At 40.4% G+C, this 57,671-nt stretch carries 53 protein-coding genes and 1 riboswitch (2 of these 54 cut by a window edge); of the genes, 23 read left to right on the plus strand and 30 right to left on the minus strand.

Features of this window, described 5'->3' with window-relative positions; all coding sequences use genetic code 11:
* Nucleotides 1-1,583, minus strand: the 5' portion of a protein-coding gene (gene dinG, locus AM629_RS00270) for an ATP-dependent DNA helicase DinG (RefSeq protein WP_054475060.1). Its footprint begins 538 nt before the window's first position; the window shows 1,583 of its 2,121 coding nt (coding positions 1-1,583); its start codon is at nt 1,581-1,583; its stop codon lies off the left edge, out of view.
* Between the two features lie 284 nt (nt 1,584-1,867).
* On the opposite strand from dinG, the gene AM629_RS24185 reads away from it, so the two are divergent.
* The 5 genes from AM629_RS24185 to AM629_RS00290 all read left to right on the plus strand — a co-directional run bounded on the left by AM629_RS24185 (nt 1,868) and on the right by AM629_RS00290 (nt 7,935).
* Nucleotides 1,868-2,026 carry a hypothetical protein gene (locus AM629_RS24185; RefSeq protein WP_167338252.1) on the plus strand — a complete coding sequence of 53 codons (159 nt, stop codon included), beginning with the start codon at nt 1,868-1,870 and terminating at the stop codon, nt 2,024-2,026.
* Nucleotides 2,027-2,074: 48 nt separating this feature from the next.
* Nucleotides 2,075-2,911, plus strand: a complete 837-nt coding sequence (sseA, locus tag AM629_RS00275) for a 3-mercaptopyruvate sulfurtransferase (protein ID WP_054475062.1) — start codon at nt 2,075-2,077, stop codon at nt 2,909-2,911.
* A 503-nt stretch (nt 2,912-3,414) separates the two neighbouring features.
* Nucleotides 3,415-4,539 carry a lipase family protein gene (locus AM629_RS00280; protein ID WP_054475064.1) on the plus strand — a complete coding sequence of 375 codons (1,125 nt, stop codon included), beginning with the start codon at nt 3,415-3,417 and terminating at the stop codon, nt 4,537-4,539.
* A gap of 579 nt (nt 4,540-5,118) precedes the next feature.
* A complete protein-coding gene (locus AM629_RS00285; protein WP_054475065.1) occupies nt 5,119-6,243 on the plus strand; it encodes a lipase family protein in 1,125 nt (374 codons plus the stop codon).
* 579 nt (nt 6,244-6,822) lie between these two features.
* A complete protein-coding gene (locus tag AM629_RS00290; RefSeq protein ID WP_054475067.1) occupies nt 6,823-7,935 on the plus strand; it encodes a lipase family protein in 1,113 nt (370 codons plus the stop codon).
* 82 nt (nt 7,936-8,017) lie between these two features.
* Here AM629_RS00290 and dusC read toward each other — a convergent pair whose 3' ends face one another.
* Together dusC and rhlE are read right to left on the minus strand one after the other, a co-directional pair.
* Complete coding sequence (dusC, locus tag AM629_RS00295) at nt 8,018-8,950, minus strand: tRNA dihydrouridine(16) synthase DusC (RefSeq protein WP_054475070.1); 933 nt, start codon at nt 8,948-8,950, stop codon at nt 8,018-8,020.
* Between the two features lie 3 nt (nt 8,951-8,953).
* Complete coding sequence (gene rhlE, locus AM629_RS00300; RefSeq protein ID WP_054475071.1) at nt 8,954-10,243, minus strand: ATP-dependent RNA helicase RhlE; 1,290 nt, start codon at nt 10,241-10,243, stop codon at nt 8,954-8,956.
* A 55-nt stretch (nt 10,244-10,298) separates the two neighbouring features.
* Here rhlE and AM629_RS23820 point away from each other — a divergent pair, with 55 nt between their 5' ends.
* The 6 genes from AM629_RS23820 (at nt 10,299) to AM629_RS00325 (ending at nt 16,261) form a co-directional block, all read left to right on the plus strand.
* Nucleotides 10,299-10,457, plus strand: coding sequence for a hypothetical protein (locus AM629_RS23820; protein ID WP_161804193.1), 159 nt, complete (start codon nt 10,299-10,301; stop codon nt 10,455-10,457).
* A gap of 89 nt (nt 10,458-10,546) precedes the next feature.
* The gene (locus AM629_RS00305; protein ID WP_054475073.1) at nt 10,547-11,233 is read left to right on the plus strand and encodes a transcriptional regulator; all 687 of its coding nucleotides are present in this window, start codon (nt 10,547-10,549) and stop codon (nt 11,231-11,233) included.
* A gap of 16 nt (nt 11,234-11,249) precedes the next feature.
* On the plus strand, nt 11,250-12,242 hold the full coding sequence (gene hlyD, locus AM629_RS00310; protein WP_054475075.1) for a secretion protein HlyD: 993 nt from the start codon (nt 11,250-11,252) through the stop codon (nt 12,240-12,242).
* 9 nt (nt 12,243-12,251) lie between these two features.
* Nucleotides 12,252-13,988, plus strand: a complete 1,737-nt coding sequence (locus AM629_RS00315) for an ATP-binding cassette domain-containing protein (RefSeq protein WP_054475078.1) — start codon at nt 12,252-12,254, stop codon at nt 13,986-13,988.
* Nucleotides 13,985-15,142 carry an ABC transporter permease gene (locus AM629_RS00320; protein ID WP_054475079.1) on the plus strand — a complete coding sequence of 386 codons (1,158 nt, stop codon included), beginning with the start codon at nt 13,985-13,987 and terminating at the stop codon, nt 15,140-15,142. Before AM629_RS00315 ends, AM629_RS00320 begins: the two co-directional genes overlap by 4 nt.
* Before the next feature lie 12 nt (nt 15,143-15,154).
* On the plus strand, nt 15,155-16,261 hold the full coding sequence (locus AM629_RS00325) for an ABC transporter permease (protein WP_054475081.1): 1,107 nt from the start codon (nt 15,155-15,157) through the stop codon (nt 16,259-16,261).
* A gap of 57 nt (nt 16,262-16,318) precedes the next feature.
* On the opposite strand, the gene AM629_RS00330 is transcribed toward AM629_RS00325, so the two are convergent.
* From AM629_RS00330 to moaA, 5 genes are all read right to left on the minus strand, one after another.
* Nucleotides 16,319-17,029: a Bax inhibitor-1/YccA family protein gene (locus tag AM629_RS00330; RefSeq protein ID WP_054475082.1), complete on the minus strand. Its 711-nt coding sequence runs from the start codon at nt 17,027-17,029 to the stop codon at nt 16,319-16,321.
* A 179-nt stretch (nt 17,030-17,208) separates the two neighbouring features.
* Entirely contained in the window at nt 17,209-17,664 is a 456-nt protein-coding gene (gene moaE / locus AM629_RS00335; protein ID WP_054475084.1) for a molybdopterin synthase catalytic subunit MoaE, read from the minus strand.
* Nucleotides 17,665-17,667: 3 nt separating this feature from the next.
* On the minus strand, nt 17,668-17,913 hold the full coding sequence (gene moaD, locus AM629_RS00340) for a molybdopterin synthase sulfur carrier subunit (protein WP_054475087.1): 246 nt from the start codon (nt 17,911-17,913) through the stop codon (nt 17,668-17,670).
* Nucleotides 17,913-18,389, minus strand: a complete 477-nt coding sequence (gene moaC / locus AM629_RS00345; protein WP_054475089.1) for a cyclic pyranopterin monophosphate synthase MoaC — start codon at nt 18,387-18,389, stop codon at nt 17,913-17,915. Before moaC ends, moaD begins: the two co-directional genes overlap by 1 nt.
* A 37-nt stretch (nt 18,390-18,426) precedes the next feature.
* Complete coding sequence (moaA, locus tag AM629_RS00350; protein WP_200905745.1) at nt 18,427-19,410, minus strand: GTP 3',8-cyclase MoaA; 984 nt, start codon at nt 19,408-19,410, stop codon at nt 18,427-18,429.
* A riboswitch (molybdenum cofactor riboswitch) is annotated at nt 19,397-19,542 on the minus strand. (Overlaps the previous gene by 14 nt.)
* Nucleotides 19,543-19,796: 254 nt before the next feature.
* Between moaA and yvcK the strand changes: the two genes are divergently transcribed.
* A complete protein-coding gene (gene yvcK, locus AM629_RS00355; RefSeq protein WP_054475090.1) occupies nt 19,797-20,705 on the plus strand; it encodes a uridine diphosphate-N-acetylglucosamine-binding protein YvcK in 909 nt (302 codons plus the stop codon).
* Here the strand turns inward: yvcK and uvrB are convergent, their stop codons facing one another.
* Nucleotides 20,706-22,715, minus strand: coding sequence for an excinuclease ABC subunit UvrB (gene uvrB, locus AM629_RS00360; protein WP_054475092.1), 2,010 nt, complete (start codon nt 22,713-22,715; stop codon nt 20,706-20,708).
* A 1,888-nt stretch (nt 22,716-24,603) separates the two neighbouring features.
* Between uvrB and AM629_RS00365 the strand changes: the two genes are divergently transcribed.
* Together AM629_RS00365 and AM629_RS00370 are read left to right on the plus strand one after the other, a co-directional pair.
* The gene (locus tag AM629_RS00365; RefSeq protein ID WP_054475094.1) at nt 24,604-25,218 is read left to right on the plus strand and encodes a helix-turn-helix domain-containing protein; all 615 of its coding nucleotides are present in this window, start codon (nt 24,604-24,606) and stop codon (nt 25,216-25,218) included.
* Entirely contained in the window at nt 25,219-26,112 is an 894-nt protein-coding gene (locus AM629_RS00370; protein ID WP_054475096.1) for a queuosine precursor transporter, read from the plus strand.
* 223 nt (nt 26,113-26,335) lie between these two features.
* Here AM629_RS00370 and bioD read toward each other — a convergent pair whose 3' ends face one another.
* From bioD to bioB, 4 genes are read right to left on the minus strand one after another with little or no spacing between them, the layout of a single operon-like run.
* Entirely contained in the window at nt 26,336-27,016 is a 681-nt protein-coding gene (gene bioD, locus AM629_RS00375) for a dethiobiotin synthase (RefSeq protein ID WP_054475098.1), read from the minus strand.
* The gene (gene bioC, locus AM629_RS00380; RefSeq protein WP_054475100.1) at nt 27,009-27,776 is read right to left on the minus strand and encodes a malonyl-ACP O-methyltransferase BioC; all 768 of its coding nucleotides are present in this window, start codon (nt 27,774-27,776) and stop codon (nt 27,009-27,011) included. Before bioC ends, bioD begins: the two co-directional genes overlap by 8 nt.
* On the minus strand, nt 27,760-28,911 hold the full coding sequence (gene bioF, locus AM629_RS00385) for an 8-amino-7-oxononanoate synthase (protein ID WP_054475102.1): 1,152 nt from the start codon (nt 28,909-28,911) through the stop codon (nt 27,760-27,762). Before bioF ends, bioC begins: the two co-directional genes overlap by 17 nt.
* Complete coding sequence (bioB, locus tag AM629_RS00390) at nt 28,911-29,948, minus strand: biotin synthase BioB (protein ID WP_054475105.1); 1,038 nt, start codon at nt 29,946-29,948, stop codon at nt 28,911-28,913. Before bioB ends, bioF begins: the two co-directional genes overlap by 1 nt.
* Nucleotides 29,949-30,043: 95 nt before the next feature.
* On the opposite strand from bioB, the gene bioA reads away from it, so the two are divergent.
* Nucleotides 30,044-31,315 carry an adenosylmethionine--8-amino-7-oxononanoate transaminase gene (gene bioA, locus AM629_RS00395; RefSeq protein WP_054475108.1) on the plus strand — a complete coding sequence of 424 codons (1,272 nt, stop codon included), beginning with the start codon at nt 30,044-30,046 and terminating at the stop codon, nt 31,313-31,315.
* 113 nt (nt 31,316-31,428) lie between these two features.
* Here the strand turns inward: bioA and pgl are convergent, their stop codons facing one another.
* Nucleotides 31,429-32,418 carry a 6-phosphogluconolactonase gene (gene pgl, locus AM629_RS00400; protein ID WP_054475110.1) on the minus strand — a complete coding sequence of 330 codons (990 nt, stop codon included), beginning with the start codon at nt 32,416-32,418 and terminating at the stop codon, nt 31,429-31,431.
* Nucleotides 32,419-32,564: 146 nt separating this feature from the next.
* Here pgl and AM629_RS00405 point away from each other — a divergent pair, with 146 nt between their 5' ends.
* Nucleotides 32,565-33,383 carry a pyridoxal phosphatase gene (locus AM629_RS00405; protein ID WP_054475111.1) on the plus strand — a complete coding sequence of 273 codons (819 nt, stop codon included), beginning with the start codon at nt 32,565-32,567 and terminating at the stop codon, nt 33,381-33,383.
* A gap of 164 nt (nt 33,384-33,547) precedes the next feature.
* Here AM629_RS00405 and modC read toward each other — a convergent pair whose 3' ends face one another.
* The 4 genes from modC to AM629_RS00425 all read right to left on the minus strand — a co-directional run bounded on the left by modC (nt 33,548) and on the right by AM629_RS00425 (nt 36,472).
* Nucleotides 33,548-34,615: a molybdenum ABC transporter ATP-binding protein ModC gene (modC, locus tag AM629_RS00410; RefSeq protein WP_054475113.1), complete on the minus strand. Its 1,068-nt coding sequence runs from the start codon at nt 34,613-34,615 to the stop codon at nt 33,548-33,550.
* Nucleotides 34,609-35,301, minus strand: a complete 693-nt coding sequence (modB, locus tag AM629_RS00415) for a molybdate ABC transporter permease subunit (protein ID WP_054475114.1) — start codon at nt 35,299-35,301, stop codon at nt 34,609-34,611. Before modB ends, modC begins: the two co-directional genes overlap by 7 nt.
* 17 nt (nt 35,302-35,318) lie before the next feature.
* Complete coding sequence (gene modA, locus AM629_RS00420) at nt 35,319-36,089, minus strand: molybdate ABC transporter substrate-binding protein (protein ID WP_054475116.1); 771 nt, start codon at nt 36,087-36,089, stop codon at nt 35,319-35,321.
* 248 nt (nt 36,090-36,337) lie between these two features.
* Complete coding sequence (locus AM629_RS00425) at nt 36,338-36,472, minus strand: AcrZ family multidrug efflux pump-associated protein (protein ID WP_072161774.1); 135 nt, start codon at nt 36,470-36,472, stop codon at nt 36,338-36,340.
* 184 nt (nt 36,473-36,656) lie between these two features.
* Here AM629_RS00425 and modE point away from each other — a divergent pair, with 184 nt between their 5' ends.
* From modE to gpmA, 4 genes are all read left to right on the plus strand, one after another.
* On the plus strand, nt 36,657-37,448 hold the full coding sequence (gene modE, locus AM629_RS00430) for a molybdenum-dependent transcriptional regulator (protein WP_054475119.1): 792 nt from the start codon (nt 36,657-36,659) through the stop codon (nt 37,446-37,448).
* Nucleotides 37,449-37,536: 88 nt separating this feature from the next.
* Entirely contained in the window at nt 37,537-39,009 is a 1,473-nt protein-coding gene (modF, locus tag AM629_RS00435; RefSeq protein WP_054475120.1) for a molybdate ABC transporter ATP-binding protein ModF, read from the plus strand.
* A 178-nt stretch (nt 39,010-39,187) separates the two neighbouring features.
* Nucleotides 39,188-40,012: a CPBP family intramembrane glutamic endopeptidase gene (locus tag AM629_RS00440; RefSeq protein WP_200905746.1), complete on the plus strand. Its 825-nt coding sequence runs from the start codon at nt 39,188-39,190 to the stop codon at nt 40,010-40,012.
* Nucleotides 40,013-40,185: 173 nt separating this feature from the next.
* A complete protein-coding gene (gene gpmA, locus AM629_RS00445; RefSeq protein WP_054475123.1) occupies nt 40,186-40,938 on the plus strand; it encodes a 2,3-diphosphoglycerate-dependent phosphoglycerate mutase in 753 nt (250 codons plus the stop codon).
* 86 nt (nt 40,939-41,024) lie between these two features.
* On the opposite strand, the gene aroG is transcribed toward gpmA, so the two are convergent.
* From aroG to AM629_RS00490, 9 genes are all read right to left on the minus strand, one after another.
* Entirely contained in the window at nt 41,025-42,077 is a 1,053-nt protein-coding gene (gene aroG, locus AM629_RS00450; RefSeq protein ID WP_054475124.1) for a 3-deoxy-7-phosphoheptulonate synthase AroG, read from the minus strand.
* 261 nt (nt 42,078-42,338) lie between these two features.
* Nucleotides 42,339-43,064, minus strand: a complete 726-nt coding sequence (gene pnuC, locus AM629_RS00455; protein ID WP_054475126.1) for a nicotinamide riboside transporter PnuC — start codon at nt 43,062-43,064, stop codon at nt 42,339-42,341.
* A gap of 251 nt (nt 43,065-43,315) precedes the next feature.
* Nucleotides 43,316-44,737, minus strand: a complete 1,422-nt coding sequence (locus tag AM629_RS00460; protein ID WP_054475127.1) for a carbohydrate porin — start codon at nt 44,735-44,737, stop codon at nt 43,316-43,318.
* A 201-nt stretch (nt 44,738-44,938) separates the two neighbouring features.
* Nucleotides 44,939-45,874 (minus strand): fructokinase, encoded by a 936-nt coding sequence (locus tag AM629_RS00465; protein ID WP_054475129.1) that lies wholly within the window; start codon nt 45,872-45,874, stop codon nt 44,939-44,941.
* A 1,151-nt stretch (nt 45,875-47,025) separates the two neighbouring features.
* Nucleotides 47,026-47,610, minus strand: coding sequence for a putative adenosine monophosphate-protein transferase Fic (locus AM629_RS00470; RefSeq protein WP_054475131.1), 585 nt, complete (start codon nt 47,608-47,610; stop codon nt 47,026-47,028).
* On the minus strand, nt 47,600-48,100 hold the full coding sequence (locus AM629_RS00475) for a YhfG family protein (protein WP_054475132.1): 501 nt from the start codon (nt 48,098-48,100) through the stop codon (nt 47,600-47,602). Before AM629_RS00475 ends, AM629_RS00470 begins: the two co-directional genes overlap by 11 nt.
* An 81-nt stretch (nt 48,101-48,181) precedes the next feature.
* Nucleotides 48,182-48,685, minus strand: coding sequence for a GNAT family N-acetyltransferase (locus AM629_RS00480; RefSeq protein ID WP_235525365.1), 504 nt, complete (start codon nt 48,683-48,685; stop codon nt 48,182-48,184).
* A gap of 335 nt (nt 48,686-49,020) precedes the next feature.
* A complete protein-coding gene (locus AM629_RS00485; protein ID WP_054475135.1) occupies nt 49,021-49,686 on the minus strand; it encodes a bactofilin family protein in 666 nt (221 codons plus the stop codon).
* A 505-nt stretch (nt 49,687-50,191) separates the two neighbouring features.
* The gene (locus AM629_RS00490; protein WP_054475137.1) at nt 50,192-50,527 is read right to left on the minus strand and encodes a fimbrial protein; all 336 of its coding nucleotides are present in this window, start codon (nt 50,525-50,527) and stop codon (nt 50,192-50,194) included.
* A gap of 763 nt (nt 50,528-51,290) precedes the next feature.
* Here AM629_RS00490 and AM629_RS00495 point away from each other — a divergent pair.
* Together AM629_RS00495 and AM629_RS00500 are read left to right on the plus strand one after the other, a co-directional pair.
* Nucleotides 51,291-51,566 carry a FaeA/PapI family transcriptional regulator gene (locus AM629_RS00495; protein WP_054475139.1) on the plus strand — a complete coding sequence of 92 codons (276 nt, stop codon included), beginning with the start codon at nt 51,291-51,293 and terminating at the stop codon, nt 51,564-51,566.
* 303 nt (nt 51,567-51,869) lie between these two features.
* A complete protein-coding gene (locus tag AM629_RS00500; protein WP_054475141.1) occupies nt 51,870-52,325 on the plus strand; it encodes a GNAT family N-acetyltransferase in 456 nt (151 codons plus the stop codon).
* Between the two features lie 145 nt (nt 52,326-52,470).
* Here AM629_RS00500 and AM629_RS00505 read toward each other — a convergent pair whose 3' ends face one another.
* Nucleotides 52,471-54,420: an autotransporter domain-containing esterase gene (locus AM629_RS00505; RefSeq protein WP_054475143.1), complete on the minus strand. Its 1,950-nt coding sequence runs from the start codon at nt 54,418-54,420 to the stop codon at nt 52,471-52,473.
* Between the two features lie 432 nt (nt 54,421-54,852).
* Between AM629_RS00505 and AM629_RS00510 the strand changes: the two genes are divergently transcribed.
* Nucleotides 54,853-55,314: a GNAT family N-acetyltransferase gene (locus AM629_RS00510; RefSeq protein WP_152911955.1), complete on the plus strand. Its 462-nt coding sequence runs from the start codon at nt 54,853-54,855 to the stop codon at nt 55,312-55,314.
* Nucleotides 55,315-55,394: 80 nt separating this feature from the next.
* Here the strand turns inward: AM629_RS00510 and AM629_RS00515 are convergent, their stop codons facing one another.
* Nucleotides 55,395-56,207 carry an energy transducer TonB gene (locus AM629_RS00515; protein ID WP_054475145.1) on the minus strand — a complete coding sequence of 271 codons (813 nt, stop codon included), beginning with the start codon at nt 56,205-56,207 and terminating at the stop codon, nt 55,395-55,397.
* Between the two features lie 81 nt (nt 56,208-56,288).
* Nucleotides 56,289-57,671: the final stretch of a TonB-dependent receptor domain-containing protein gene (locus tag AM629_RS00520; protein ID WP_054475147.1), read on the minus strand. The gene runs 1,614 nt beyond the window's last position; the window shows 1,383 of its 2,997 coding nt (coding positions 1,615-2,997); its start codon lies off the right edge, out of view; its stop codon occupies nt 56,289-56,291.

Below are 57,671 nucleotides of genomic sequence, written 5' to 3' on the forward strand. Positions count from 1 at the left end.
GCCCTGAAATAACGCGCCATTTCTTCCAAATGAGCAGTTTCATTGTCAATTGTCGGCTCCAGCGACATTTTGGGAATAACCAGCTTTCCCTGCCGTACATGATCAAAAGGTGATGATAACGTGACAAAACGGTCACCCGCTTTTTCAGTTAACCCAGTCAATTCCTGAATACGGGAAAAACTGTTCAGGGAACGAAGTGTTGCTGATGTCACAACCACATGAGGAATATTACGCCAAAGCAACTGATGGAGCTGTTCACTAACTCTGATACCTGCGCAATAGAAATAAAGGTGTGACTGATTTTTTTCATAGCGGCGTCTCAACCATTTTGATACCGGTGCACTAGATGACTCTTCCAATGAAGCCAACCGCCATAATTTGGTCATATTTTCAAAATATCCAAGCGTGCGACTAGTATGCAAAATAGCCCGATGCAATCTGCCAATATCCTGTTTAGCTGTCTGCTCACTCAAATCATTCAGTATCGCTTCTGCCAACCCACGTAAACCATCGGTCAATTTGAACAATTGCTGGCAGCAAAGTAGCAAGTTATCCGGTAACTTCCCCATCTCAAACAAATACTCATCTATCTTACTTTTCTCAGGTAAGAGTGCCTGAGTCACAGTAGCAAGTTCTTTAAAACATTCCCGTAGTTTTTCATTATGTTCATTAAGACGGCCAGCATTAGCCAGACGTGGAGGCTTTGCAGGATGGAATTGCACCAGATATTGCTCAACATGGCGGATAAAAGTATCTAACTGACCATTAAGTTGAAACAGTGTAATGTCTCCTTCAACTTCCAGTGAATCCCGAGCAACATCCGGTATATGATGGCCTTCATCAAGTACTAATAACAAATTCTTGGCGTCGGGTAGCACCGATTCACTCTCCAGTGCCGCCATCACCAACGCATGGTTAGCGACCACGACATCCACATTTTCGATTTCACGGCGAGCAATAAAAAATGGACAACGATGATAGTATTGACAATTACGTCCAAGGCAGTTTGCTTTATCTGTGCTAACTTTCGACCATAAAGTATCAGACAAAGCCAGTTTGTGGTGATCACGCAACCCATCCCAAGCAAAAGTTGTATAGTCACTGTGCAACCTGCGACACAGTTCTCTCTCTTCACTATTAGCAAGTTCTGTTTTGTCCTCAACCAAAAATATTAAATCTATCTGTCCACTGTTGTTTGCACAGATGGCTTCGAGATTACGCGGGCAAACATAACGACCACGCCCAAAGGCCCCAGTAAATTTCAAATCGGGAATGATTTTGCGTAGCAAAGGAAGATCTTTGCTGTAAATCTGATCCTGTAAAGCAACATTAGCAGTACTAACGACCAATGGCTTACTTTCTGATCTGCTCACAGCAATGCCAGGGATCAAATAAGAAAGGGTTTTACCGATTCCGGTTGGCGCTTCAATAACTAAATGACGCCCTTCTTGATCGGCAAGCGTTTTTGCAACTTCGGCAATCATCTGCCTCTGTGGCGCGCGGGGAATAAAGCCATTAATGTGTTGAGGTAACGCCTTATACCACTGGCTTATTTGATTTTTTATTGAACTGGAAAGTGCCATTGAACTCTGCTGTCATAAAACCGAAGCACTATTTTCCCACAGAGCAGAAATGAAATCAGCTCAATATCGAGACTACAAGGCTAATTAAATAATTTAACGCCAATTTCATGTCAATAAGAGGCGGACTAAACACACCAATAGTATATGACAATGACATTCATTTAACTTCATCTACTTAGCTACTCAAAGCATCATTCATAATCCAAAAAGTAAGTTGGTTATTGCCTTGTCAGCTATTCAGAACCCTATATACTTTCTATTTTCTATGGCACCAGAGAACAATAATGAAAAAATTACTTATCATGTTCATCGCTATCTTTGCATTCGGTTCAATCGGCGGCGTATTTTTAGCGGGCCTTAATATGTACACCCGCTCAACCACACCAATGGAACCACCAACCAGTCAACAACAAGAGGCAACTACAGCGCCGATACAGCAATGATAACGGACCACGACACGATTTTATCTTTTATATAAAGTAGGAGCTTCCATGAATAATTCATACTTTGTCAGTGCACAATGGCTGAAGGATCATCTTGATGATGAAAATATCGTCATCCTTGATACAACCGCACCACCACCACCTCAACAAATTGATTGTCATAAACTCTGGCTAGATACACACATTCCCGGTGCCCAATTTTTTGATTTGGATAAAATTGCAAATCATCAAAGCGGATTACCTCATATGCTGCCAGATCCGCAAACGTTTAGTCAGGCTGTTGGAGCAATGGGCATTAGCGAAAATCATCTAGTCGTGGTTTACGACCAAGGCAATATGTTCTCTGCCCCTCGCGCATGGTGGACCTTCAAAATATTCGGCAGCCACAACGTTCGTATTCTTAATGGAGGTTTACAAGGCTGGCAACAAGCAGGATTTACAACAGAATCAGGTGAAGTGACACGCAATCCTCAAACCTTTAATACCCGTTTCGATGCCAGCAAAGTGAAATCACTGCAACAAATTCTGGCTTCGTTAAATGATCCACAAATTCAAATCGTGGATGCCAGAGCAACGGACCGTTTTCAAGCTAAAGCACCAGAGCCACGCCCTGGACTAAGAATGGGCCATATTCCTGGTAGTAAAAACGTTCCGTGGACTATGCTGGTAGAGAATGGTCACTTTAAATCATCAGCTGAAATTACAGATATTTTCCGTAAACAAGACGTTGACTTAAATAAACCTGTTATCGCGAGTTGTGGCTCAGGTATGACAGCCGCTGTTTTGGTACTAGGTTTAGATATAATCGGCAAGAAAGATAGTTACTTATACGATGGATCATGGGCTGAATGGGGAGCAAATGATGCCCTACCTCTGAAGAAATGATTAACCACAAAAGGGCATATTCACCCTATGCCCTACAATAAATAAAATAATCCCAGGATAAACTGTAAGTATTGACTTTGTAAATAATATAACCACTATTTAATACAAACATTCTGATATGCCTTTTTGATAATGAAATAGCATCCTACTTAATAATTTTCATATCGTTATTATTCAATTTATTAACTCCTTAATTAATGTTGTTTTTATCAAATAAAGTCACATGAAATAATTAAATAAGTATATTTAAATATTATTATCATTAACTTAAAATTCAACTCTATATTTTATTTAAAAATAAGATTAAGCTTATACATAGTATGTAAGGAAAATTGCATTCAAGTGTATTCAAAAGCTTTTGCTTGAACACTGCCTTGAAGCCCCTTTACTACAAAGAACAACAGATAAAATACCCAGGTACAGTAAATTATAAAAGAGTTGAATATTAATGTCTTAACTAGAACACAATATCAGCATTTATATTATCAAGATGGAGAGTAAAAATGGCTATTTACCTTAAAGATCAAAAAATAAATCTTGCGCTAAGCTTTATCAGTGGCTCAGGAAGCATAATAACCGAAAAACCAGAACCCACTCTCGTTGCAGAAAATATTAAAGAATCATTGGAAAAGAGTCTGGTTACGGCCAATAGTTTCTCTATCGTTTGGGGGCCTGCTGTCTTTCGTATTAATAATGGCGAAAACGCTAAGGATAATAAAGACGACCACGTTTTATTCATTGTGAAAAACCGCAGATCCCCATATGACTATCGAATCGTTATCCGAGGGTCATGGTCTGACATTAATTGGCAAGTTGAAAACTTTGCTGTACACGAAACTGTAAACTGGTCACTTTGGGACCCCAATATTCCTGAAGAATTTAAAGATGCCAAGATCTCTTATGGAACGCATATAGCATTAGACTATATTGTTAACCAAGTAAAAAGTAATAATACTCCTGGTTACGGCGAATCACTCATTGATGCAATTGATAAAATTGCCCAAGAAAAAGGAGTGCACAATATTACCATTACAGGGCACAGCTTAGGCGGCATTCTAGCTTCTACTCTCGGATTATACTTAAAACGGTTATATCTTAATAAGCGAAAAAATAATATTCGTATTCATGTTTGCTCTTTTGCTAATCCAAATACCGGTAATGATGTTTTTGCATCTTATATTAAATATGTCTTTAACGGCTCGTCAGTAACGAGCTATAAGAGCAATTTTTTAAGGATCTATAATCGTAAAGATGTTATTTCCTTGATCTGGAATTTGGATGGATTAGAAACAATTCCGACCATCTATGAACCATTAATTAAACTAGATGAAGAATTAATTAATAAATTTAAAAAGATTGTTCTTCTTGTAAAAGATAAAGGTTATACAAAACTCACTCCAAATTTACCTTTTACATCACCTATTTTAGAATTAAATCTAAATAAACAAGTCATTTTTCAACATATTACAGCATATGCAAATCAATATGGTATGAATTTAGTTGAAGTCAATGACGGTACTCAACCACCTATTGATGATATTGTTGTTATTAACAGTAATTTATCTCAAGATATTGTCGCCTATTTCTTACTTATACCTATTCCCGAAGATAACACTAATATTGCATAATCTGATTTATACCCGTTATCTTTCAAGTTGCCTGTTTGTTGGCTGCACTCACTCACCCCGGTCACAGAGTTATCTATGCTCCCGGGGATTCGCTCCCTTGCCGTCGCGATACATCTTGAAATCCATCGGGTATATATTGTTTTTTTATCCCAAAAAAATGGAGCTTTTAATAAAAGCTCCATTGAATACGATATCACTTATTTAAACATAATAATAAAATCATATTTATACAAACAATACTAATTCATTATTATTTAAGAATAATATCAATACTATTTCCCTACATTACTATTCTTTGGAAATTAATATAACATTGTAAAATTGCAATAATATTTTCACGTAATCATTAAACTTATAGCTCTTGTTATTCGCTTTTAATTTCATAATGAATAATTTATATTTTGTCAAATAAAACAATATCAAAAATTTCCATGAACTTATTTGACATATTTAAAAGTTATTATTAACTTTAAGTTTAATTCTACTTTTTATCTGAATAGAAGACTAAAAACATTAACTTTTGATGTTTAAACCTAAACATCAGACTAACATTTTTCATATAAAAAATAGGGAGTAAAAATGACTATCTCTTATGAAAACCAAAAGGTAAATCTCGCACTAAGCCTTATTATTAACTCTGGAGGTATAAAAACTTACAAACCAGAACCGGGCATCGTCTCGGAAAATATCCAAAAATCATTGGAAAGCAGTAAGGCTACCGCGAATAAATTCTCTATCGTTTGGGGGCCTGCTGTATTTCGTGTTGACAGCGTTGATATTGATAAGAAAAAAAGTGTTATAGACAAAAAGGACGATCATGTTTTGTTCATTGTGCAAAATCGCTATGACCCAAATGACTACCGCGTTGTCATTCGGGGATCATGGTCTGATATTAACTGGCTCAATGAGGATATTATTGTCTGTAAAACTACAGACTGGGCGCTATGGGATTCAAAATCACCTAAAAATGCGAAGATTGCTTATGGAACGAATATGGCATTGGATTACATTATTAATCAAATGAAAAGCAACAACTCTCCGGGTTATGGAGAATCGCTCACTGATGCAATTGATAAAATTGCCCTGAAAGGAGGGATACAAAATATTACCATTACAGGACACAGTTTGGGAGGCGTGCTGGCTTCTACCATTGGTTTATATCTAAAGAGACAGTACCTCGATAAAGGAAACAATAATATTCGTATTCATGTTTGTGCCTTTGCAGGCCCCACTGCCGGTAACGATGTTTTTGCTTCCTACACTGAATCTGTTCTTAATGAAATATCTACTGTTGGTTATAACAGTGATTTTCTGAGAATTCATAATAGTATAGATGTCGTTCCCCTAGCCTGGCATATAAATGGATTGGAGAAAATTAAGACTATTTATCCAATATTAACTGGCACAATTAACACTCTTATTTTTTTTGTTCTCGGTAAAAATTACACTCAAATCTTCCCAGATTTCTCTATTCATTCAGATATTCCAATATCACCTATAATGTCGTTTGACGATCTACTCATTAATATCGGGAATCAACATGTTTATGCCTATACCAAAGAGTATGACATGAGTTTCATTACCATTGATGATAGTTCAAATATACCGACTGATTACGATATTATTGTGGTTAATGATAGCCTATCCGAAAGTATTGCTGAACTTTTCAAGTTTCTAACCAAAGGTAAAATCGATATTGCATAATTTTATTTTATTATGCATAGCTTTGATTTAGCATAAATGGAGCCTATATTATAGGTTCCATGCACGGTAATAAATTACATTTTAATAGAGTAATTCAATTATTTCTTCCTACATATCACTAAAATTACACCCATTCACTATCACTCACTTTGTAGATATACCCAATAGATTTCAAATTGCAGCACGGCGGCAAGTGAACGCATCCCCAAGAGCATAGATAACGATGTGACTGGGGTAAGTGAAAGCAGCCAACTTGAAAGATGAAGGGTATACCAATTTAAATTATTTTCCATAGGAAATATCACCACCACTTTCTCCATATTATCATTATTAAGAACTAATATAATTTCACAAAAACATAGCTTAATTTTTATCGCTTACTTTAAAGCTCATAATAGATAATTTATTTTGTTAAATAAATTAACATTAAATTACCCTATACTCATATGTAGCTAAATTAAAGGTTATTACGAACTTTAATTTTGTTTTTAGTTTTAATTGAAAACAAAAAATTGGTTGGCAACATTCAAATCGAAACATTAAATTAACATTTATCCTATAAAAAAATTGGAAGTAAAAATGACTATTTCTATTGAAGAACAAAAAATAAATCTCGCGTTAAGCTTTATTAGTAGCTCAGGAAGTATATTAACTTACAACTCAGAACCCGCTATCGTTTCAGAAAATATTAAAAAATCATTAGAAAGTAGTAAGATAACAGCAAATAAGTTCTCCATCATTTGGGGGCCTGCTGTTTTTCGTGTCGGTAATATTGATGTTAATAAGAAAAAAAGTGTTATAGATAAAAAAGATGATCACGTTTTATTCATTGTGAAAAATCTCGAAACTCCAAATGACTATCGAATTGTTATTCGAGGATCATGGTCTGATGTTAACTGGTGTGATGAGAACTTTAATGTAGGTACAACTGAAAACTGGTCAATTTGGGACCCCAAAGCCCCTAAAGATGCTAAAATTTCGAAAGGAACCCACATCGCCTTAGACTATGTTATTAATCAAATAAAAAGTAACAATACACCTGGTTATGGAGAATCATTGATTGATGCAGTTGATAAAATTGCTCTGGAAGAGGGAGTACAAAATATTACTCTTACAGGGCACAGTTTAGGTGGTGTATTAGCCTCTACTATTGGCCTGTATTTAAAAAGGCGGTACATCGAGAAAGGAAATAATAATATTCGTATTCATGTTTGCGCTTCTGCCTGCCCGTCCACCGGTAACGATATTTTCGCATCCTATGCTGAATCTGTTTTTGACGGAACATTAATACCGAGTTATAAAAGTGATTTTCTAAGGATACATAATCGTAAGGATATCGTTACCCTAGCCTGGCATATAAAAGGGTTAGAAGAAATTAAAGCTCTCTATCCAATATCATTTTTAATAGTTAACGGTTTTATCTCTAATGTGAAGGACAAAAACTATACCCACCTTACCCCTGATTTACCTTTTACTGAACCCAATTCAAGACCTTCTCTAGGCTTAGTTGAACAACTCGTATTTCAACATATTGATGCCTATACCGAACAGTATGGTATGAGCTTAGTCGCAGTTAATGATCGTTCTGATCCACCTGTTGATTATGACATTGTTGTGATTAACGATGGCCTTTCTCTCAGTGTTAATAAGCTTTTCTCATTCATGGCCGAAGGTAACGACGACACCAAATAAATTTATTGAGTTACCCCTTCCACTGATTAAGTATGGAACCTTATTAAAGGTTCCATTACAATAATTGGTTCTTAATCAGCAATCACACTAAAGAAATCGCATGTGCTATATCAGCAGACGTTTTTAACTTCCTTATCTCTTCAAAGAGTGCTGTCGCTTCTTCATATTCTTTTCGTAAATAACCGAGCCACTGCTTAATACGAGCAACATGATATTGCCCGGTATCACCTTGCTTTTCCAACCGAACATATTTTTGTAATAACTGAACAACTCCTTGCCAGTGCATTTTAGGCTCGTTATATTTCACCACCCTGCCCAAATTGGGAACATTAAGCGCTCCCCGTCCGATCATGACAGCATCACAGCCTGTAATACCCATACAATTCTGCGCACTTTGCCAATCCCAAATCTCACCATTGGCAATAACCGGGATAGAAAGACGCTGACGAATTTCACCGATCGCTTGCCAGTTAATACGTTCCGCTTTGTAACCATCCTCTTTGGTCCGTCCATGAATAGTAATTTCCGTTGCACCCGCTTGCTGCACTGCATCAGCAATTTCAAATCGCCGATCACCACTATCCCAACCCAGACGAACTTTGACCGTCATAGGCAAATGAGAAGGTACAGCCTCACGCATTGCTTTTACCGCCTGATAAATCAGTTCCGGATCTTTTAGCAACGTCGCTCCACCACCACTACCATTGACCGTTTTCGACGGGCAACCACAATTCAAATCGACGCCATAGGACCCTAATTCAATTGCTCGCGCCGCGTTTTCTGCCAGCCATTGCGGATATTGGCCCAAGAGTTGAACCCGTACCAAAGTGCCAGATAATGTCCGGCTTTGGTTACGCAATTCAGGACAAAGCTTATAAAAAGATTTTACTGGCAACAGGCTATCAACGACCCGCAAGAATTCTGTAATGCACAAATCATACTCATTGATTTCACTCAGAAGTTCCCTGACTAAAGAGTCCAGCACACCTTCCATCGGAGCCAGTAAAACCCGCATTAATTAACCTCTGATGTTAGGCGCTTTATTTGATCGATCCGCATGATTGTTGCTACGCTGACGCGAAGGTGCCCCAGAACGGCGATGGCTATTTTTCTGACGGTTATCGCCACGTCCCTGACGGCCATTCTGAATAGGTTCAGCTTTGATGGTTGGATCTGGCTCATATCCGGGGATTGCCATACGGGGAATCTCCCGTTTCAACAGACGTTCAATATCTTTCAGCAATTTGTGCTCATCAACACATACCAGAGAAAGTGCCTGCCCTGTAGCATCTGCCCGCCCAGTACGACCAATACGGTGGACATAATCCTCAGATACATTAGGTAGTTCAAAGTTCACCACATAAGGCAGTTGATCAATATCCAGACCACGGGCAGCGATATCTGTCGCTACCAGCACCCTGATCCGACCCTCTTTAAAATCAGCCAGAGCACGGGTTCTTGCCCCCTGGCTTTTGTTACCGTGAATAGCTGAAGCCGTTACGCCATCCTTATTCAACTGTTCTGCCAGACGGTTTGCTCCGTGTTTAGTACGAGTAAAGACCAAAACCTGCTGCCAGTTACGACTGCCAATCAGGAAAGAAAGCAATTCACCTTTACGCTTTTTATCTACAAAGTGAACAAATTGCTCAATCTGTTCTGAAGCAGAGTTACGGCGGGCAACCTCAACACTGACAGGATTATGCAATAATTTACTAGCTAAGCTTTTGATCTCGTCAGAGAAAGTGGCAGAAAACAGTAGGTTTTGCCGTTTCGGTGGTAACTTATTCAGTACCCGGCGGATATCATGAATAAAACCCATATCCAGCATACGGTCGGCTTCATCCAATACCAAAATTTCCACCTGCGATAAATCAACCGCATTCTGGTGTTCAAGATCCAGTAAACGCCCGGGCGTTGCGATCAAAATATCGACACCACCACGCAATTTCATCATCTGAGGATTAATACTAACTCCCCCAAAGACAACCAAAGAGCGCAGTCTAAGATATTTGCTGTAATCACGTACATTTTCACCAACCTGAGCCGCCAACTCTCGAGTTGGCGTCAGGATTAATGCTCTGACTGGCCGACGCCCTTTCGTCTGAACAGGGGAATTATTCAGCAATTGTAGCATCGGTAATGTAAAACCTGCGGTTTTACCCGTGCCTGTCTGAGCACTGGCTAATAAATCTTTACCAGCTAATACGACAGGAATTGCCTGCTGTTGGATTGGCGTTGGTGCTGAATAACCTTGATCTTCAATGGCACGTAAAATATCAGCACTTAAGCCGAGTGATTCAAAACTCATAAATAAGAAATACTCCAGACTTCACCATTCCTGAACTACATTCAGGGGCAGTTTTATGGGAAGAAAATCAGACGCGGTAAACACCACAAAGAAAATAACACAAACTGCAATGCGCCATATCTGGATTATTATATCAGATATATTTTCTGATGATGCAACTAAAACTACAGGTATTCACCCGGTAGTTTTCATGATCCGTGACATTTTTCTGTAATTTACATTGATTTACTATAAGTATAAGGTTAACCATATGATTGATATTTTGTTTAAGTCTTTTGATTATTTGCAACAGGACCCATATCCATGTCAGTCAACAACACTCAAACCTCCAGAGGCGAACAAGCCAAACAACAGCTACTCAAAGCAGCTCTTGAGATTTTCGGTAAATCCGGATTGGCTGGAGCAACGACCAGAGAAATAGCATTTCGTGCTCAACAAAACATTTCCTCTATAGCTTATTATTTTGGCTCTAAAGAGGGACTTTATCAGGCGGTGGCCCAATATATTACTGACACAATAAAGACTGAATTTACTGATCTTTTTAAAGAAATTGATGATTTTTTTTCATCACCAACTCCTTATTCACCAGAAAATATACTAAGGCTAATTCATGAAGGATTTCTTGGAATTAATCGTTTGATGATTGAAAAAGAGAGCATCAACATCAGCCTGATAATGGCCAGAGAACAGTTAGCGCCAACCGATGCCTATACCTTAATCCATGAACAGGCACTGGCTCCTCTCCACAATAGATTAAATAAGTTGATTGCTAACTATATTGGTGCTGATGAACATCAGCTTTCTACTATGCTCCATACACATGCTCTGATGGGTGAAATTCTCTCTTTCCGAATGGCACGAGAAACCTTATTACGCCAGACAAACTGGAATAATATCGGACCAGACGAGTACAAACTGATTGATCAAATCCTCATCCAACATATCGATTTATTATTAAACGGACTTAAAAAAGACAATTCATACAATTAGAACAATAGGGCGTATCATGTACCGCAAGAAACTAACACTAATAATATTGGTAGTCGCTGTTATTCTTGGCGCTATTTTAGGCAGTTACTATTATCAGAGCAAAAATGATAATACGTTAACACTCTATGGCAATGTAGATATACGCACGGTCAATCTCAGCTTCCGGGTTGGTGGTAAACTCGCCAGCCTGCAAGTTGATGAAGGCGATACGATCACGGCGAATCAGGTGATTGGTCAATTGGATAATGCACCATTCATTAACGCACTTAATAAAGCAAAAGCCACTCGCGATAGTGCTAAAGCGCATCTGGCAATGATGGAATATGGCTATCGCACAGAAGAAATTGCACAAGTGCGCTCGGAAGTTGCACAACGTGAAGCCGCCTGGCGTTTCGCTGATAATTTCCTCAAACGTCAGCAAGGTTTGTGGCAAAGCAAAGTTATTTCAGCCAACGAACTCGAAGATGCTAAGACTAACCGCAATCAAGCATTGGCAGCTTTGCAAGCAGCAAAAGATAAACTGAACCAGTTTCAAGCCGGCTATCGTAAAGAAGAAATTACAGAAGCCAAAGGCCAACTTGCTCAAGCCGAAGCAACTGTTGCTCAAGCGGAATTGGATTTACAAGACACTCACCTGACCTCCCCTTCGCCCGGTACCATCCTGACCCGTGCAATTGAGCCAGGCACGATGCTGGCAGTAAGCAATACTGTATTTACGCTTTCTTTAACTAATCCGGTTTGGGTAAGAGCTTATATCAGTGAAAGCCACCTTGGGCAGGCAACCCCGGGACGTGAAATCTTACTCTACACTGACAGCCGTAAAGATAAACCTTATCACGGTAAAATTGGTTTTATTTCGCCAACAGCTGAATTTACGCCAAAGAATGTCGAGACACCCGATCTGCGCACCGATCTGGTCTATCGGTTACGCATTATTGTTACCGACCCAGATGATGCTCTACGTCAAGGTATGCCAATTACCCTGCATTTTCCTGATTCAGACCAATAAGGAGCTGTCATGAGCAGCTCTGAATACACGATAAGGCTGGAAAAAGTAGAAAAAACTTTTCCTGGCCTAAATAATCCTGCGGTATCCAGTCTGACCGCAGAGATTTACGGTGGCTCTGTCACCGGACTTGTGGGACCGGATGGAGCAGGAAAAACTACGCTGATACGTATGTTAGCTGGCTTACTAAAGCCAGATAGCGGTTCTATTGAAATCATGGGGCTTGATCCGATTAAAAATGGCGTACAAGTACGATTTGAATTGGGCTATATGCCACAGAAATTTGGTCTGTACGAAGATCTGACCGTATTAGAAAACCTGAACCTATACGCGGATTTACGCAGTGTACAAGGTGACGAACGTCAAGAAACTTACGAGCAACTACTCACTTTCACAGACCTTACGCGTTTTACCGGGCGACTGGCTGGGAAGCTTTCCGGCGGCATGAAGCAAAAACTGGGACTCGCCTGTACTCTGCTTGGCAAACCCAAAGTTCTGCTACTGGACGAACCCGGAGTTGGCGTCGATCCGATAGCCCGCCGCGAACTCTGGCAGATGGTTCACGCATTGGCAGATGATGGCATGCTGATCCTATGGAGCACTTCCTATCTAGACGAAGCTGAACGATGCCGCGACGTCCTATTACTCAATCAAGGAAAATTACTGTATAACGGGCAACCGCAGCAACTCACTCAAAAGATGTCCGGGCGTTCCTTCCTGCTTGGCGCAAAACAGGATTCTCGCAGAAAAACGCTGCAACACGCCCTCACCCTACCACTAGTAACAGATGGCGTAATTCAAGGCAAATATGTACGGCTTATTATTAGACCTGATGCTTCCCCGCAAGAGCTGCTTAACCAACTTGAACTACCTGATGCTGAAATAGTTAAAGCGGCTCCCCGCTTTGAAGATGCTTTTATAGACTTACTCGGTGGTGGTCCTGCCCGTCGCTCAGAACTGGCGGAAATTATGCCACAAATTAACGTCAACCCTACAGAAACAGTGATTGAAGCACAGGATTTAACTAAGAAATTTGGTGATTTTGCTGCTACCGACCATGTTGATTTTCAGGTAAAACGCGGAGAAATCTTTGGCCTGCTTGGCCCAAACGGCGCGGGTAAATCCACTACGTTTAAAATGATGTGCGGGCTTATGGTACCGACTGGAGGTAAAGCGCTGGTATTAGGAATGGATCTGAAAATCAGTTCAGGGAAAGCGCGTCAACATCTGGGTTACATGGCGCAGAAATTTTCACTGTACGGCAACCTGACCGTTGAACAAAACCTGAAATTCTTTTCAGGCATTTATGGTCTATGTGGGCGCAAACAAAAAGAAAAAATCGATGGTATGGTCAACGCTTTCAATCTCAAATCGGTTTTACATCAAACAACCGACGAATTGCCACTAGGGTATAAACAACGTCTTGCTCTTTCCTGCTCACTTATGCATGAGCCAGATATTTTGTTTCTGGATGAACCAACTTCTGGTGTTGATCCGCAAATACGACGTGAATTTTGGTTGCATATCAACGGTATGGTAGATAAAGGCGTTACTGTCATGGTGACCACTCACTTTATGGATGAAGCCGAATATTGTGACCGGATAGGGCTAATATTCCGCGGTAAACTGATTGCCGCCGGAACGCCGGATGATCTGAAACAGCAGGTTGCTACTGACGAAAATCCTGACCCATCAATGGAGCAAGCATTTATTGATCTGGTCATTAACTATGATGAGGAGCCACAATGAGCCTAAATCAGCATGCTCCAAAGAAAGCAGTCCACTTCTCATGGGGGAGACTGAAAGCCCTTTGTGTAAAAGAGACCAAACAGATCTTGCGTGATCCCACCAGCGGGTTAATTTCTATTGTCATTCCGCTGATTCTACTGTTTATCTTCGGATACGGTATTAATCTCGACTCCAGTACCGTTCGTATTGGTATTTTAGTGGAGCAGCAAAGCGAAGATGCCCGTGAGCTGATACATGCTTTTGCTGGTTCACCATATATTGAACCCAAAATCAGCGATAATCGTCAGCAATTAATTAATATGATGCAATCAGGGGAAATACGCGGGCTAATTGTTATTCCTGTGAATTTCGATGCTCAACTTGCCCGCCCGGATGGTAAAGCACAGATCCAGGTCATTACTGACGGCAGTGAACCCAATACAGCCAGCTTTGTACAAAGCTATACCAAAGGAATATGGCAGATTTGGCTACAACAAAAGGGGCAAGATCTGGGAAACGCTGCCACTCCATTAATTGATATGCAAATCCGTTATTGGTTCAATCCAGCGACAATCAGCCAGCATTTCATTATTCCCGGCGCAATAACCATTATTATCACCGTCATTGGTGCAATCCTGACATCATTAGTCGTTGCACGGGAATGGGAACGCGGCACAATGGAAGCCCTACTTTCCACTCAAATTACCCGCACCGAACTATTGCTTTCCAAACTCTTGCCTTATCAAGTGCTGGGATCTCTCGCCATGGTGCTCTGCATGTTAGTGTCAGTATTCATATTGGGTGTACCATACCGAGGCTCATTGTGGATATTGTCTGCAATTACCAGCCTCTATCTGGCCACCGCCCTTGGTATAGGGCTACTGATCTCCACCGTTACACGCAATCAGTTTAATGCAGCAATGATCGCGTTAAATGTCGCCTTTCTACCTGCAATTATGCTTTCCGGCTTTATTTTCGAAATAAACAGCATGCCTGCATTTATTCAGATAGTGACCTATTTCATCCCCGCACGTTATTTTGTCAGCAGTCTGCATACTCTTTTTTTGGCAGGAAATATCAGCACAGTATTAATGATAAACCTATTACTACTGATTACCTCGGCTGTTTTGTTTATTGGCTTAACCGCATGGAAAACCCGGCGTCGTTTGGATTAGAAAGGAGCTGTTATGTTTTATCGTCTTTACACACTGATTATTAAAGAATTACAGTCCTTGCTCAGAGATCCTCAGACACGAGCTATATTGGTTATGCCGGTTATCTTTCAGATGATCCTATTCCCACTATCTGCAACGCTTGATGTGACCAATGCTACCATTGCTATTTTTGATGAAGACAAAGGCAAAGCCTCTATTGAACTTACTCAGCGACTGGCAAAATCAAAAGCATTTCCTGACGTAATATTGCTGACTCACTCACAAGAAATACAGCCAGTAATCGATCGCCAGAAAGCTTTGTTAGTGGTACGTTTCCCCCAAGATTTCAGTTCTAAGATTGCCAGCCATGACCCTGTTTCCCTCCAGGTATTGCTGGATGGACGCAACTCAAACAGTGCTCAAATTGCTGCGGGCTATATCCAGGAAATTATCCTGAACTACCAACAAGAATTAGCAGGCAACATACCAAAAGCCAATAATAGTGAATTAGTAGTCCGCAACTGGTATAACCCAAATCTCGATTATAAATGGTTCGTCGTACCGTCTTTAGTTGCACTGATTACCACAGTCGGGATATTAACTGTCACTGCACTGTCAATTGCTCGAGAAAGGGAGCAGGGAACATTGGATCAGCTACTGGTTTCACCAATGACCACCGGGCAAATTTTCATTGGTAAAGCCGTTCCGGCTGTCGTTGTAGCTACTTTTCAGGCAACCTTAGTTTTAGCCATTGGTATCTTCTGCTATCAAATCCCATTTTCTGGCTCACTACCGCTGTTTTACTGCGCTATGCTGATATACAGTTTATCGCTGGTAGGATTTGGCTTATTAATATCTTCTCTTTGTTACACTCAGCAACAAGCCTTTATTGGTGTATTTGTCTTTCTTATGCCCGCCATTTTAATCTCCGGTTATATTTCCCCAATCGAAAATATGCCGGGATGGTTACAAAATCTCACTTGGGCTAATCCTATCTGGCATTTTAATGACATAACCAAGCAGATTTATCTCAAAGACGCGGATTTTACTGTTATCTGGAGAAGCCTGTGGCCTCTTCTGGCGATCACTGCCACAACTGGCAACCTTGCCTATTGGTTATTTCGACGGAAAATTGCTTGATAAAAACGGCCCTGCATTTTGACTAAGCAGGGCTTTATCAGAAACATATCAGTAAATTTAGCGACGATCGCCAAAAATACGCAACAACATCAAGAACATGTTGATGAAGTCCAGATACAGAGTCAATGCACCAACAATAGAGAATTTACGCAAATTCTCTTTATCATTCACATCCAGATCTTCACCCATTTCTTTCAGCTTCTGAGTGTCATAAGCGGTCAAACCAGCAAAAATAACTACTCCAATGTAGGTTACAGCCCACATCAACATTTCACTCTTTAACCAGAAGTTAACCAAAGAAGCCAAAATGATGCCGATCAATCCCATAAATAAGAAGCTACCAAGGCCACTCAGGCTACGTTTAGTGGTATAACCGTAAAAACTCAGTGCCCCAAACATCCCCGCCGTCACGACAAAAGTAGTCGCAATGGAGCCACCAGTATATATTTTAAAAATACTGGAAAGCGTTAGCCCTGTCAGAGCTGAATAGAGCATAAACAACCCAGTGGCTAATGAAGCGCCCATGCGGTTAATCATGCCAGAGAGGACAAAAACCAATCCCAACTGAGCAATAATCAATCCATAGAAAACGACTGAGTTTGAGAAAATATATGCAACAACAGCCTCACTTTGTGACGCATACCAAGCCACAAACGCCGTTAACAACAGACCACAAGTCATCCAACCATAAACCTGGGCCATATAAGCTTGCAGTCCGGTTCCCGCCTGTTGGATTATCGAACCGTTTGAGCGTGGATATCGATCCATAACGCTTACCTTTTATGACAATGTTTAAAGATTCAGGCTGTTTAACAGCAACAACCCATTCAAGTTTTATACATTATCACAGAATATAATCAAAACAATTAACCATTCAATAATTACTTGTATAGTCGTTTATTTACCTCATCAGTTTTCGAAGCGTTTCGCAAAAATAGGAAATAGCGTCATAACCAGCGTCTCGCCGCTTCCTGATCGCTTTCACGGGATTCAACCCAACGCTCACCATCAGGCAATAACTCTTTTTTCCAGAAAGGCGCCTTTGTCTTTAGGTAATCCATAATAAATTCAGCAGCGTCAAAAGCCATGCTACGATGCGCACTCGTGACACCAACAAACACAATTTCATCACCCGGATAGAACTCACCTACCCGATGGATAATGCTGATTCGCTGCAATGGCCAACGGCTGCGTGTTTCAATGATAATACTCTGTAGCACTTTTTCCGTCATGCCGGGATAGTGTTCCAGCCTCAATCCATTCACACTATCCCCCAAATTATGATTACGAACTTTACCCGTGAAAGTGACAATAGCACCATCTTCATCACATTGAGAAAGCCACTCGTACTCCTCCCCTACACTGAAATTTTCCAAGCCAACAAAAATACGGGTATTTTCCACTAATCACCCTCCAGTCACTGGTGGGAAAAAAGCCACTTCATCACCATCCTGTAATGGATGTCCGCCATGAACAAAAGATTGGTTTACGGCTGACAGCAATTTTCCATCTTCCAGCGCCAAAGCCCAACGTTCTCCTTTCGATATTAATTCATGTCTTAAACTATCAACGGTTGTGTAACTATTATCTAAATCCAGTGAATCAGTACCTACCAGCTCCCGTATTTGAGCAAAAAACAGTACCTTTATCATTATTCCGCCTTAAAATGGCCTAATTTTCCGCCTATTTTCTCGAGCAAACGAATTGGTCCAATGACCATATCTTTCTGTACAGCTTTACACATATCGTAAATTGTTAAAGCCGCGACTGATGCCGCTGTCAGTGCCTCCATTTCAACACCGGTTCTCCCTGTCAGACGACAACAAGATTCAATTCTTACTCGGTTATATTCTGTCTGAGCTTCTAGCATGATTTCTACTTTAGTCAGCAATAATGGATGACAAAGCGGAATTAATTCCCATGTACGCTTTGCCGCCTGAATACCCGCAATCCGGGCGGTTGCAAACACATCACCTTTGTGATGACTACCCTCAATAATCACGGCCAATGTTTCTGGCTTCATTTCAACAAAAGCTTCTGCCCGTGCCTCACGTGATGTGTCGGCTTTCGCAGAAACATCAACCATATGGGCTTCGCCGGTAGAATTAATGTGAGTCAATTGAGACATTTCTAACTCCTGAAAAAAACAATATCAAAACAGTCAATTAACCGCCAATGACAGAAAGATTTGGCGTGATACCGCTGTCACCTTGATGAAGGAAATGGGTTTCCCGTTTATGACGTAACCCCCCCTGAATACGCAATTTCAGATCATCCAGTTGTGCTTCGTTCGATAACAAATCTCGCAGTGGTATCCCCTGTTCACCAAACAGACATAAGTGAAGATTACCTATTGCAGAAACACGCAGACGATTACAGCTCCGGCAGAAATCTTTTTCATAAGGCATAATCAAACCAATTTCTCCCTGATAATCAGGATGACTGAAAACCTGAGCTGGGCCATCACTACGTGAGCGTTGAAGTTGATTCCAACCATTGTGTAACAAGTGTTCACGAATAGTCTCACCGGGAATGTGATACTTGCGAAACATTTCACCACCGTCACCGGTCTCCATTAATTCGATAAATCGCAATTGAATCGGACGATCTTTTATCCAATGCAGGAAAGCTGGCAGACTGATATCATTAACGTTTTTCATCAGCACCACATTAACCTTCACTTTACTGAATCCCGCCTCAAATGCCGCATCAATCCCCCCCATCACCTGAAAAAATTTGTCCTGTCCGGTAATCGCATGAAACTGGCGGGGATCTAGCGAATCCATACTGACATTCACTGCGGTTAAACCAGCCTCCTTCCATCTGGCAACATCACGTTCCATCCGATAACCATTTGTAGTCACAGCAAGGGTTTTAATTAATTTATTTTCACGAATAGAGGAAACGATATCAGTGAAATCACGGCGCATAGTTGGTTCGCCACCTGTCAAACGTATTTTCTCTGTACCAAGATCAGCAAACGCTCGACCAATATAACGGATTTCAGATAATGTCAAAAAGGAGTGGTGCCCGCGAGGTTTATAACCATCCGGCAGGCAATAAGTGCACCGAAAATTACATACATCAGTGATTGAGAGCCTCAAGTAATAAAACTTGCGGGCAAAAGCATCTGTGAGTTGTTCCACAATAACACCTTCCAAATATGGGAGATGCGGGCATTTCTGCACACACACCCTGGTGACTCAGTGGTCACGGCCAAAGCATCATATCGCTGTACAAAACGGTGACTTAGATGCAGAAGCTAGGCGTTAATTTCAACACCTATGATTCAGTGTAAAACGACATTCTCAATATAAATTCTAGCGCTTAAAAAAGAAAAATGCGAATATCCACTTTCGTTATATAATTTATTATACAATGACTTAGCAAATTCAAGAACAAATAACAGACAATCATAATGATCATTAGTAAAAACTTGTGTTAAATCACGGCACCAATCCAATTAATCGTGTTTTATAATAAATTACGCTAAAATTATTCGGTAAATATAAGTTCAGTCAGCAACAGGAATTCTATGCGAAACCGCACATTAGCCGATTTAGATCGGGTAGTTGCTCTAGGCGGAGGTCATGGCCTTGGGCGTGTCATGTCCTCTCTTTCATCACTAGGCTCCCGCCTGACAGGCATTGTCACCACGACAGATAATGGTGGCTCAACTGGAAGAATCCGGCGTTCTGAAGGCGGTATTGCCTGGGGGGATACCCGTAATTGTTTAAATCAGCTTATTACCGAACCCAGCGTTGCATCAGCAATGTTTGAATACCGTTTCGGTGGTAATGGGGAGCTAGCGGGTCATAACCTAGGTAATCTGATGCTTAAGGCGTTGGATCATTTAAGTGTCAGACCTCTTGAGGCGATTAATTTAATCCGTAGCTTGCTGAAAGTTAATTCTCATCTGATTCCAATGTCCGAGCAGCCAGTTGACCTGATGGCAATAGACGATCAAGGCAACACCATTTATGGTGAAGTCAATATTGATCAGTCGAACTGCATTCCACAGGAATTAATGTTATACCCTCCAGCTACAGCGACAAAAGAGGCACTGGATGCTATCACTCAGGCCGATCTTATTGTTATCGGCCCCGGTAGTTTTTTTACCAGTCTGATGCCATTACTGTTACTTGAAGATTTAACCCAAGCACTGCGTCGTAGCAACGCCAATATGATTTATATTGGTAATCTTGGGAAAGAATTAAGTGTTGCCGCAGCAGAGCTGACACTGAAAGATAAGCTAGAAATGATGGAAAGCAAAATTGGGCATCGGATAATCGACGCAGTTATTGTCGGCCCCTGCACAGATATCAGTGGACTCAGTGACCGAATTGTTACTCAGCAAATACTGGAAGCACAGGATATCCCCTACCGCCACGACCGTGAATTACTGCATCAGGCGTTGGAGAATACCCTGCAAAACCTTGGCTAATCATGAATTGGTAATAAACTGCTCACGCAATGTCTGAACCTGATCCCGAACATTAGCCGCCTGTTCGAATTCAAGATCCTGCGCATGCTGGTACATTTTCGCTTCCAGCTCGCGGATTTTGTTTTCCAACTCTTTGGCGGATAGCTTGCTGAATGCTTCTGTTGTGACAACCGTTTTGCCTCTGGTTTTCCCTTTACCACCAGCAGGCTGCCCAATTTGCAGAATATCACCGATCCTCTTATTCAGACCTTTTGGAACAATACCATGCTCTTCATTAAATATTTGCTGCCTGGCACGACGGCGCTCTGTTTCACCAATCGCTTTCGCCATTGAATTTGTAATTTTATCGCCATAAAGAATCGCTTTACCATGCAAGTTACGGGCTGCCCGTCCAATAGTTTGAATTAATGAACGTTCAGAACGCAGGAAACCTTCTTTATCAGCATCAAGAATTGCTACCAGAGAAACTTCTGGCATATCCAACCCTTCCCGCAGCAAGTTAATACCTACCAATACATCAAACTCACCTAAACGAAGGTCCCGGATAATTTCCACCCGTTCAACGGTATCGATGTCTGAGTGCAAATAACGAACCCGCTCACCGTGTTCTTCCAAATACTCAGTTAAATCCTCTGCCATTCTCTTAGTCAGAGTCGTCACCAGCACCCGCTCATTTTTCACCGCCCGAGTGCGGATTTCGGATAATAGATCATCAACCTGAGTTGTTACCGGACGAACTTCCACTTCAGGATCAAGCAAACCGGTAGGACGCACTACTTGTTCCACGACATCACCAGCAGATTTTTCTAGTTCATATTTGCCTGGTGTTGCAGAAACATAAATTGTCTGCGGAGCTAGTGCTTCAAATTCTTCAAATCGCAATGGGCGGTTATCCAACGCTGAAGGCATACGGAAACCGTATTCCACCAACGTTTCTTTACGAGAACGATCTCCTCGGTACATACCACCAATTTGCGGGATTGTAACGTGTGATTCATCCACCACCAGCAAACCATCAGCAGGGAGGTAATCAAACAATGTTGGAGGTGGCTCTCCTTCGGCACGACCAGAAAGGTAACGGGAATAGTTTTCAATGCCGGAGCAATAGCCTAGTTCATTCATCATTTCCAAATCGAACTGAGTACGCTGAGTAACACGCTGCTCTTCCAGCAATTTACCATTTGCCAGCAATACCTTGCGCCGCTGCTCAAGCTCCACCTTAATCTCTTCCATTGCCTGAACAATACGCTCTCGCGGGGTAACATAGTGAGTTTTCGGATAAACCGTATACCGTGGAACATTGTACTGAACTTGTCCTGTCAACGGATCAAACAGTGACAGCCGTTCTACCTCATCATCAAACAGTTCAACACGCAAAGCGTGTTCATCAGATTCAGCCGGGAAGATATCAATCACCTCACCACGTACTCTGAATGTCCCCCGCTGAAATGCCTGATCATTGCGGGTATATTGCAGTTCGGCCAAACGCCGCAGAATTGAGCGCTGATCGATGATCATACCGTTGGTCAGATGGAGCATCATTTTCAAGTAACTATCCGGATCACCCAAACCATAGATAGCCGATACAGATGCAACCACTATCACATCCCGCCGCTCCAGCAAAGCCTTCGTTGCAGATAAGCGCATTTGTTCGATATGTTCGTTTACTGAGGCATCTTTTTCTATAAAAGTATCAGAACTCGGGACATAAGCTTCAGGCTGGTAATAATCGTAGTAGGACACAAAATATTCTACCGCATTCTCTGGAAAGAAATCTTTCATTTCACTGTAAAGCTGAGCCGCCAATGTCTTGTTCGGAGCAAGTACCATGGTTGGCCGGTTTAAATTCACTATTACATTAGCAATAGTGAATGTTTTACCTGACCCCGTTACTCCTAGCAGAGTCTGATGGGCAAGCCCGTCCTCCAACCCTTCCTGCAATTGGCGAATTGCCTCTGGTTGATCACCACCAGGCTCGAAGTCAGAACGTAATTTGAACACCTTACTCATAGGTATCTCACTTTCCCAAAACTCGTTTATCTATAATACTGGATAAAAAACCAGCTTCAAGCCAGTTTTACAAAAACATACTTAATTCAGGTAACTTCTACATTAATTGATCCATTAATATCAAAATAAATATTATTTTATCCCCAAAATCATCTTGATTTTTTCATTTTTCATATGATCGACTGAAAGGTAACAACACGAGGTATCATCCCCGAACATCCAGGGCTTGATTTTAATTAACTTATTGATATTAAAATAAATTAAAACTAAGACGAGAATAACATCAACCTTAACTAAAGCCGCGTATTTTCTTGCGTTACGCACCTTTTCTAAGTCTAATGCACAAGGTTATCCACAGGAATAGTGGATAACTCTATAAACCCTATTAACAGTACGAAGTTGCAACATCGTCCCACAAAAGAAGTAACCCCCAACAGTAAAAATTTTTACTATTTTTTTAACCTTATAATTCTAGTTATTCACTATCAGGAAAAGACATCATTCTCCTAAAAAAATAAGAATTTTCTTATTGAAATTCGGCACAAAATGAAGTAATTGCTCTCACACGACCAGATTAGCTTTCGCAACACTCTTGCATTGGACCAGGGTTTACAGCAATTTTTGCTAAATCTGTTCAATGCTGCCCACATAAGGGTATCTGTCGAGATAAACTGGCCTTACTGTCTCAAACAGCAAACGATGCTAATTTCAGGGCAGAATTTTTATTCAATAAAAACCAGCAAGCAGCTTTCTTGTACAAAACTTGCTTACATAATAGAGGAGATAGTCATGGCTTCCACCTATTCGGAATAAAATGATCATTTTCATTTCAATAATAGGAATAACTCTTATTTCCTATGTTTCCGGTAACAACAGATTCAATTTCATTATTATGACCCCCTTGCTTCAAGAAGGGAGCAAGACAATGTTATCAAGAAAAAAATTGCTTTATTGATACGCGTAACATTACATCTTTATCAAGGATATAATGTATATCCTTGATAAATTCATATCAACACACCAACTGCTCTATATCTGTTATCTTTCAAGTTGCCTCTTGGTTGGCTGCACTCACTCACCCCGGTCACAGTGTTATCTATGACATGGTTATCTATGCTCCCGGGGATTAGCTCCCTTACCGTCGCGATGCATCTTGAAATCTATTGGGTATATAAGATGGATTCCATAGTGAGTTTTCAAAAAAATGATAGATACAAAAATATAGGATCTACATTGCCTTAACAATACATCTAATATTCCGCTGGCTATTTTCGATCAAAAACCATTAAAATCAGTTCACCTTTGTACCTATCATCCACAATTTCAATCGTTTGCTGTTCCAAAGCATCTATGTTATCCCAAAACATTTGTGTATTGCCACTCCCTGGCTGTTTTTATAGCGTTACCATTTAGTTAATTTATTAATTTAAACCAAGATGTTTATTTCACTTCCTCTATTCTAGAGTGGTTCCCTAGTGCTAAAAGAAATAACCAGTTTTCAAACTCGAAGGGTGAAATAGCTCTCCCCCGAGAGACTTATAGTTGGAATAATGTTTTGTTTGATGCTATTAAACTACTAAAAAACACATCAACACAACTTAACATTATTGTAATAGAATCCGTAAAGTCAACATAAAAATAAACATAAAGTTCATTTTCGTGTAAACTTTATAATGAATTTCACTTAATACCATGATTTAACTTTTATTTTTTAAATATAAATTTAAATTCATGAGCATTTTTTGACACAAAATATGCTAATATCAACAACCTGACATATAAGATATTAAAGTAAAATCAATAAATTATTGCAATGAGTGTTTTTTTCACACTGGAAAATATCAGTATGCAATATAGTAATACAGTAATTTTTACATAAGGGATTCTCATGAAAACGTCTAACGCACAGCGAAAAACAAATATCATTAAGAATATAGAATATCTGATACGTACCCGAGGTGAAACAAAGAGCTCATTCTCTAATCGAACAGGATTAACACGCACCACAATTTATAAAATTCTGGATGGACAAGTCAATAACGTACAACAATCTACTATTCTCCGAATTTCCGATTTTTTCGGTGTTTCCTGTGAGGAAATAGAAAATTACGACCTTGAACAATTAGAACGCCTCAATGAAACTCTTTCAACAGAAGGAAATAAAAACCCTTCAGCCATACCGATCATTCCACAATCTGAATTCTTATCCGTCTCTGAGAAAAAAATAGGCCAGCTTGTTACCGAGTACCCACTTACCTATTTCTTTGGTGACGAATCAAATATGCTAGCCATCAAAGTCGAATCGGAAATAGAAGATATCTTTATACCCGGTGAAGTGATCATAATAAAACGACCTCCCGCATTAGTAACCAATACCCCATTATTGTATTACTCTAATAAAATTGGTTTTTTTATCCGGCAAGAGAAAGCTCATGACAGCATAGATAGAAAACACGAAAAGTCTACCCAATTTTTGGGCTACATTGTAGGAGAAAGACTATAAATGCCGGCAAATCAGAAATTTAAGTTATTGGGATTTACAAGATACGGTAAATTATCAGCAAATATCATGGTGCTGGCAACGGGTAAGACCATTACTATGGGGCTGAAAGAATTGGTTGACAGTGATATTTCAGAAGATCTGAGCAGGCATGAACTCAGTACACTATATCGCAAATTATACAGCCACAGTAACATTGTGACAGCTTATGAACTTGGTGATCGTCATGAACGTTCATGGCAAGCGTATTTACTCATCAGTGTCGCACTCAGTACCATTTATATTTTCTCGACAATATGTGGCATGAAGCCCATTCATGTCCCTTTTCTTAATATAGTCACTCCTCCTGGTGTTTTTATTTATCCAATAACTTTCTTGCTGGTCGATATTCTTAACGAATTCTACGGATTACGTCTGGCAAGAAGGACAATTATTATCTCATTTGCAGCAAATTTACTCTTTGTATTGGGGCTTTGGGGAACTGCACTCATACCCGGCGTTCCAGAATGGGAATTCGGTGACACTTACAGTGGAATAGTTAATAGTATCGTAGCCGTATTATTAGCATCATCCCTTGCCTATTTTATCTCTGAGAATATAAACTCATATCTTCTCTGTAAAATAAAGTCTCTCACGAATTCAAAATATCTTTTCCTGAGAGTAATAACCAGTACTGTAATCGCTTCAGCATTCGACAGTATAATATTTTGCTCAATTGCTTTTTATGATGTTCTCAGCATAGATACCATAAAAGAAATGATTATCGCACAGTTCTTAATTAAAGTTACCTATTCTATCTTGGGTATAGGCCCTATTTATCTGGTACGAAAGATATTTCGTAATTATATCAATCGACCAATCGATAACCCAACCAACAAAGCAGTTGCCGAAATATAAAATAGCGAAGATACCTTTGTCAAACTATAGAAAACTTACTGAAAAATATAATTTTTATGCCGGAAAGCTCTTCCGGCCTATTAACTATATACCCAACAGATTTCAATTTGCATCGCGGCGGCAAGAGAACGCATCCCCAGTCACATAGATAATTATGTGACTGGGGTAAGTGAAAGCAGCTAACAAAGCAGCAACTTGAAAGATGAAGGGTATAAATAATAATTCAATTAACTAGTAATTTTAAATCTATATGCTCACCTAAATGGTCAAAACATTCTCCCGTCAAATGAGGAATAACACCTAATAACGGAGCAGGTAGCATATGTTTTAATGTCGCCAGATATTCTTTCTGGCGTTTACCCGCTGGTTCAACCTCATTAGCTATCCAGCCTGCAAAATCTAATCCTGAAAGTTTAATAGCTTCTGCGGTGAGTAGCGCGTGATTAATACAACCTAGTTTCACACCAACTGTCAGAATAACAGGTAATTGTTCTTTGACTACCCAGTCAGCAAAAGTCGCCGATTCCGATAAAGGGGTATACCAACCGCCAGCACCTTCTATCAAAACCCAATCTGCTTTATTTTCTAGCCAGCGCAATCCTTCCGACATAATAGAAAAATCAATAGGTCGCTTTAAATCAGCACTGACAATATGGGGTGATGTCGCTTCAACAAATACTAATGGATTAACTTCATCATATTGCAAAGGTACAGAACTATTTGCCATTAATGCCAGTGCATCCGAATTACGAATGCCTTCTGGCGTTATTCCACTTCCCGAAGCCACTGGCTTATAACCTGCTGTCTTATATCCCGATTTATTCGCAGCCTGTAACAAAGCACAACTTACAACTGTTTTACCCACTTCAGTATCTGTACCCGTTAAAAACCAGCTCTTAATCACGATAAATAACTCCAAAAATAATTTGATAACTAAGAGGTAAATGTTTATTTTCTCGTGGATAAGCCTGTTCCAAAGCAGTCAATCGTCCACGGGTCATCAGTCCCTGCTGGCGCCCACTATGAAGATGAGTCGCTCCAATCCCTTTCAAGGAGGCCAATAGAGGAAGGATATTAGGATATTGCTGACGATAGACCTGACTAATCAGGCAATGCCGGAAACCCTGGCAAGCATCTTTAATCGTCTGTTGTGGCAGAAAATGATTAATATGCTGATAATTATCAACCACACTCCAAGCTTGCTTCAATTCATATAACGAACCTTGCGCCAACGTGGAAAACAGAATCAGTCCACCAGGACGGGTTACTCGGTAAAGTTCTTTTAAAGCGCCGGATAAATTATCACACCATTGAACAACCAGATTACTGAAACAGATATCAACACTGCCGTCAGAAAGCCCTAAACATTCAATATCCCCTTGCAAGTAATAGTCAGCCACTTGCTGTTTACGAGCATGATCCAACATACCCGATGCCAAATCCAGTGCAATCACCTGCTTTCCCTGTTGCCGCCAACGGTGACTGAAAAAACCGGTACCACAGCCAGCATCCAATACTAATCTTCCAGGATGTCCATCCACTTGTTGCATGAGGAATTCACCTGTTTGCTGTTGCAATTTTGCCACAACATCATAATTGGCAGCGGCTCGTCCAAATGCCCCGGCAATCGCCCGTTTATTGACAGATTCAGCGACGGAACTCATACAACACCTCCATCAGCATATCAATATCCTGTTGCGTATGACTGGCAGTCAGTGTGATACGTAGTCTGGCGCTACCCGGTGGTACGGTTGGTGGGCGAATAGCTTTGACCCAAATACCGTTTTGTTGCAGATATTGGGATAAAGACACACTTAGTTCATTATTGCCAACCATCAATGGCTGGATCGCCGTGGCTGAATCTGTCAGGGTAAATGGTAATTTCTGTGCTCGCTGACGGAAATAATCAATATTCTGCTGTAATCGTTGACGCAATTCATCACCAGATTGTATCTGCCGGACCGCTTCCGAAATAGCCTGCGCTTGTGCCGGAGGCATAGAAGTGCTGTAGATAAGATGACGTGAGTATTGAATCAGATATTCAGCTGTCTGCTCATCACAAAGCACCGCAGCACCACTCAACCCAAATGCTTTGCCAAAAGTCACAATCAGGATTTCTGGTTTTACTTCCTGTTGCCAGCAGTTTCCCCTACCCTGTTCACCACAGACACCAATACCATGAGCATCATCCACCATTAACCAGTTTCCAGAAGCGTTGGTTTGCTGATAAATATCAGACAATGGTGCCCTGTCACCATCCATACTGAACACCCCTTCCGTCACTACCAAGGTTTTCCCAGCACAAGGTTTTGCCAGTAAATCCTTAAGTGATTCAGGTTGATTATGTAGAAAACGCCGCAACTGAGCAGGGGAATGCATGGCAGCCTCCATTAATGAGGCATGACTCAGACGATCTGCAATAATTCGATCCTGCTTCGTCATTAACGCGGCAATCACCCCCTGATTAGCGGAATATCCTGAAATGAACAGTAATGCTTTTGGATAACCCAACCAATTAGCTAATTGCTGTTCCAGCACCTGATGAGCTTGCGTATAACCGGTAACATGACCTGAACCACCACTCCCAACGCCATATTGTTCCGCTCCCTGCTGCCATGCGGAAATAACTGCGGGATTTGCACTTAACCCAAGGTAATCATTACTGGAAAAATTGAGATATTTGCCATCAAAGGTATATAAAAATCGTCCATCTGATTTCTGATTAACCTGCCGCTGACGCCATAAAGAAGAGTCCCGGCGCTCGGATAATTGTCGGGAAAGATAAGCTGACCAATTCATCATAATGCCGCATTATAAAATTGTTCGTTATCTGCATTAATGATGGCTTCTGCCAAATACTGCTGCTGCTGATTATCCCCGAATGCCGTCTGCGTCTGCTGAGGATTAATACCCAATTTTCGGAATAGTTGTAAATCCTTATCTTCCGCCGGATTAGGCGTAGTTAATAACTTGCAGCCATAAAAAATAGAATTGGCGCCAGCCATAAAACACATTGCCTGCGTCTGCTCATTCATCTGTTCGCGGCCTGCGGATAATCGAACATGAGAAGCCGGCATCATGATCCTGGCAACGGCAATCGTGCGGATAAAATCAAAAGGGTCTACATCTTCGTTATCAGCCAGTGGAGTGCCTTTGACTTTTACCAGCATATTGATTGGTACACTCTCCGGCGGTTTTGGCAAATTCGCCAGTTGCACCAGCAAAGCAGCCCGATCGCGAATCTCTTCCCCCAAGCCGACAATACCACCAGAGCAGACTTTTATTCCCGCATCCCTCACCTTATCGAGAGTATCTAATCTGTCCTGATAGGTCCGGGTAGTAATAATGTTGCCATAAAATTCTGGCGAGGTATCAAGATTGTGGTTGTAGTAATCTAATCCCGCATCTGCCAACCGCTGAGCTTGTGAACTATTGAGCATGCCGAGCGTCATGCAAGTTTCCATCCCTAACGCTTTGACTTCTTTAACCATTTTCTCCAAATACGGCATATCCCGTTCATGAGGATTTTTCCACGCAGCCCCCATACAGAAACGGGTGGAACCTGCATTTTTAGCTTTACGGGCAGAATCAATCACCTGCTCCACTTCCATCAGCCGTTCTTTCTCAAGCCCTGTTTTATAACGGGAACTTTGCGGGCAATATTTACAATCTTCCGGGCAAGCGCCCGTTTTGATGGAAAGTAATGTACTGACCTGTACCTGCTGTGGGTCAAAATACATACGGTGAACCTGTTGTGCTTGAAATAATAATTCAAAAAAAGGCTTACCAAACAGTTCTTGCGCCTGCTTAATTGTCCATTGCTTGCGTTCAATCACAATGACATCTCCAGTGTGAAAAAAGTCTCGTCAGTTTAAATAATGTCGCTATACTGTCAACCAATTTCAAATAAATTAGTTTACATGTATCCATTATGATTTCTTCCGATATTGAATTTGATCTGCGCCATATCTGGCATCCTTATACCTCCATGACCAAACCACTCCCGGTTTACCCTGTTGTTAGCGCTTCTGGGGTGGAGCTGGAACTGGCTGATGGTCGTAAACTGATAGATGGCATGTCTTCATGGTGGTCTGCCATTCATGGATATAACCATCCGGTACTGAATCAGGCAGCTAAGGCTCAGATTGATAAGATGTCTCATGTGATGTTTGGTGGAATAACTCATCCATCTGCGGTCGCACTGTGTAGGCAACTAGTCGCGATCTCTGCACCAACACTCGAATGTGTATTTCTGGCTGATTCAGGTTCTGTTGCGGTAGAAGTAGCGCTGAAAATGGCATTGCAATACTGGCAAGCAAAAGGTGAAAAACGTCAGCGCATTTTGACATTACGTCATGGTTATCATGGTGACACGTTCGGCGCTATGTCTGTCTGTGATCCCGACAATTCAATGCATAATCTTTACAAAGGCTATCTACCACCACATCTGTTTGCCGCATCACCTCAGTGTGGATTTAATTCTCAATGGAATGAACAAGATATCATCCCATTCCGCACTTTTCTGGAGCAGTATTCCCATGAGATTGCTGCGGTGATTCTGGAACCTATTGTACAAGGTGCTGGGGGAATGCGGATTTATCATCCTGAATATCTACGTCAAGTCAGAGCGCTCTGTGATCAACATCAGATTCTGCTAATCGCGGATGAAATTGCCACCGGTTTTGGTCGCACAGGAAAATTGTTTGCCTGTGAACACGCTGAAATTGAGCCGGACATTTTATGTGTAGGAAAAGCGCTGACAGGCGGCTATATGACGCTATCAGCAACGCTAACAACGCGTAAGGTAGCCGATACTATCAGCAACGGTGAAGCAGGCTGTTTTATGCATGGTCCAACATTCATGGGAAATCCATTAGCGTGTGCTGTAGCAGAAGCCAATTTGAAATTGTTATTACAAAGCCCCTGGCAACAACGAATTAAATCCATTGAAAACCAATTACGTACTGAGCTGATGTCACTAAAATCCCATGAAAAAGTCGCTGATGTCCGGGTATTAGGTGCAATTGGCGTGGTAGAGATGAAACAGCCGGTGGATATGGCTAGGTTGCAACACCATTTTGTCTCTAAAGGTGTCTGGATTAGGCCATTTGGCAAGCTAATCTATTTGATGCCACCTTATATTATTCAGCCAGAGCAACTTTCACGCCTGACAATGGCTATTTCCAGTGCAATCAATTTGTGATTTCCTGTTATTAAGCACACTTCCTGAAGTTACGGATAACATATAAGTTCAGCCAGTGATAATGGAACAAAAGAGCAAGTATCTGCTATCTGTCCATTATCACCATTCACATATTAATTTATCGCCAGCACTGTTACCCACATTGGACCTTTACCAACTGGATAACGGCTTAATTCAGTCAAATTACCGGTATATTCATCAATAGAAGAAACTGAGATATGGTCAGATTTCTGACCGGATACAATCAAGTATTTCCCACTATGATCGATAGCAAAACCGCGGGGCTGGGTTTCAGTTTTATAATGTCCTGCCAGAGTCAAATTGAAACCGTCTGGTGAAATAACAAAATGGCTAATCAAACTTGAGGTACGTTCGCTGGTATAAAGGTGACGACCGTCCGGTGTAATATGAATATCCGCAGACCAACGAACACCAGCAAAATCCTTCGGCAATGAATCGATAGTCTGAATAATCCGGTATTTCTCCCACTTACGATAAACATCAACAGTAGCGTCCAATTCATTAATACAGTAAATCACCTGTTGATTCGGGTGGAAAGCCATATGGCGAGGACCAGCACCCGTTGCTGTAGTCACTTCCTCCGCTCGCTGCTCGACCAGAGGACTCTCTTCTGCTATCTCAAAAATACGCGTGTGATCTTCTTTCAGACAAGGAACCAATAACTGTTTATTATCCCAATCAATATTGGCTGAATGCGGAGTTTGCAAGCCTTCAATAACCTGAACAGGCGCGCCGACAATACCTTGATCATCAATTGAGTTGATACTCAGATTGTTATAACTATAGGAAGCAGAGAACAAAAAACGGCCTTGCTTATCAGTAGAAATATGTGTCGGACTGCCTGGTATTGGTGAAATCCCTTGCTGCACTAACTCTCCATTAGCGCCAATCTGGTAAGTAACAATACTGAATTGTGGGCGGACCCCAACATAAAGGTGCTTACGATCCGGACTAACCACCATGGGTTGTACTTCTCCCGGCACATCAACTACCTGAATCAACGATAGCTCGCCCACACTATTCAGGCTCCAAACATGAATTTGACGACTGTTTGGACTCGCTATATAAACCACTTGTTTCATCTTCACTCCTCAATTATCCGTTACCATTTATTAACCTGTAACGACTCTTTATTGATTTTATCGGTTAAACTCACCGCACAATTGGCTTAACTTTATTCAGTTACAGTGTAATATCTTTTACATTAATATAGTTATGAGGCTAACCTATGTCATATCGCGTTATTGCACTGGATCTGGATGGTACATTACTGGCTCCTCAAAAGAATATCTTGCCAGAATCACTCGTTGCCGTGAATGAAGCCCGTAAGGCGGGTGTTAAGGTACTGATTGTTACTGGCCGCCATCATGTCGCTATTCACCCCTTTTATCAGGCTTTGCAGCTAGATACTCCTGCTATCTGCTGTAATGGTGCTTATCTGTATGATTACCATGAAAAGAAAGTATTAGCCTCAAATCCGCTATCACCTCAAGAAGCCATAAAAGTTCTCACATATTTGCAAGGCACAGATATTCACCGTCTGATGTATGTAGATGATGCCATGTTATATGAAGAACTGCATGACACAATTGCCCGCACCATAGCATGGTCCAATACCCTGCCTGAATCTCAACGCCCAAATATGCAGCATGTCAGTAGTTTTCAGCATGCTATTGGTGAAGTACAGTCTATCTGGAAATTTGCAACCTGCTCTCCTGATTTAGCAAAACTGCGAGAAATTACTGAACAGATCGAAAATGATATAGGTTTGGAATGTGAATGGTCATGGCTTGATCAAGTCGATATCGCCAAAAAAGGCAACAGTAAAGGAATGCGTCTGAAACAATGGGTTGAATCACAGGGAATGAGCATGAAAGATGTTATCGCTTTTGGCGATAATTTCAATGACCTGAGTATGCTGGAAACCGCCGGGCTTGGTGTTGCCATGGGTAATAGTGTGGATACAGTCAAAGAGCGCGCTGATCTGGTCACTCTAGATAATACTCAGCCAGGGATTGCCGAAGTTATCCGCAAATATGTTCTTTAACTGCTGATAACAATACCTACAAAACGACACTCAGGGGCGTTCTCAATGGAAACCCCATGAGTGATGAGTGACAAGTGACAAGTGACAATAATGGTAGTAGGTGTCCCCGTTTAGAGAAACAGATAGCAGCTTTGCCTCTCAAGGACAATTCTTACAACTACCGATTAAGAGAATTGCCGATTAAGAGAAACGCTTTTTATCTGGGCATAAAGCCACTGTCCTTGTCGCAAATTAAGCTCATCCCTTGCCCATGGAGTAATGCTTGCCCATAAGTAATGACCACTCAACGTCAATTTAACATCTACCTGCCCATCATCATCAAAAAATTCAACCACCTTTGCCGCCAAAACATTACGGATACTGCTACCACGCGGTGGCTCCAAGACCAGTGAAACATCAGAAGCATCTATTCTGATACGCAAATCAGTTCCCGGTTGAACATCAATTTTAGGCAACCATAAAACCTGGTCGGCTAATACCACCGCTGTCATTTCATAACGGCTATGGTGTTCAACCATTGAGACATTCAGAATGCTACTGAGCGTCTCTTTTTGTAACCAAAGGCGTAATACATTGCTGGACCAAACCTCCTCCAATTTTCCTACTGCCCTAACCTTCCCGTTATCCATTACAATCACATTTTCAGCCAGGCGAAGAATTTCATCCAGATTGTGGCTGACATACAAGATCGGAATTTTGACATCGTCAGAAAGCCTTTCAAGATAAGGCAACAATTCTCGCTTACGGGGAAGATCTAACGATGCTAGTGGCTCATCCATTAAAAGCAGTTCAGGGGCAGTCAACAAAGCCCGACCGATAGCAACCCGCTGTTTTTCACCGCCGGACAATGTAACAGGAAAACGGGATAATAAATGCTCAATCCCCAGCAAACTAATAATGCTATCAAATTCCGGCTTCATCACTGGAGACATACCGTATCGAAGATTGCCTTTTACCCGATAATGCGGAAAAAGCCGAGCATCCTGAAAGACATAACCTATACGGCGTTGCTCTGATGGCAAGCAGATACCTTTTTCAATATCCACCAATGTATGATCATTGAGGATAACCCGCCCTTTTTGTGGATGTATCAAGCCAGCAATAACATTTATCAGTGAAGTTTTCCCTGCACCTGAAAGGCCAAAAACAGCCGTGATACCTTCTGTTGGCAACTGCGTATTAACCTGTAAATGCAGATCACCAAGCTGCTTTTCAAAATCCAGTTCTAACATGTTGCCCCCAGACGTTTCCTGCCCCAACGGGTTAACCATTCAGAAACCATCAGTGACACCAACGCAAGAATAATCGCAATTACACATAAACGAGCCGCAGCAATTTCTGCTCCAGGCGTTTCAATCAGGGTATACATTGCCAAAGGGATTGTTCGCGTTTCACCTGGAATATTCGATACAAAGGTGATAGTTGCCCCAAATTCACCCAATGAACGAGCAAATGCCAAAATGGTACCAACAATAATACCCGGCAAAGAAAGAGGAAGTGTGATGGTAAAAAATACTCTAAACGGATTGGCCCCTAGAGTACGAGCTGCCTGTTCCAAACGTCGGTCAACACTTTCCAACGCCAGCCGTATTGCCCTGACCATCAGCGGAAAAGCAACAACAGCAGAAGCCAGCGCAGCACCATGCCAACTAAATGCAAAACTTATCCCAAACCAATCATATAACCATTCGCCAATAAATCCACGACGCCCCATGCTGATCAGCAGTAAATATCCCACGACCACTGGCGGCAACACCAGCGGCAAGTGGATGAGGCTGTCAAGTAATGATTTACCGGGAAACCGGAAACGAACAAGAATCCATGCCATCAAAATCCCAAATGGCAGACTGAATAACACCGCCACACCTGAAACTTTCAGACTCAGGATAATGGCTTGCCATTCGTATTCACTCAACATCTCCAAAAGATCTATTCCTAAAGTGGACGAAAACCGTAACGTTTGAAAATTGCCGCGGCTTCAGGGGTTTTCAAATATTCATAAAAACGGAGAACTACCGGATTATTGTGATCTTTGATAATCGCCATTGGGTATTCAATCGGTTTGTGGCTCTCTTCCGGGAAAATCCCCACAACTTTGACTTTATTACTGGCAGCTGCATCTGAACCATAAACAATCCCCAATGGAGCTTCAACACGTTCCACCAACGCCATACCACTGCGTACGTTACTAGTACGAGCTAGCAGAGGATTAACCGTCTCCCATGCCCTCAAATATTGCAATGATTCTTTAGCATAGATACCAACCGGAACATGATCCGGATCACCGACCGCTAGGCGACCCCCGTTCAGCAAGGATTTCCATTTTGTCTCTTTATTAATTTCAACTTGATCGAGTTTGCTATCTTTCGATGCAATCAGAACCAATTGATTACCCAGAATAGTAAAACGGGTTTTATTAATAATCAGTTCCTTCCCAGAAACATAATCCATCCACTGTTGATCTGCGGAAATAAAAATATCTGCCGGAGCGCCTTGTACAATCTGACGAGCCAAAGTAGAAGATGATGCATAAGAAGCCACCACATCCCCTTTTGTCTCTTGCTTATACTGTATCAAAATATCATCAAGTGCATTGGTCAGCGAGGCAGCAGCGAATACTGTTACTTTTTCCGTAGCCCATGCCTGCCATGCTAAAGCAAAAGAAAAAACGATGCCTATCAACAACTTGTCAAAACTCTTTTTCATTTGTTTTCCACCTGCTATTACCAATTTGTTCGTTGTATATAACAAGATATAGCGCTAAATGGAAGGCTATCCTAATATTAATCGGCAAATTGTGAGCAACTTTCACTATCTGATTTCATTTGAATCAATATGCTAAAATAACAAAATCAGACAAATAGAAATGAACTTATTATGGTGAGCTAAAACAAATTACCCGACGAACCGTCGGGTAGTTAAAACAGTATCTGGTGTACAAAGAAATATTAGTTTTACTTTTCAGAATGGCCAATGCGGGAAATGATATTAAACAGTTCCCCAAAGCCATAAATTAAACCTAAAATTCCGGCCGTCATTACCGGTACCATGACCAGGGCGAAAGCCATACTTTTAATCAATTCAAACATAATAGCCTCACATAATGGCTCATAAAACGAGCCAACAACATAACACATTTTTAACCATAGCAAGTAATACCGCTATAATTAGATATCATTCTAAACAAAGACAAACAACTATAACCGGCTAAATGTGCGCTTTTGCGAGTTAACCAATAAAAATTTACAATTTTATTTCCTGAAAAAGACTATTATGCAAGCAGAAATTCTATTAACACTGAAATTACAACAACGGTTATTCGCCGATCCACGGCGAATATTATTACTAAAACAGATTAAAACAACAGGTTCTATCAGTCAGGGAGCAAAACTGGCTGGCATCAGTTATAAAAGTGCCTGGGATGCCATCAATGAAATGAATCAGTTAGCAGATGAAATACTGGTAGACCGAGTTACTGGTGGCAAAGGCGGCGGCGGGGCAAATCTGACCGATTATGGTGAACGTCTACTACAACTCTATGATTTATTGGCACAAATTCAACAAAAAGCCTTTGATGTGCTGAAAGATGACAAACTGCCCCTCGATAGCCTATTAGCTGCAATTTCCCGTTTTTCTCTGCAAACCAGCGCCCGTAATCAATTTTTTGGCACAATTATTGACCATGATCATAATCGGGTACAGCAACATATCTGTATATTACTAGCAGATGGTCAAACATCTATGAATGCTGCGTTGACAGAGCAAAGTGCCAAACGCCTTAGTCTGGTCAAAGGTAAGGAAGTACTGGCACTGATTAAAGCGCCTTGGGTGAAGTTAACCAAAGAACAATCCCCTGCCAGCCATTTCGATAATGCTCTGACAGGCCAGATCAGCCAAATCGAAACCGGAGAAGAAAATACAGAAGTCATCATCACTCTTGATGGCGGTGAAACCCTTTGCTCTATTCTGTCCAATCAAGAAGCTGACAACTTAAAACTACACTCTAAAGATAAAATCACAGCACTTTTTAATGCCGATCAAGTGATTATTGCAACTCTTTACTAAGATGTTAATTAAAAGTTAATATTGACATTCGCTGTCATTCCGCTTATTTGTGAAAACATATTTGCGTTGCTTAAAAAGGAATATAAAAATGTCTGAATTGCAAATAACGCAAGGCTGTTTCCGTTTAAGTGATACCCATACCTTACAATTACCTTCACTGAAAATTACTTCCGGCGAAAGTTGGGCTTTTGTTGGTGCCAACGGCAGCGGAAAATCATCATTAGCCCGAGCGCTTTCAAATAAATTAGTACGACTTTCTGGTGAACGAAAGTGCTCATTTCACACATGTATCAGCGTCTCTTCTGAACAATTACAAAAGCTAATTAAAGAAGAATGGCAACGCAACAACACTGATCTGTTAAGTGACGATGAAGATGATACTGGTCATACTGCGGCAGAAATTATTCAACTTCATCATAAAGATAATGAACTCTGTCTGGAACTGGCAAAACAGTTCGGCATTATGGATTTACTTTCCCGTCGTTTTAAATATCTCTCTACCGGTGAAACCCGAAAAACAGTACTTTGTCAAGCACTGATGGCTTCACCTGATTTACTCATCCTTGATGAACCTTTTGATGGTCTTGATGCATTTGCCCGTAGTCAATTTGCTGAATTGTTGGAAGCATTGTCATCAAAAGGCATCGTTTTAGTACTCATTCTTAACCGATTCAGTGAAATCCCCGATTTTGTTAATCAGATTGGTGTACTGGCAAATTGCTATCTGACATCTATTGGCACGAAAGAAAAAGTGATGGCAAACTCACTGGTTGCTCAACTCGTACACAGTGAAAAACTTGATGGGATTCATTTACCCGAAGTGGATGAACTCCGCATTGATGATCGATTAACACCTGATCAACCTTTGATTATTCTACGTAATGGTGTAGTTCAGTATAATGACCAGCCCATCTTATATGGACTAAACTGGCAGGTAAACCCGGGCGAACACTGGCAAATTATTGGTCAAAACGGAGCCGGGAAATCAACACTCCTTAACCTGATTACAGGCGATCACCCTCAAGGTTACAGTAATGAACTGATTATTTTTGGCCGTCAACGTGGTAGTGGTGAAACCATTTGGGATATCAAACGCCATATTGGCTATATCAGTAACAGCATGCATTTGGAATACCGTATTAGCATCAGTGTTCGTAATGTAATTCTGTCCGGCTTCTTCGATTCAATTGGTCTTTATCAGGCAGTATCAGATCGTCAGCAACAACTTGCTAATGAATGGCTAGCCTTACTGGGGCTATCTCAGGTCGCTAACAGCTCATTTCATAGCCTTTCATGGGGACAACAACGGCTGGTTCTGATAGCTCGCGCGCTGGTTAAACATCCGGCTTTACTGATCCTTGACGAACCCCTCCAGGGGCTTGATCCACTAAACCGTCAGCTGATGTTACGTTTTATTGATGTCATGATCGCTGATGGTGATACGCAACTCCTGTTTGTCTCTCATCATCAAGAAGACGCACCGCAATGTATTACTCACCGGCTGATATTTATTCCTGACGGTGATATATATCGCTACAAAACCGAGAAAATTTCTGATTGATTTCTGATAATTACCCGTTGTTAGCAACGGGAGCACTTATCCGACCAGTGAAAAAAGCATCGCAATTTAATCATCATACATTATTATTTTTTGCTCACTCATAACATCCATCATCAATTTTTGGTCTACTTTTCCGATCTTTTCTTTTAACCTATTAAAAAATAAAGGGAAATATATGATTTGGGGTTTACTTGCCATATCACTGGCGTTATTAGCTATACACCGCACGACTGCACTTATTGTCCTCCTCGCCGCTGTTATTACCGGATTTGTCACGCAAACTATGATTTATCCAGCGATTGCCACTATTACAATTATTTTTGTGTTAGGTGCACTACGTATCTATTTTCAGCAAAATAGCGTCATCAAAATAACCACTGAGCTGCTATTGCTCGCTTTTGGTGTCGCATTATTCCTGCATCTGATTCCAGGCTTTAATAACCTGAAATATCTCGATAAAGTTCAGGCAGGTCCTCATAGTGCCCCATTCTCAATGTATTTCAACTTTGATAAAGCACTCATTCCTTTCCTGCTGTTATGTTGCATGCCTAGATTATTCATAACAAAACCGCTGGCAAAAGTTCGGCCTTATGCATGGATAATCTTAGCTATTGCTATTCCCGTACTATTAAGCATAGCAACGGCTCTCGGAGGACTTGCGGTTGAACTACATATGCCACAATGGTTACCAGCATTTATTCTGGCAAATATTTTCTTCGTTTCTCTGGCAGAAGAAGCTTTATTCCGTGGTTATATCCAACAAAGGCTAAGTCAGTGGATTCATCCCTATTTTGCACTGATTATCACTGCCTTAATTTTTGGAGGCGCTCATTTCGCTGGCGGTCCATTATTAATGATTTTCGCTACACTCGCAGGATTAATATATGGGCTGGCTTGGATGTGGAGTGGTCGCTTGTGGGTAGCTGTTGGGTTCCATTTCACACTTAACTTAGTTCATTTGTTGTTCTTCACTTACCCAATCAAACTGGTAACAGCGTTGTAATACATCAAATTTACCCGGAATATGTTCATCAATCTGTAAAAAATTAAGGTTTTCAGGCAAATAAAGTTATCGAACAAGACTATTGATTGCTGTTGTAGTGTATAGGGCAATATAATGCGCTCAGTTATCATTTAAGTTCGGTTTTTAAAAAGTATTGATAGGAGTTTAAGCTAATGGCTGTAACTAAACTGGTTCTGGTAAGACATGGCGAAAGCGAGTGGAACAAAGAAAACCGTTTTACTGGCTGGACTGACGTCGCTCTATCTGAAAAAGGTCGTGCAGAAGCTCAGCAAGCAGGCCAACTGTTGAAAGAAGAAGGTTTCGTTTTTGATTTTGCGTACACCTCTGTTCTGAAACGGGCTATCCACACTTTGTGGAATATTTTGGACCAAGTTGATCAACAATGGTTACCTGTTGAAAAAAGCTGGAAACTGAATGAACGTCATTATGGTGCCCTGCAAGGTCTGGACAAATCAGAAACTGCCGCTAAATATGGGGATGATCAAGTTAAACTGTGGCGTCGTGGTTTTGCTATCACTCCTCCAGATTTAACTCAAGATGATGAACGCTTTCCAGGTCACGACCCACGTTACTCAAATCTGACCCCAGAAGAATTGCCAGTGACTGAAAGCCTGGCAACCACTATTGAACGGGTCATTCCTTATTGGGAAGACGTCATTAAACCTCGTGTTGCTAAAGGTGAGAAAGTGATTATCGCTGCTCACGGTAACTCTTTGCGCGCTCTGGTTAAATATCTGGACAACATGAGTGAAGAAGCCATTCTTGAGCTGAACATCCCAACAGCGGTACCACTGGTTTATGAATTTGACGAAAATATGAAACCAATCAAACATTACTATCTGGGTAACGCTGACGAAATTGCAGTGAAAGCAGCCGCTGTAGCAAACCAGGGCAAAGCGAAATGATTCATTGCCTATAGGCGCTGACTTTGTTCAGTAAATATAAAAACCGGAGTTGTCTATTCCGGTTTTTTTACATTCGAAAAACACTATCAGCCACGACGTGCTTTCACCGCCAATGACAATTGACGTAATAAAATTTCCGTATCAGCCCAACCAATGCAAGCATCAGTAATACTTTTGCCGTATACCAATGGTTGATCACTCTCTGGGTCCTGATTTCCTTCCTCTAAATGGCTTTCCACCATGACACCAATAATCGCCTTCTCTCCTGTCGCGATCTGCTCGCTGACATTTGAACTCACATCCATCTGCTTTTTAAATTGTTTGGAACTATTTGCATGACTGAAATCAATCATAATTCTTGCAGGTAACCCTGATTTTTCCAAACCTTGTTTCACCGCAGCAACATGCTCAGAACTATAATTCGGTTCTCTACCACCGCGCAAAATAATATGGCAATCGCAGTTCCCACTGGTATTCACAATCGCAGAATGTCCCCACTTAGTTACAGAAAGGAAACAGTGAGGTGTACTCGCCGAATTAATAGCATCAATTGCAACTTTGATCGCACCATCAGTACCATTTTTAAAACCGACCGGGCAAGAAAGACCAGAAGCCAGCTCACGATGGACCTGAGATTCAGTAGTACGCGCGCCGATTGCTCCCCAGCTCATTAGATCTGCCAAATACTGTGGAGAAATCATATCCAGATATTCACCCGCAGCTGGTAGCCCCATGTCATTGATATCCCGCAACAGCTGCCGAGCCAGACGCAAACCATCATTAATATCAAAACTATGGTTCATATGAGGGTCATTAATTAACCCTTTCCAACCAATCGTTGTACGTGGTTTTTCAAAATAAACCCGCATGACAATTTCCAAATCATCTTTTAGTTCTTCACGCAATTTATTCAATCGTTCAGCATATTCCATTGCCGCTTTAGGATCATGAATAGAGCATGGCCCAATCACAACTAACAAACGATCATCTTCACCAACCAGAATCTGATGAATAGTTTTGCGGGCCTTACGTACTGTAGATGCAGCATTTTCAGTTGCTGGAAATTTTTCAAGTAGTGCCACAGGAGGTAATAATTCTTTTATTTCTCTAATCCTTATATCGTCATTCTGATAATTCATAACCCTCTCATCCAATATCGCTGTATATTTATCTAAAACAATCTTGTGATTTCAATCTAACTGTTAGAAGCCAAACTGTAAATATTCTTTGTCGATAATAAATAAATCGGTATCTAACATAATACATGGAAAAATATAGCCAAATGTGGTCATACCTGTTTTGATTAGTTAAAATATCTTCAGAAATGATGATTATCAAAGTAAATATCTAAAAATATGCCGGAGATCGATAAAACAATTCTCTGGCATGTTTAAAAAAATTTATTCCACGCGAGATAACGGCTGCGAATGGTTTTTCTTCGCTGTCTGAATCCACAAACGAGAACCATTCAGGGCAATACCGGTGAGAATCACATACTGCAACGACATCGCCAAGACTCCCTGATGGTAATAGATAACAACACTTATCACGTTGATGACAACCCATACCAGCCAGTTTTCAACATATTTGCGGGTCATCAAAATCATTGCCACAATAGACAGTACCGTCATTATCGAATCCCAGAATGGGAACGCATCAGGCTCTAACACAGGCATTTGAACATTAAAACCAAACCCTTGCATAATCGTAATAGTAACCTGAGTCAAATAACCAAATACCTGATCGATATTAAAAGTCATCATGGCAATCAATAGCACAGAAATAAGACCGATGATTATCGTCTTATTTAGGCTTAACCAGCGTATTTTAAGTTCAATCTGCTGCTGATCATTAATCCGGCTCCAAGCATACCAACCATAAATATTTGCAGAAAAGAAAAACAATTGCAGTAATAAGCTAGCATATAGTTGAATCTGGAAAAAAATCACGGCAAATAACGTAACATTAATCAATCCAAACAGATAGTTAATTATCTTTTCCTGACTAGCAAACCAAATACATAACAAACCAGCAATCGTGCCTACTGCTTCAATCCATGATAAATCATAACCATTTTTACCTATTGGTATATTTACTAATATATTGTTAATACTGAAAAAATCCATCTGTTATGTCCCAATTATTATCTGTAGAAAAGTATTATACCCTATGGATTTCAAGATGCATCGCGACGGCAAGGGAGTGAATCCCCGGGAGCATAGATAACTCTGTGACCGGGGTGAGAGAGTGCAGCCAACAAAGAGGCAACTTGAAAGATAACAGGTATAGAGAGAGTAAGGAATATCCATGAGATACCCCTTATGAATCAAAATATCTCTATGGGTAATAAGCTATAGCGGAAATCGGTTAACTTACATCAAAATAGATATTTAAATCTGGCACGTGCTCCGTAGCGCTGATCGTTATGACTGTTGGCAATTTTGTTGTTAGCATCCGTTTCCAGCATGGAGACATAAGCGCCAAGATAGAGATTGAAGTTCTTCATATTCATGAGGTTAGGAATCTGATATGACGTATGGATGGTACTAATGTCGTATTCGCCAGGTTCATTGAACGGCTGATCAATATGTACGGTCATACCATCAGTGTTGAACTCTTTGATATTGTTGTGAGCATAGATATAGCCCAGTTCGAAGCGACGCCACATCACATTGATTCCAGCCGTGAAATTCTGCTCGCCCGAAGCATCCAAATAAGCAGTATTCAGGTTAGCGACAATACCGTTCTCGGGATCAGTCTCCAGATTGTTCCAACTCAGTGTCATACCGTAACCATTGCGGCTGGATTGATCGATCCATTGCCCTTGGGCATTTTTGTAACCATAGGCGTTGTTGACCACATTGCTTTCCATAGCCACTGCTGCACTAAATTGGTCTTTTTTCCAAGCGATCACTGGACGCAGATAAGCAACATTTTTATTATTATCCAATGTGTTACCGTGATAGAGGTTATCCTGAAATAGTGAAGTGCCGTCTTTAAGTAATGTATTGAGTTCGAAATACCAGTTACCCGCGTATTTGCTCAGCATCAGGCTACCACCACTGTTACTACGGCCACGTCCTTCTTTCATCATGTAGATATAACCGAAACCATCAGCATACAAGTCATTGGCAGTATTACCAGAATACTGAACAAAAGTGTCTTGATTAAGGGGAAACATGTCGTAAGCTTCAAAACGCCCGATTTTGGTCTGCCAGTTTTTCTCGTTGCCGAAGAAGAAAGCAGCATCATCGAGATTCATTTTTCCGGTCATATCTGCTAGCGGCTGCACACTGAAGCCAGCGAAGTTGCCATTCTGATTACTACGATAGCCATCTAATCCAATCAAAATACGGCCATTGATATTCCAGCGCTCTTTGTCACCCGGTTTCCAGTCTTTATTATCGCTCGTTTTCAGTGAGGTAAGCTGACCACTTCGGCTAGTACCATCAAGATTAAACTCTACATCACCGTACAATTTCAGATTACCAAAGTCATTCAGCTTTAAATTACTGGTTAGTACGGCATTGTTTTTCTGAGAATCATTTTCCAGCGAAGCGTTGTGCTGTGCCACTTGCACAGTCTGCTGCTCGTTTTTGACGGAGTGTTGTTCCAGACGTTGCGTTCGTTGCTCGGCAGCTATGGCACGTGCTTCTGCTTGAGCAGCACGTTGTTCTGCCTGTTGCAATCGCTGCTCTAATGCTTCAAGGCGCGCTTCAATGCTGTTGGTAGGGGAAGCAAGGGCAGAAGCTGAAAATATTAATCCTGGAGCGACAATTAGATAGTAAAGATTTTTCATGGCATTCGCCCCATCAAGATATTAGTATTCTGTTCTACCAAATTGCAAAACCGATTTTTCAGTGCAAAAGATAATTGAGTTAATTGGCCGATAGCAATTAAGTTTGTTAACCAGCTCAAACTATTGTGATCAATTCCGCAAATTCGGCAGAAAGGTGAAGAAATGGTAAATCAGATACCCGTTATTATGTGTTCAATATGTTCAAGTATGCATCTGTAAGAAAGCGCTCAATTCATCAATGTATGGCAGCGCAGTCATCGCACCTTTAGCAGTAGTCGCCAATGCACCGCAAGCTTGGGCCTGAGTGATGACTACCGTCCATTCGTCATTCCGCGGGAAACGCCCCAGTTTTGCCAGTGCTGTCAACAGACCGGCAACAAATGCATCACCAGCGCCGGTCGTATCAACAGGAACAACCGGTGTAGCACCAAAATGACGGAGTTGTTTGCCATCGTGCACGTAGACACCTTCACGACCAAGCGTAACCAAAAGTAAGCATAATGGAAAACGATCCATCACCCAGTCAATCGCGTTTTCCAGTTGCTCAATGTTGCTGATAAAATTGAGTTCATCACGTGAGATTTTCACTACATCCGCCAACATCAGCGCCTCTTCCAAACACGGCCGCAATTCTTCTGGGTGCTTCCATACCTCCTCTCTGATATTGGGATCAAAACTCACCCAACCGCCAGCTGCCTTAATGTTTCCCATTGCCTTCAATGTGGTACTACGACTCGGCTCCTGCGACAAGGCGATTGAACAGGTATGTAACCATTCCCCAGCACTAAACTCCGGTACATCAGAGGGCTGTAGAAATAGATCGGCACTGGGAGTGACCATAAAAGTAAACGAACGCTCACCCTGCTGATCCAGATCTACTACCACCGTAGAAGTATGATATTCATCGTCCTGTACCATGTGACGGATATCTACACCTTCAGTGTGCAGCACCTGTTGCAGGAATGTGCCAAAGCTGTCTTTACCTACGCGACCAATAAAACCACTACTTCCTCCCAGCCGTGCGACACCCACGGCTACATTGGCTGGTGCACCACCGGGACACTTCAGATAGCTATTTGAAGTTTCAGGAACTAAGTCAACAACAGCGTCACCCAATACCCATACGCGATTAACCATGTTTAATCCCTGTTTCTCATCAAGGCCAAATAACGAGTTAAAATAAAGGAACCGATTTAGCAACTCAATAAAATCATGTCAAGCCGCATTAATAGAGTGAAAGAGATCAAAAAAATACAACTTTTACAATCGCAAAGTATGATTGTTGTTTTTATACAATGAGTCTCTTTTGAATAAACCTTTCAAGGCCCAGTATTAGAAGTTGAACGGCCAAACCAATATCAAGATCCTTCATAGTTGATTTAAACCTGACTTTAAGTTGCACAATACCTGCCAGCTTAACATCTCTGATTAGAAGGAGATTTATTACTGAAAACTAAAAATATTTTTAATAAATAATACATTAAAACTGTCATGAAGAATATTGAACCTCCTCAATTCTGTTACAAAAATTAGGATAAACAACCCTGCATGCTTATTGCTCCCACTGACACAATGTACGCGACCTATTCCGGCATGAAGTGCACCAGCCAAGTGGTGTTTTTTATTCTTACCCGGCGTAGCTATGTCATAAATCTACCAACGTCACTTCAACAAATTTTCAACAAGACAATAAAAATCATACCGAAAAGTAAGCACAACATTAATTTTTGAACAATAATTAGTAACTCTAGTAAATTATCCCTTAATAAGAAGTACTAACCATGAAAAAATTATCAGCTTGTCTTTTAGTATTGAGTATCACTGCCTTCGCGCCTAACTTTGCGTCTGCAAATATTTGTTTTCAAAGTGAGAGAAATCTGGGCAAATGCGCTAAATTATGTGCGCCAGTAATTGTCATTAGTCTTTTCTTTTCAACAATTTGTCTTTAAATTAATGAATAACAAGATATTAAATAAACAAAGTGACAAGAATAGCTTTGCTCTTGTCACTTTACTGTAAGATATATTAAACTAACCAGAAACATCAGGAAACCTTATAGAAACAGTCGATCATTTTAAATAAAATCCAATCATAATTAAATGAACCACTTAATCGAAAAACCTACAGGACTATATTAATCAATATCTCACAGCAAAAATAAATAAACCACAATGAGTTATCTCAGCTTAAAAAGCTATTTTTTTCATGAATAATCATTGAAGTAACATATATATCAGACAAAGTAACATCATAAAATAATTATTTATATTACCTCTACATTACATTATTTAAGAGACACAGCTTCCAAAAATTTTCATTAATGGATGATAGTTACATTGATAGGCAGAAATATTAGCCCCAACCCATTGTTCAACATCCACAGATTCAAAAGAAATATTATATCCACAGTTTATAACAATATATTCAAATAACAGACGTTGTGTTCGCCCATTTCCTTCTCTGAAAGGATGAATCACATTGAGTTCTGCATAATATCCAGCTAGTTTTCTAATGAACTCCTGATAGTTTAGTCCTACGAGATAATTTTCACTCGCTAACATATTGAATATTCTATTTCCTTCTATTTCAATACGTTCAGCATTGCAGAAACGGGTATTACCTTTTGATATATCAATTGTTCTCAACTGACCAGCCCAATCATATAAATCCGCAAATATTTGTTTATGAAGTTGACACCAAAACGCTAAATCGTAAGGTGGTTCCCGAAATGAAATATTTAATATAGCAAGCTCAGTGAATTCCCTTTCTGCTTGTTTCAGAATGACTGAATCACAAATACCTAATTTATTGACGAGAATATCTGTGCCTAAGTATGTGTAGGGATCTTGCCCTGCACCATATTTATCTACCATAATCTCCTCGCTGTTCACTGTATTTTCTAATTAAATTATTTCTCAGATTTTCTTGTTCTTCTTTAGTCTCAGGCAAGCTATTCATAATAATATTTATGCCTTCAAGACGCATACTATGCCTGTAGTTTTTCAGTTTTATTCGATCAAAATAATGTTTCTTTTCATTATAAGTTTTCATTATTATTTTTTTATTTTTTTGGTTTCTAATATCTCTTTCTTGCTGATGGGAATACTTAAACTTAGCGAGATCTAAGTCCCGCAATTTACAGTTAATTGCCTGACCACTTTCAAACATTCCCCAAGAAATCACTTCGAAATAACTAGCCTTACCATTTCTAATACGATTAATCTTTACTTCTAAGTCTTGTTGCAGTGTTTGTAATACCTGTTGTACTTTACGCTCAGATATCCCTGTCGCATCCATAATTGAACGCGTGTTAGGATGATTTAATTTAGTCAGAGCCGCCATAACAGCTAATTCATATTTCATTTGCATTCCTAAATACGTATATATATGCAACAGCAGTATAAAACACCAAAGTAACAAAAACCATAAAGGAGAATAAAGTTATTACCGGCGGCTCCTATAGAGCACATGCTCATGAAGCGGATGACCATTCGGTAATAAAGGATGCAAGAAAGTGTTTTCATCTTTCACCATTCCAAGCTTTTCCATGACTTTTTGAGATCGCAAATTAGAAACTGTAGTAAATGCAACCACTTCCTCAAGTTTTAATCGAGTGAAAGCAAAATCTAATGCCTTACGAGCCGCTTCGCTAGCATAACCTTTCCCCCAAAATGGTCTATCAAGACGCCAGCCAATTTCGACACAAGGTGAAAAAGGTAATTCCGCTATAGGAATATTCAAACCTACAAAACCAATAAAATCCCCAGTTTCTTTCAGCTCTACCGCCCATAATCCCCAATCACCCTGTTGCTCAAATTTCTGGCTAATTTTATCCACCATTGCATTACTTTGTTCAACCGTTAAAGTGGCAGGAAAGTATTCCATAACCTCCGCGTTACTATTCAAATGGAAGAACGGTGTTCTATCCTCCTCTTTCCATTTCCGCATTATTAATCTATTTGTTTCCAGTATCACTATTATACCCGTTATCTTTCAAGTTGCCTCTTTGTTGACTGCACTCACCCCGGTCACAGAGTTATCTATGCTCCCGGGGATTTGCTCCCTTACCGTCGCGATATATCTTGATATCCATTGGGTATATTCGCATTTTTTAGATTCATATCAACCAAGTGAATTAAAACATATCCAATAGGTAGGCTCCTATAATGCACAACAAGCCTAAAGAGAAATAGGGCAAACTAATTTAAAAGATTAAAAATTTATCGGAAGGGAATGGCCCGTGCCGGAAACCATCAGAATCACACCTCACACGGGCCTGGCTATCAGGCACTGGTTTTTACCGTGGCCTTATCTTTGGATTTATCATTATTGCTATCTTTAATTGGTACAACACGCTCAGATGCAGATTTCTCTTTATTCTCACTCTGTTCCGATTGACCTAAAAACAAACCTCCACGCTTGATAGACATACTGCCACAACGACTGATACCACGTAGTTCACCATGTTCGAGAATATCCAACGTTGCTGCACAGCAAGTTCCTTCAACATTGCCATCAATAATGATTTCTGGGGCGCTGAGTTCACCTTCAACTCGTCCGGCATGCATAATTCTAATCGCCCCCTCTTTCACTCGGATATTCCCAATCACTTTGCCCCAGATCTGTATATCACCTTCCACATCAATATCGCCCTTAAATACCGAGCTTTTAGCGACAATTGTACAACGGCGGGCTTCTGCATTAGTGTTCTTTTTATCATCAACAGCTTGAGACACAGGTTCAACAGCCACTGTCTCTGTTTTTTTTCCAAACATAGTTTTTAATCTCGACCTCATGTGAATAAAGCAAAATATTAAAGCCAAAAAAGAGAGAATCGCTGTCACCGCACAGCTAAGAAGATCACCAGCCAGATAGAATCCCAGAGCAATGCTCCACATGACCCATATACAGCTCAGAAAAATGTTGTCTGAAAAACGATGTTTTGCCATGTTCTTTCGCATTCTTATTATTTTTCATGTTTTTTTCATGTTTTTTTCATTAGAAAATACAAATCAAATCACTATTCTAACAGAACCAATAGCAATCAATGCTAAGGGAAAGCCGGTATTTACCATGTTATTAAACGGTTCAAACCATTATCCATTCTTCTATTAGGCTCTTAGATAACAATTAATAAAGAAAATTTAACATTAAAATGGAAACATCAACTATGAATTTGATAACATAATTTAATAATAAAGTCACGTTATTAATGTTTAATTTTATTTACAAATCAAACGATAATGAAAATATTTATCAATCAGATAAGGCTGATATGACAATAATTAGAGATAGGAAATGAAGAATGGAATACTCAATAGAAATGATAATTTAACCTCTAAGATCCTCTTGAAAATTACCGAATTCCCCAGTTTTATGATTAAGGAATTTAATCAAGCAACAACTATTGAAAAGTGCAAATGACTATTAATATGAACATGCTAAGTTCCCCCACTAGCATGATTTTGGAGGCTTATCAGGTTTATTAATATCCCAGGGTAAAGCCAACCATACTTTTAAAATCACTCGAGACAATAACCGCTGAACTACCGGTTTCAAACTGCAATTTTTCCAGCGGATTTCAACATGCTCTGGAGCTGAAGCTCTCTCATCTTTCAACATTACACCAGAACTCACAGTATAATCGAAAGTGTTTGGAGCGTTGGAATACGGCACAGTGATAATAGCGTCGTTGAAAGTAACAATGTAATGATCTTGATCAGCCTTATTTACAACAGAAACAATGCTAAATGTTAATATAGCCACTATAATAATTTTATTCAGTTCCATTTCTAATCATTAATATAAGCTAAGAATGAAAATACGTTTTAAATAACAGCTCACTCCATTAGGCTATTTTATTTTCCATCCTTTGTGGCAAAGAGTAAACCTTAGCAAGGTTAAAACTGTCTTCAATAACAACGCCTATTTGATATAGACAGTAAATAACTTTATAATCTCTCATAAATGAAATTTATTGAAAAATAATTAGAGTACAAAACTCATTGTCATAAATACAGCTGTCAAAAAACACAGATAAATGACTTCATATGCAAGAAATATTATTGAATACAGAGAAATGAAAATTATTTCATTAGAAATTCTACCTTAACCCCATAAGACGCCAAAAAATTAATATGACACATTGATCATCCAGAAATATTTACATATGAACAATTACCCTATCGACTTTTTAAGTATTACAGAATAATTGAATTAATAAAAACAAAAAATACAAATTCAAATAATTTCACAACAAAATACTTAGATAACATTTCAATACTATAATTTGCGATCTATAGTATCGCAAATTATATCTACATGAGAATAAAATTCTTTATGTGGTTTATTTTTCAAATTAAAAGATCTAAAATTTTAATTTTTCGATATAATCAATTGACATCGCATAAAAACCAACCATGGCAAAACTGGATATATCCGGTAATTCGTTATGAACGGACATCCAGACTGCCCTCGTGTGTTGAAATTAACTGTTGGATTACCCCACGTAACTCAAGATATCTGACTAGATTCAATAAAGCCTGGAGTTAATATGGAAAATCGGAAAGATTCGACTCAACCTTCCCAAATAGATCAAGTACTTAATGTCATATCCAAATTATGTACTGTCCGAAAAATGCAAGTGGCTCCCCCACCAGAATCATGGCCTAGCACTCGTGATGTCGCAGAACAGTGCAATTTCACTATCTACAAAGCTCGTTATCTATTATTGAAGCTGGCCAACAAAGGATTAGTTATGGTTACTCCATCTCCCGTTAAAAACTCTCTTCGATGGTATATATCGGAAGACAAAATTAAACCCATCTAATGACTACAAATCTGAAGAAATGGGTGTTTACTCTACACAATAGGGCCTGTCCAAACAGTCTAAAACTTGAAAAGACAACATACGGCCCTATAGTGTTATTTATTCAAATAGATAATATAACTGCATGCCAATGCCAAAATGCTGACGATGGTAAATGTATTCTTATTTAGATAATCTGTCCTATCATTTCTGCTATGATTGCATTAGCGACTTTATTCTTTTAATTATAAAAGTCCTAGTAAAAATTTCCAGCACAGAAATGTAATAACCAATTAATATTATTTCATATCAGAGGAAGCTAACATGGAAAAATTACATTATTGGGAAAAGGATGAATACATCATTACTACAGATAAAAATCAGTTAGATATTACGATCATACAGCAGTTTTTGACAAAATCCATTTGGGCAGAAGGAATTGATAAAGAAAAAGTCAGATTGTCGATAGAAAATAGCTTGAACTTCGGTCTATATAAAAATACTCAGCAAATAGGATTTGCTCGTATTGTGACTGACTTCACAACCTTTGGATATATCAATGATGTTTTTGTTTTAGAGAACTATAGAGGATTAGGATTAGGACGCTGGCTGATGGAATGTTGCCTAGAACATCCCCAAATAGCACAACTTCGCCATATTATGCTTGTCACTTCTATGACTCCGTGGCTGTATGAAAAAGTGGGTTATTCGCCGGTAAATGAAGAAAATTTTGTCTGGCAAATGGTTCGGCCAGATATTTACAAACAACCGAAAATATAAAATTGTAATATCAATTTGCTGATAATATCAAATAATGAGTCAATGCCCGATCATTTCATCGGGCATAATGACTACGATAGCCACATTATTACAACAAGCACACGGCTATTGTTTGATTATCTGGAATCTTTTGACCCACACAGGATTAGAAACTGGCATTAACACCCAAGCTAAAAGAATAGGTGTGATTCTGTACATCACCATCATTACGTGATATTGATGCAAAAGCGCCCCAATCCTTATTAATAACAGCATTCATACCAACGATATATTCACCCCAATCGGTATCCTGTTTTGGGCTTTTTCTAACGGAAAATGTCTCAGTTGAATTGATCGCACTGCGAATTTGATAACGTTTCTCACCAAACTGATGGTTAAACCGAACTTCGGCATAGGGATTAAAACGACCAAAATTCGTGTCCAGCCGCCAGCCTAATGTTCCAACTTGAGAGTCGTAACGCTGATCGCTAAAATTCATAGCCGTACTGTTATTACCCGATTCACGATAACCTTTGACATAACTTTTATCCCAGGCGTACTGGATGATCGGGCTAGTCATAACCGTAGATGTCAGAGGAATATCCCAACCCGCTGTAATGCGCCCTCCCCATTGATGACCGGTAGTCGAAGCATGCTCATTGCGCAGCCACTCATTGAGCACGATACCACGAGTAATGTCCTCATATTTCATGTCTAAATAGTGAAGATCACCACTAATCCAACCTTTATCATAGTAACGCCATAAACCGTAGGCGGTGAATACATAACCACGGCCATCATAGCGGAAATTATTCACTGAACGATTATCTTGATAACGCGAGATCATCCCACCTAACAAAATATTATCCGAGAGCTGATAGTCACTACCTAGTGTTAAAGTATGATTATGATTACCACTATAACCACCAAATACACCTATTTTACCTTGCTCATTACCCACGCCACGTAGCTGTTGCAAACGACCGTCAAGAGAGGCAAGTGCCCCCTTCACCGGCATATTGTTGGCTTTCGTCAGTAACATAGCCTGCTGTGGAGCATTAAGGATTGAAATAATGTACTGACCAATCATATGCTGTGCAGCAGGAGTTGGATGAAAATCGTCAGCAAATAAAAAAGGCATATTCTTATCAAAATCGGGATGATTAGAATCACAATCTTTGGCATTAACACCCTGGGGACAAGCGTAACCTATAGTATTAAGAAAGCCATAGCGTAGAGGATCTGCTATCACTTCATGCAAAAGCGCATTAACATCAGCACGAACGATATTGCCATTCCCTTGACTCAGTTTTTCATCTTCTAATCGATTATAACTATCAACCAGATCTGACGCACCACGGCTATGCTTTTCATAATTATCAATTAATTTCTGAGTTATCACCTCCGCTTTTTTAGCATCACCTCCTGAAGCGTTAGAGCCGATATTTTTGAAAACACCTTGGATAACTTGAAGACGGGTGTCTTCATCAAGTGTTGGATACTGATTAACTGCCGCATGAACTTTATTCAGCGCTTCCTCAACTTGTTTTTGGGTAGCGCCTCCAATTGCGAGTCCTTCAGAGATAATGGTTTCCATAAGCTTCGGAGTGATACCAACATCAGGAACCGTAGGCACGATCACCAATCCGGCCCCCGCATCAAGAAGCATATGTACCTGGGATGCAGCAGCGTTCGCACTCTTATTAATCGTATCTTGTGCTTTACCCAGATCTTTCAATGCATCCTTAACATCATTACCACCAATCCAATGAACATATATGCCATTAGAATCTGCACGACCACCATGGCTCGCCAGATAACGAGTTATCTGATCCTGAGTGTTATCTTCACTATTTAAACTGGTAACAGCAGTCGCACCACCAGCAGCATAATTCGTTCCTCCGTCGTTAGAGTGGGTCAGTTTAGTTCCTAAATGTTGAGCAATAATATCGTTATATAGATCACTGGTCTTACCATTTACTGTGTATCGCCCCTTATTTCCACTATCACTTAGGCTATCGCCAAAAACATATAGATTGTCATAAGCGTGTGCGTTCGAAATTGCACTTATCGAAAGTGCTAATATGCCTGGTGCAAATATAAATGACCGTTTCATTAATATGATCCTCAAGAAATAATTTTATATTTATCATTGAACTAGCCGTCCAACTGGAATGAACAACCCAAATAGAATCTACGTTGGTGAAATATAACGCGTTCCTTCCCTTGGCTAACCAATACCTCATTATAGTTAGTAAGAGGGAATATCCTGCATTGTTTTTTTACATCTTAAGGTTTAGTGTTGCTTAATAGTTCAAATAACCAATTCGGTTAAAATTCAACTAGCTATAAAAGATAATATTAGACCAAATAGACTCATCTCTCCCCCCCACTTCATGAAATAGATCACAAAATAGCAACAATTTTAACAATTTGAGTTCTTAGTGAGGATAACAGCTAAGTCTGGGTAATATCTGAAGCGATCCATCACAATAAACGTGATAGCATCAATTCATCATCGATTTAGCAAAATAGAAGATTAAGAAAAATGAATATAAAAATTCAGCAGGCAATGAAGACAGATTTCAATAAACTGCTCGAAATCTGGGAAGCCTCCGTGCGGGCAACACACGATTTTTTATCTGACAAACATATTAATGAACTACGCCCATTAATTCTGCACACCTATTTGCCAGCGCTGACTGTTTATAAAGCAATAAATGACAAATGCGAAATTGAGGGTTTTATCAGTGTCGATCGGCATCGGGTTGAAATGCTGTTTATCTCCCCTGATTCCCGCGGTAAAGGCATCGGCAAAGCACTTCTGAATTTTGCTATCGCTGAATTAGGTATCAATGAACTTGATGTCAATGAACAAAACACTCAAGGCGTTGATTTCTATCGGCACCAAGGATTTAACGTTTTCAACCGTTCAGAAATTGACGGCCAAGGTAATCCATTTCCGTTATTACATATGCGGATTGAACGACTGAACCCCGAAGCGGTATAACTGACTCCAGTTCAACACCACGCCATAGTTGCCAACACAGCGAAGGTAGTTTCCTGATACCTTCGCTATTCATGACTTTTTCACTTCAAATTAAATTCGATCGCTAACGTGATATCTCTCGGCAAACCGGGCGGTTTCACGCCTACTGACCGGGCTTGTTGGATAGCCGCAAGCGCAGCCCGATCCAATTCGTCAGCTCCCGAACTCTGCACTAATTGAGGATTGGTCAGATCACCGCTGTCCAGCAAGCTAAATCTTACTTGTACCGTACCCTGTTGTTTCATCTTTTTCGCCCGACGCGGATAACGTTTATGTTTTTCAATTTCACGACGTAGGGCTGACTGATAGCCTTGTAAATCATCGGAACCCAAACCGATCATCGGTTGGCTGGTTGTTGCCTGACGCGCCCCAGTTTGTGAATCCGCAACATCTTTTCCTGCTGCCTGAGAATGATCCGCTGTTTGCACTGTTTGGTTTTGCTCAGTTGTCGGTTGACTTTCACGTTCCGCTAGTTTGGGCTGACGATCTTCTACCGGTTTTTTCTGTGGTTGAGGTTTGTTCCGTGGTTTGGTATCTGTATGTTCTTCCAGCGGTTGCCTCTTCCGTGGCCGATCCACGGGTTTATTGAGCGCAATTTTTGCCTCAAGCGGTGACTCCTCTACCACAATTTCTGGTGATCGTGGCGGAGGAATCGGTTCCGGCTCTATAGATTGCTTTTGCTCAGCAGGTGCCGTTGGAGCCACCATTTCTATTGACATACTGATTATTGGCGAATTCACTGATTGATTATTCGCGCTGTCATCCTGTAACAAATGCCACGCCATAAACACAGCGACTCCCGCATGTAACAGCAAAGAAACAACCAAGCCAATATATAGACGATTTTTCACCATAATTTAAGCCATCTTTCCGTTCGTTATCTGTAGAGACTGCCAGTTGTCTTAACAGCCAACCGGCTAATCTCCCTTAAAGAGTCAGAACTGACTGGTGACACTCAGCTTAAACGTCCGTCCGGGCGCTGGCATCATGGAACGAGTTAACGGGTCCAAATAATAGCGATCAGTTAAGTTAGTGCCGGATAATTCGACGACAATATTTGGCGTAACCTTATAATTAACATAAGCATCCACGGTCATTACCGGATTCCAACGCATTGGGTTATTATTTATCCCTTTATAAATTCCCGGCATTTTTTTCATTAACCACTTTTCATCCTTATTCTCCACGCTACTGTGATACAACACCCGGCTACCAATTTCTAAATCTTCATTTAATAACCGACCGCCAATATTCAGATTAAGAGAATAACGCGGAGGAATCGTTGTTCTTAAAAAACCACCGGGGAAACCGCCATCAATACATTCTGGAACACCAAATTTATTGGTCGAATCTAACCTGCTTGATGTCGTTTTATCACAAACTTTATTTTTAAGATTATAAGATAGGCCAAAATGGGTAAAGAAACCACCGTTATCATAACGGCCTTGTACTTCTAAACCCGATAATTTCTGTTTATCTAATTGAGTAAATTTAAAGTTACTATCACGGTCAAAAATATTTTCTATGACGGTATTGTAATAAGCGAATTTAATATCTGCATTATTCTCTGCTCCCAGCAGATGGCTTAAATCCTGCACATAACCGACTTCAACGGTTTTGCTCCGTTCAGGTTTAAAAGCACGTGCGGGCTTATCCGTCAAACCAGAAGAAAAGCCAACGGTATCTTCAAAAATACTCGGCATACGTACTGCTTCAGCGTAACGGGTATAGATACGGGCATTATCAGATACATAAGCCGTTGCGGAAAATACCGGCGCCCAAGCATGATCCTTACGTTTAGGTTGTTTATCCCAACGCTCTTGTTCACTTTTTTCTTTATAAACACCACTATCACTGATACTCAATATTTCTCCTGAACTATCAACATAACGGCTATTCTGTTGAGCGCTACTATATTCATATTTATATACTTCTTTTTTAGTCACAGGATCAATAATGCGTTCATTCATATCAAGCTCCCCATTAAAGTAGGGGTTATCTTGTTTATACAACTTACCATCATCACGATATTCCCACAGCACATCTACCGGTATCATAGGACGAGAAACTGAATCTCGCTCTTCTGATACCAAGTAATCCTTTTCAAAATACTCGCTAAATTCATCATCAGTTAAACACTCAAAACATTCATCAAACTTTTTATATAATTCAGCTTCCCGTTCGGTAAGTGTTCTCTTATATTGTAAACCCTGACCAACCAGTTTTTTGTCCTTACTATAACGGGGATCACGTGCAGCTAAACGTTCATTTAAAAAATCATCCTTAGACCAATAACTCACTCGCCTGGCGCCAGCACT

This window comes from Photorhabdus heterorhabditis (genome assembly GCF_001280945.1).
GTDB lineage: Bacteria > Pseudomonadota > Gammaproteobacteria > Enterobacterales > Enterobacteriaceae > Photorhabdus > Photorhabdus heterorhabditis.

What these genes read in the sequence shown, in the direction of transcription:
- pgl (WP_054475110.1), bottom strand. Translation starts at nt 32,418, where the DNA reads ATGAAACAAGTGGTTTATATAGCGAGTCCAAACAGTCGTCAAATTCAT.
- AM629_RS00505 (WP_054475143.1), bottom strand. Translation starts at nt 54,420, where the DNA reads ATGAAACGGTCATTTATATTTGCACCAGGCATATTAGCACTTTCGATA.
- AM629_RS00500 (WP_054475141.1), top strand. Translation starts at nt 51,870, where the DNA reads ATGGAAAAATTACATTATTGGGAAAAGGATGAATACATCATTACTACA.
- modB (WP_054475114.1), bottom strand. Translation starts at nt 35,301, where the DNA reads ATGTTGAGTGAATACGAATGGCAAGCCATTATCCTGAGTCTGAAAGTT.
- bioA (WP_054475108.1), top strand. Translation starts at nt 30,044, where the DNA reads ATGATTTCTTCCGATATTGAATTTGATCTGCGCCATATCTGGCATCCT.
- AM629_RS00460 (WP_054475127.1), bottom strand. Translation starts at nt 44,737, where the DNA reads ATGAAAAATCTTTACTATCTAATTGTCGCTCCAGGATTAATATTTTCA.
- AM629_RS00480 (WP_235525365.1), bottom strand. Translation starts at nt 48,685, where the DNA reads ATGCGGAAATGGAAAGAGGAGGATAGAACACCGTTCTTCCATTTGAAT.
- moaC (WP_054475089.1), bottom strand. Translation starts at nt 18,389, where the DNA reads ATGTCTCAATTGACTCACATTAATTCTACCGGCGAAGCCCATATGGTT.
- bioF (WP_054475102.1), bottom strand. Translation starts at nt 28,911, where the DNA reads ATGAATTGGTCAGCTTATCTTTCCCGACAATTATCCGAGCGCCGGGAC.
- gpmA (WP_054475123.1), top strand. Translation starts at nt 40,186, where the DNA reads ATGGCTGTAACTAAACTGGTTCTGGTAAGACATGGCGAAAGCGAGTGG.
- AM629_RS24185 (WP_167338252.1), top strand. Translation starts at nt 1,868, where the DNA reads ATGAAAAAATTACTTATCATGTTCATCGCTATCTTTGCATTCGGTTCA.
- AM629_RS00290 (WP_054475067.1), top strand. Translation starts at nt 6,823, where the DNA reads ATGACTATTTCTATTGAAGAACAAAAAATAAATCTCGCGTTAAGCTTT.
- AM629_RS23820 (WP_161804193.1), top strand. Translation starts at nt 10,299, where the DNA reads ATGGGAAGAAAATCAGACGCGGTAAACACCACAAAGAAAATAACACAA.
- AM629_RS00425 (WP_072161774.1), bottom strand. Translation starts at nt 36,472, where the DNA reads ATGTTTGAATTGATTAAAAGTATGGCTTTCGCCCTGGTCATGGTACCG.
- AM629_RS00465 (WP_054475129.1), bottom strand. Translation starts at nt 45,874, where the DNA reads ATGGTTAATCGCGTATGGGTATTGGGTGACGCTGTTGTTGACTTAGTT.
- modA (WP_054475116.1), bottom strand. Translation starts at nt 36,089, where the DNA reads ATGAAAAAGAGTTTTGACAAGTTGTTGATAGGCATCGTTTTTTCTTTT.
- hlyD (WP_054475075.1), top strand. Translation starts at nt 11,250, where the DNA reads ATGTACCGCAAGAAACTAACACTAATAATATTGGTAGTCGCTGTTATT.
- AM629_RS00470 (WP_054475131.1), bottom strand. Translation starts at nt 47,610, where the DNA reads ATGGTAGATAAATATGGTGCAGGGCAAGATCCCTACACATACTTAGGC.
- AM629_RS00495 (WP_054475139.1), top strand. Translation starts at nt 51,291, where the DNA reads ATGGAAAATCGGAAAGATTCGACTCAACCTTCCCAAATAGATCAAGTA.
- modC (WP_054475113.1), bottom strand. Translation starts at nt 34,615, where the DNA reads ATGTTAGAACTGGATTTTGAAAAGCAGCTTGGTGATCTGCATTTACAG.
- modF (WP_054475120.1), top strand. Translation starts at nt 37,537, where the DNA reads ATGTCTGAATTGCAAATAACGCAAGGCTGTTTCCGTTTAAGTGATACC.
- AM629_RS00305 (WP_054475073.1), top strand. Translation starts at nt 10,547, where the DNA reads ATGTCAGTCAACAACACTCAAACCTCCAGAGGCGAACAAGCCAAACAA.
- AM629_RS00315 (WP_054475078.1), top strand. Translation starts at nt 12,252, where the DNA reads ATGAGCAGCTCTGAATACACGATAAGGCTGGAAAAAGTAGAAAAAACT.
- sseA (WP_054475062.1), top strand. Translation starts at nt 2,075, where the DNA reads ATGAATAATTCATACTTTGTCAGTGCACAATGGCTGAAGGATCATCTT.
- AM629_RS00405 (WP_054475111.1), top strand. Translation starts at nt 32,565, where the DNA reads ATGTCATATCGCGTTATTGCACTGGATCTGGATGGTACATTACTGGCT.
- AM629_RS00510 (WP_152911955.1), top strand. Translation starts at nt 54,853, where the DNA reads ATGAATATAAAAATTCAGCAGGCAATGAAGACAGATTTCAATAAACTG.
- rhlE (WP_054475071.1), bottom strand. Translation starts at nt 10,243, where the DNA reads ATGAGTTTTGAATCACTCGGCTTAAGTGCTGATATTTTACGTGCCATT.
- pnuC (WP_054475126.1), bottom strand. Translation starts at nt 43,064, where the DNA reads ATGGATTTTTTCAGTATTAACAATATATTAGTAAATATACCAATAGGT.
- AM629_RS00370 (WP_054475096.1), top strand. Translation starts at nt 25,219, where the DNA reads ATGCCGGCAAATCAGAAATTTAAGTTATTGGGATTTACAAGATACGGT.
- dusC (WP_054475070.1), bottom strand. Translation starts at nt 8,950, where the DNA reads ATGCGGGTTTTACTGGCTCCGATGGAAGGTGTGCTGGACTCTTTAGTC.
- aroG (WP_054475124.1), bottom strand. Translation starts at nt 42,077, where the DNA reads ATGAATTATCAGAATGACGATATAAGGATTAGAGAAATAAAAGAATTA.
- moaD (WP_054475087.1), bottom strand. Translation starts at nt 17,913, where the DNA reads ATGATAAAGGTACTGTTTTTTGCTCAAATACGGGAGCTGGTAGGTACT.
- AM629_RS00325 (WP_054475081.1), top strand. Translation starts at nt 15,155, where the DNA reads ATGTTTTATCGTCTTTACACACTGATTATTAAAGAATTACAGTCCTTG.
- modE (WP_054475119.1), top strand. Translation starts at nt 36,657, where the DNA reads ATGCAAGCAGAAATTCTATTAACACTGAAATTACAACAACGGTTATTC.
- AM629_RS00285 (WP_054475065.1), top strand. Translation starts at nt 5,119, where the DNA reads ATGACTATCTCTTATGAAAACCAAAAGGTAAATCTCGCACTAAGCCTT.
- AM629_RS00515 (WP_054475145.1), bottom strand. Translation starts at nt 56,207, where the DNA reads ATGGTGAAAAATCGTCTATATATTGGCTTGGTTGTTTCTTTGCTGTTA.
- bioC (WP_054475100.1), bottom strand. Translation starts at nt 27,776, where the DNA reads ATGAGTTCCGTCGCTGAATCTGTCAATAAACGGGCGATTGCCGGGGCA.
- AM629_RS00330 (WP_054475082.1), bottom strand. Translation starts at nt 17,029, where the DNA reads ATGGATCGATATCCACGCTCAAACGGTTCGATAATCCAACAGGCGGGA.
- AM629_RS00365 (WP_054475094.1), top strand. Translation starts at nt 24,604, where the DNA reads ATGAAAACGTCTAACGCACAGCGAAAAACAAATATCATTAAGAATATA.
- AM629_RS00485 (WP_054475135.1), bottom strand. Translation starts at nt 49,686, where the DNA reads ATGGCAAAACATCGTTTTTCAGACAACATTTTTCTGAGCTGTATATGG.
- AM629_RS00280 (WP_054475064.1), top strand. Translation starts at nt 3,415, where the DNA reads ATGGCTATTTACCTTAAAGATCAAAAAATAAATCTTGCGCTAAGCTTT.
- uvrB (WP_054475092.1), bottom strand. Translation starts at nt 22,715, where the DNA reads ATGAGTAAGGTGTTCAAATTACGTTCTGACTTCGAGCCTGGTGGTGAT.
- AM629_RS00490 (WP_054475137.1), bottom strand. Translation starts at nt 50,527, where the DNA reads ATGGAACTGAATAAAATTATTATAGTGGCTATATTAACATTTAGCATT.
- AM629_RS00320 (WP_054475079.1), top strand. Translation starts at nt 13,985, where the DNA reads ATGAGCCTAAATCAGCATGCTCCAAAGAAAGCAGTCCACTTCTCATGG.
- yvcK (WP_054475090.1), top strand. Translation starts at nt 19,797, where the DNA reads ATGCGAAACCGCACATTAGCCGATTTAGATCGGGTAGTTGCTCTAGGC.
- AM629_RS00475 (WP_054475132.1), bottom strand. Translation starts at nt 48,100, where the DNA reads ATGAAATATGAATTAGCTGTTATGGCGGCTCTGACTAAATTAAATCAT.